Origin of the sequence: Hamadaea sp. NPDC050747 (assembly GCF_040654195.1) — a bacterium.
GTDB lineage: Bacteria > Actinomycetota > Actinomycetes > Mycobacteriales > Micromonosporaceae > Hamadaea.
The window spans coordinates 356,089-413,759 of the sequence record NZ_JBFAHM010000003.1 but is presented as its reverse complement, the minus strand read 5'-3'; the positions used below and the strand labels follow the sequence as shown (position 1 = coordinate 413,759).

Below are 57,671 nucleotides of genomic sequence, written 5' to 3'. Positions count from 1 at the left end.
CGTTGCGCTGGAGCTGTTCACTGAACAGGGCTACGACAAGACGTCCCTGCGAGAGATCGCCGAGCGGCTGGGTGTGACGAAGGCCGCACTCTACTACCACTTCAAGAGCAAGGAAGAGATCGTCGAGAGCTTCATGGGCGACCAGTCCGCCCGGATCGAGAAGCTCATCGAGTGGACCACCGAGCAGCCCCGCACACTGGAAGCGCGCAAGGAGTTCCTCCGGCGCTACGCGGACAGCATGATGGAGGTCCAGCACCACAAGATCATGCGGTTCTTCGAGCGCAACCAGGCCACGATGAAGGACCGCCGCCCGGCGAAGGACTTCCGCGGGCGGATGCAGGTCATGATCGACTTTCTCGTGGACGCCGACGCCACTCCCGGGCGCCGGCTACGCGCCTCGATGGCGCTGTTCACGCTCCACGCCTGCTGGTTCGTCCTGGACCCCGACAAGATCAGCGACGAGGAGCGGATGAAGACCGCGCTGGAGATGGCATACGAGCTGATCGAGGGCTGACGCCTCAGCCGATGACGGCGATCAGGTCGCCTTCCTGCACCACGTCGCCCTCGTTGACGGCGAGCCGGGTCAGGGTCCCGTCGGACTCCGCGATCACCGGGATCTCCATCTTCATGGACTCGAGGATGACCAGCGTGTCACCGTCGGCGACCTGGTCGCCCTCGGCCGCCACGACCTTCCAGACGTTCGCCACCATCTCCGCGCGGATCTCGTCGGCCATCGTGCCCCTCCCAGCAGCCGTCCGCCACACTGCGGACCCTGAGGGTCATCCAACCATGCCGCGAATCAGCGGGAGACTCGGTCAGGAGGTAATGCGGTCGTCCGCCACGACCAGGTCGGCGAGCTTGGCCCGCAGCCGGCGGCGGAGGTCCTCGGGCGCGTTCTCCGCCCCGCAGCAGCGGGCCACCAGCGCCTTCACCTCGGTCTCGATGCCGTACTCCCGCAGACAGGGGGAGCACTCGTCAAGATGCTGCTTGATCAGGTCACGACGCTCGTCGGAGCACTCGAGATCAAGGTAGAGGTATACCTCGTCGAGTACGTCCTTGCACTCGTCGCTCATGATGCCGTCACCTCGTCGTGATCGGCCGACGCGCCGATGATGCCGCGCTCAGCCGCGTAGCTCTCCAACATCCCGCGCAGCGCGCGGCGGCCGCGGTGCAACCGCGACATGACCGTGCCCAGCGGGGTGCCCATGATGTCGGCGATCTCCTTGTAGGAGAAGCCCTCGACGTCGGCGAGGTAGACCGCCAGGCGGAAATCCTCGGGGAGGGCCTGGAGGGCCTCCTTGACGTCGCTGTCGGGCAGCCGGTCGAGCGCCTCGGTCTCGGCCGACTTCAGCCCCGACGAGGTGTGCGACTCCGCCTCGGCCAACTGCCAGTCCGTGATCTCCTCGGTCGGAGCCTGCACGGGCTGCCGCTGCTTGCGGCGGTACGAGTTGATGAAGGTGTTCGTCAGGATGCGGTACAGCCAGGCCTTGAGGTTGGTGCCCTCTTCGAACTGGTGGAAAGCCGCGTACGCCTTGAGATACGTCTCCTGGACGAGGTCCTCCGCGTCGGCGGGGTTGCGGGTCATCCGCAGGGCGGCCGGGTACAGCTGGTCGAGGAACGGCATGGCGTCCCGCTCGAACCGTGCGCGCCGGTCTTCCGTCGACTCCGTGGTCACCCTGGCCTCGCCCTTCCGGGGCCGTGTGGTCACGGCCCGTCCCGCTGAGGATACGCGGGTGGCGGGCATGGGCGTCGCAACAACCGAAGCAGGCAGGCGGGTCATCTCGTCCGCCGCCGACTCCGTCGACCACTCGCCCGACCCGATCCGGATCTTGAGCTGGTCGTCGGGCCTCGTCTTCGTCGCTGTGCGCACTGAATCACCCCTTCGCGGAGGGATCCTGGTCAGGTCCTCCGGCCGGGACAACGCTCGGCGACCGCTGCGCATTCCATGCCGCGCCACCACCGCGGTGATGAAGCTCACGCGAGCAGCGCCTCCAGGGCAGGTGCAGGGTCAGCCAGGCGCTGGATCGGGATCAGCACCTGCGGCTCGCGAAGCTCCCGGATCTCCGGCTTGCGCTCGTGGATCTCCAGCGCCAGCTCGGTGACGACGGGTACGCCCCGGCGACGGCTCGAGGCCGACCGCTTCGTGGGGCGTACGCCCTCGCTCCGGGCCGCCTCGGCGGCGCGGGCGGCTGCCGCCGCCCACCCGGGCGCGGGAATGGTCCCCCCGACGACCGGACGGGTCGCGTCCGCCTGCTCCGCGTAGGGCTTCTCCTCGGGCTGCTCCGGCGTACGCCAGGCGACCACCATGGCCCGGCGCTCCCGGGCGGTGGTGCCACCCCAGACGCCGTGGCAGTCGCCGGCCTCCAGGGCCCAGGCCAGGCAGGCGCCCTGCACCGAACAGGTGCCGCAGAGCGCGATGGCCGCGTCGGGCGGATCGGTCGGCGCCGGGAAGAACGTCTCCGGGTCGACGGATTGACAGACTCCCCTGGTCCGCCAGGCGGTGTCAGCCTGCTGCTCAGTGGCAGCCCGCAACAGTCTCGGGTCGCGACGCGCGGCCGCGACTTCATGTGGGCGTGGAACACGCGCCCGGGTCAAATCCACCCACCTCCCCCGTGGGTCCGGTGCCTCACCGCGCTCTAAGCTGCACGGTGCAAACCATTCCGGTGCGGCTGTGAGAACCGGCACCGGCGCTGTGTTCTATCGCACAAACGCGTACGGAGACAAGGGTTCGTCTGGACATCGGCAAATTTTCTTGCCGACATTCCACCGTCAAATGGCTCTATTCAGGCGCGGTGTGTGTCCCTGCATCGATTACCGGGCGTCACCGGAGGGTGATGGGCGCCGATCAGAAAAGTAGACCGGCTTCGATCGGATCGATCAGCGCCGGCCCGTCGTTGCGGACGTCCCCCACTGCTGGCCCCACCGCTCGGATCTCGATTGTGGACAGGTAGTCGTCGCCGGCAGGGGTGAGCAGGTCGTCACTCGGCGTAGCGGAAAGCCAGTCTGACCATCGCTCCGGCGGAAGCAGCAGCGGCATGCGGTCGTGCACCTCGGCCAACGCCCCCCGCGCGGGCACCGTGATGACGCTGAAGGTCAGCAGATCCCCTTTGACGCCCCAGATCCCGCCCATCGTGAGGTCTTCCCGATTCATGTAGAACGCCTGTTTCCCGGTCGGCGACCGCGTCCACTCGTACCACCCGTCGGCGGGGACCAGGCACCGGCGACGCTCGAACGCCGAGGCGAACACCTTCGACGTGGCGACGGTCTCGGCGCGGGCGTTGATCAAGGCGCGCAGCGACTTCGCGGGCTTGCTCGGCGCGCGGGATCCGCTGCGAGGATCGGTCGCCCACGGCGGAACGAGCCCCCACCGGGCGGCCGTCAGCACCCGCGCTTCGCGGTCGGCCGAGACTCGCACGATCGGCACCTTGTCGGTCGGCGCCACGTTGTAGTCCACCGTGTCGGCGCCCTCGGTCTCGTCGAACGCCTCGAAGAGGCGGCTGAGATCGGCCGAGGAGCGCGTTGTCGCATAACGCCCGCACATGAAATTGAACCTACCCGCATGGTCCGACAGGGCCGCGAAACGGTAAGAATGAGCGGGTGACGAAGCGCGCAGTGCCCTGGACCGCACCGACCGCCATCGATCCGCTGACCGCCGTCGTCCGGTTACCGGGATCGAAGTCGATGACGGCCCGCGCGCTCGTGCTCGCCGCGATCTCCACCGGGACATCCACACTGGACAACCCGCTGCGCGCCCGCGACACCGAACTGATGGCGGCCGGGCTACGCGCGATGGGAGTCAGCATCTCGACCGTCGACGACGAGCGCTGGGTGGTCCGCCCGCGCCCACTGACCGGCTCGACCCAGGTCGACGTCGGCGCGGCCGGGTCGGTCATGCGCTTCCTGCCCCCGCTCGCCGGGCTGGCCAACGGCGCGGTCACCTTCGACGGCACCGCCCGCGCCCGGCAGCGCCCACTCAGCCCGCTCCTGACGGCGCTCCGGGAGATCGGCGTACGCCTGGATTCGAGCGCCGCGGACGGACTGCCTTTGACGGTCTACGGCCAAGGCCGCGTACGCGGCGGCGAAGTGGCCGTCGACGCCTCCCCGTCCAGCCAGCTCCTGACGGGCCTGCTGCTGGCGGCGCCCGACTTCGACCGCGGCCTGACCCTGCGGCACACCGGACCGGCCCTGCCCCGCGCCCCGCACCTGCGGCTGACGGTCCAGATGCTGCGCGCCGCCGGGGCGGCGGTCGACGACGCCACCCCGGACTCCTGGCGGGTCGAACCGGCCCGGCTCGCCGGGCGCAGCTGGCTCATCGAGCCCGACCTGGCCACGATCGCCCCGTTCCTCGCGGCCGCCCTCGTCGTCGGCGGGCGCGTCACCGTGCCCGGCTGGCCACGCAGCACGCTGCAGGCGGGGCACCGGCTGCGCGCGGTGCTGACCCGGATGGGCGGCTCGTGCCGGCTGACCGAGAAGGGCATGACCGTCCGGGGCGGGCCGCAGATCCACGGAATCGACGTCGACCTGCGGGACCAGGCCGAACTCACCCCCGTCGTCGCGGCGCTGGCCAGCCTGGCCGACTCGCCGTCCACCCTGCGCGGGCTGGCCCATCTGCGTACGCAGGAGAACGACCAGATCGCCGCCCTCGCCCGGGAGCTGGCGGCGCTCGGGGCCGGGGTCGTCGAGCACGAGGACGGGCTCGCCATCGAACCGCGTCCGCTCACCGGGACGGTCTTCGAGACCTACGACGACCACCGCATGGCGCACGCGGCCGCGCTCCTGGGCCTGCGGGTCCCGGGAGTCGTCCTGAGCGATGTGGCGTGTACAGCCAAGACGCTCCCGGATTTCCCGGCACTATGGAGTGCCATGGTGGGTGCTAGCTCTTGACGGCCAAACGGCGCGAGTACGACGAGGACGATGTCCGCATCCGGGCCACGCGGGGGTCCCGGCCCCGGACGCGTACGCGGCCCAAGCACGACGACGCGATCGAGGGCTTCGTCGTCGCGGTGGACCGGGGCCGGTACACGGTGGACGGGCCGGACGGGACGACCGTCACCGCGATGCGCGCCCGCGAGCTGGGCCGTAAATCGGTCGTCGTCGGCGACCGGGTGGCCCTCGTCGGCGATGTCAGCGGCAGCCCCGGCGCGTTGGCCCGGATCGTGCGCATCGCCGACCGCGAGAGCGTGCTGCGGCGTACGGCCGACGACGACGAGACGACGACCGAGGGCCGGATCGAACGAGTCGTCGTCGCCAACGCCGACCAGCTCGTCATCGTCAGCTCGCTGTCGGACCCGCCGCCCCGGACCGGTTTCATCGACCGGTGCCTCGTCGCGGCGTACGACGCCGACATCGAACCGATCCTGCTGCTCACCAAGTCCGACCTGGCCGCGCCGAACGAGATCCTCGACTACTACGCCGCCCTCGACCTGCCGCACCTGCTCACCGGACCGGACTCCGACCTGACCCCGGTACGCAAAGAGCTGGCCGGCCACGTGTCGGTCCTCGTCGGCCACTCCGGTGTGGGCAAGTCGACCCTGGTCAACCGGCTCATCCCGGGGACCGGACGGGCGGTCGGCGAGGTGAGCGCCATCGGCAAGGGGCGGCACACCTCGACGAGCGCGGTCGCCCTCAGGCTGCCGCCGATCGGGAAGTCCCGCAAGGACCCGGGCTGGATCATCGACACCCCCGGCGTACGCAGCTTCGGGCTGGCCCTCGTCAGCGCCGACAGCGTCCTGCACGGCTTCCCCGACCTCGTGGAGGGGACGGTCGACTGCCCGCCCAACTGCGATCACCTGCCCGGCGCGGAGTGCGCGCTCGACGCGTGGGTGGCGGCGGGGCACGCCGACGAACGGCGGCTGGCCTCGTTCCGGCGGCTGCTCGCCTCGCGTACCAGCACCGACCTCGACACCTAGCCGACGTCCCGGATAGCGGCACACGCGCGAAAACCTGCGCGACTCCGCGACCGGCCCCGGGTAGGTTCGGAAAGATGACGGAGCAGGTGGACGACGAGCGGCGGCGGGAGGCCGTGCTGCGCACGTTCTTCGGTCCGGACGGTCGCCTGGTCGGCATGCCGGCCCGGATGGGCAAACGGCGGTTCGTCCTGGAGCAGATCGCGTACGCCTTCGAACCGGGCGTGAAGTACACCGAGATCGAGGTCAACGCGATCCTGCGGGCGTTCTGGGACGACTACGTGACGGTGCGGCGGTATCTGATCGACGCCGGGCTGCTCGGCCGGGAACAGGGCTTGTACTGGCGTACCGGGGGCTACGTCGACATCTAGTCTGGCCGGACGACGCCCACTGGATCAGGGATCCGGGTCGAATCTTGCCCCAAGATTCGACCGAGAACCCTGATCCAGCCCGGATCATGCGGAGCGCGAGCGAGGGCGGCGGGACGCGAGCGAGGGCGAGGACGGGAGCGGGGCGTCAGGGCAGGAGCAGGCCCAGGCCGAGGGCGTACGGGATGAGCAGGACGCCGCCCGCCAGCACCGCACCCAACCGCACCGACGGCGCCGACCGGAATGCCAGCGCGACCAGGACGCCGCAGGTCAGCGCGACGGCGAGGCAGACCCGGGCCAGCAGCCACACCAGCGGCTGTCCGAGGAAGGCGGCGTGCACCGAGGTTCCGCCCGAGGCGACCACGAAGATGGCGTACGCCGTCCCCAGCAGCGTCGCGGCCAGCCCGGCGAGCACGAGCAGCCGAGCGGGCACCGCTCCGGCCGGCCGGCCCCGGCGACCCCGCAGCCGCCGGACGACTGCCGTCACCGGCCAGCTGAGCAGCACCAGGAGCAGCAGGGCGAACAGGCCGAAGCCGAGGACGCCGACCGGTTCGATCGCCGCCGACGTCGTCCGCTGCGTCGGCACAGCGTCGATAGTGGACGGATATCCCGCCGCGATCCACGAGGTCATCAGGCCGGCGTACCCGGGGCTCAACTCGCCCATCACGAAACCGCCCACGGTCGGCCCGCCGACCCGGTCGAACCCGTTCGTGGTCACTCGTGCCGCGTGACTGCTGCCGGGCAGGATGCGGATGCTGACGCTCGGGCTCGCGATCAGCTCCCGCCGGAAGATCGCGGCGCTCTCCGCCGGGGGCACCAGCAGGTCCCGCTCGCCCCAGATCGCCAGGACCGGCTGGTGGATCGCACGCAAAACCTCCACCGGATCGTGCTTCGCTTCCGGGAACTGGTCCAGGCCCACGGCCAGCCCCATTCCCGAGGCGACCAGCTCCGCGGCGGTGGCGTCCGCGACGCCGTTGCCGGCCAGCCGGTTGTTCAGGTTCCACGCCTGGGTACGCGCAGGGCTGAGCCCGGAGCCGCCGATGGTGATGAGGAAGGCGACGTCGCTGGAGCGCGACGCCGCCAACGGCGCCACCCACCCGCCTTCGCTGAGTCCCCAGAGGCCGACCTTGCCGGGGTCGACGTCGGGCAGCCCGCGGAGCAGCGCGACCCCGGCGAGCGCGTCGTTCGCGAGGTCGCCGTAGTCACGGTGGCTGCGGTCGTAGTCCGACCGCTTGTCGTAGATCAAGGTCACGATCCCGGCGCGGGCGAAGACCTCCGCCTCCTGGGCCAGCTGCGGCCGGACGGCGTTGCCGGAGCCGTGCACGAGCACGATCCCCGGATGCTTCACCGTCGTGCCGGCGGCGGCGGTCTGGCCGGCGGCGGTCTGGCCGGCGGCGGTCTGGCCGGCGGCGGTCTGGCCGGCGGCGGTCTGGCCGGCGGCGGTCTGGCCGGCGGCGAGGCGTACGACGGAACCGTGCAGCACGGTGTCGCCGTTGGTGAACGACACCTCGGTGGCGGTCAGGCCCGCCGGGGCGGCGTACGGCGGAATGGGACCCGACGGACCGGCGTACGCGCCGACGCCGGGCACCAGCACCGCGACCAGGGCGGCGAGGACGAGAAGAAGCTTTCGCATGGGACGTAGCCTCGCGAGAACGCCGGCCTCGGACATCGCCGACGAGAGGGAGAGCGCTACTCCCCCGCAGTGATGAGACCCGACTCGTACGCCGCGATCACCGCCTGCACCCGATCACGCAGCCCCAGCTTGCTCAGGACGTTGCTGACGTGTGTCTTCACCGTGTGCTCGCTGACGAACATGGCGGCGGCGATCTCCGCATTGGACAGTCCCCGGCCGAGGTGGACGAGTGTCTCCCGTTCCCGGTCGGTGAGACGATCCACCAGCGTGGGGACCGGCCGGGAAACCCCTCGGCGGAGCACGTCGTCGATGAGCGTACGCGTCACCGCGGGGGCCAGCAGGGATTGTCCCGCGTGCACCACCCGGACGGCGTGCACCAGGTCGTCCCGGCGTACGTCCTTGAGCAGGAACCCGCTCGCCCCCGCCCGCAACGCGTCGAAGACGTACTCGTCGGAGTTGAACGTGGTCAGCATGATCACGCGGGTCGCCGACGTGGCACAGATCCGCCGGGCCGCCTCGATGCCGTCCAGCAACGGCATGCGGATGTCGAGCAACGCCACGTCCGGGGCGTACTCGGCGACCGCCTGCACCGCGGCCGCGCCGTCGGGCGCCTCCGCCACCACTTCGATGTCCGGCTGGGCCGACAGGATCATCGCGAACCCCGCCCGCACGAGCTCCTGATCGTCGGCGATCACGACGTTGATCTTCGGTTGGCTCAGCATGAGAACACCGCCACGACTCGGAAACCTCTGCCCTGCTCGCCCGCTGCGACGACGACGTGCCCGCCGACCGCGCCGACCCGTTCCCGCAACCCGGTCAGGCCGTGCCCGGCCGCCGAATCCCCGCCGCCGCGGCCGTCGTCCTCGACGCTCACCCGCAGACCGCTCGACCAGTCCAAGGTCACCTCCGCCGAGGTCGCCTGCGCGTGCTTCACCACGTTGGTCAGCGCCTCCTGCACCAACCGGTAGACCACCACCTGCACCTCCGACGGCAGCGGGCGTGGCCGGCCCTGTTCGGTCAAGCGGACCGACAGTCCCGTGCGCTGCGTTGTGCGTACCAGCTGGTGAATGTCCGCGAGCTGCGGGGGCGGCTCGCGGAGCGCGCTCACCGCGGCCCGCAACTGGCCCATGGCCTCGCGCCCGCTCGCGGAGATCGCGTCGAACGCGGCCTCGGCGCGGCCCGCATCGGTCCGCGCGACCGCCGCGCCACCCTCCGCCTGGACGATCATCACGCTGAGCGAGTGGCCCAGGATGTCGTGGAGATCGCGGGCTATCCGGGTCCGCTCGGCCTGCGCGGCCATTTCCTTGCGGGTACGCCCAAGGGCGCCGATCGCGTAGGCGGCCGACCAGGTGGCCAGCTCGCGAACGGCGGTGTTGACCGAGCCGATGACGCTGAGCGCACCCACCACCGTCCCCACGACGCACAGGACACGCTCGATTCGCCCCGCTTGATAGGCGACCGTGTAGAAGATCACCAGCGGGCCGTACCAGATGGGCTGCGGCGGTCCGGCGTCGACGGCCGCGTAGGCGGCGATGCCGACGGCCGCGACCGCGAGACTGAGGCCGGGCTGCCAACGCCTGGTCAGAGCAGGTAACGAGGTGACCAGAACCGGCCAATAGATCCACTCCTCGCCCGGCGGCCGGCTGACGAAGACGTATGGCGCCGACTGCGCGAGCAGCACGACGAGGGTGAGCCCGACGTCGGTGAACCATCGCCGTCGCATAGGACGCGAGACTAGAGCACCGTTGGCGGCGGTGATCGGATAGGTTCTGCGCATGGCCCGGTACGCCGACGATCTCGCTCTCGCCCACGTGTTGGCCGATACGGCCGATTCGCTGGCAATGTCCCGATTCCGGGCACTCGACCTGCACGTGACGAGCAAGCCGGACCTGACTCCGGTCAGCGACGCCGACACGGCGGTCGAGAAGGCCCTGCGCGCCACCCTCGCCCGCACCCGGCCCCGGGACGGCGTCCTCGGCGAGGAGTACGGCTCGACCGGGGCGACCGGCGCCCGGCAGTGGGTCATCGACCCGATCGACGGCACCAAGAACTACATCCGGGGCGTGCCGATCTGGGCCACGCTGATCTCCCTGATGGAGGGGGACGAGCCGGTCGTCGGCCTGGTCAGCGCGCCGGCGCTCGGCCGGCGCTGGTGGGCGGCCCGGGGGCTGGGCGCGTTCGCCGGTCGCCACCAGGCGGCGGCCACCTCGATCAAGGTCTCCGGCGTCAGCCGGCTCGCCGACGCCAGCTTCTGCTACTCCTCGCTCGAGTCGTGGGAGCAGACCGGGCGGCTGGCCTCGATGCTCGACATCATGCGCAAGTGCTGGCGCTCCCGGGCATACGGCGACTTCTATGGATATATGCTCCTGGCCGAGGGCGCTCTGGACATCATGGTCGAACCTGAGCTTTCGCTGTGGGACATCGCCGCGCTGATCCCGATCGTGACCGAGGCGGGAGGGACGTTCACCGATCTCACCGGCCGTCCGGGACCGGGCGGCGGCAGCGCGATCGCGACCAACGGCAAGCTCCACACCGACGTCCTCGGCAAGCTGACGCCCGGCGGCCTGCGCGCGCTGTGATCGCGCTGTCACCCTCGTGAGCTGGGTTTCCGCGATTCGAATCATCCTGGAGGCGCAGTTGGGCGGAGTCGACCCTTAGGGGTTTACCATCGCTGGGTGATGTCCTCAGGGTGGTGGTTCCTCGCGGCGATGATCGTCGCGTACGGCGTGGCCAACCTGCTGCAATCGATCGCCGCCTCGCGGACGACCATGCATCACACGCTCGACCCCGGCCTGCTCGTCCGGCTCCTCGGGCACCGGATCTACCTCTACGGCATCGGCTGCCAAGTCCTCGGCTTCTTCCTCGCCCTGATCGCCCGACGCGACCTGCCGCTGTTCCTCGTCCAAGCCAGCGTCGCCGCCGGCCTCGGCGTGACCGCCGTCCTCGGCGTCGTCGTGCTGAAATGGCAGCTCCCCAAGAGCGAGATGCTGCTGCTGGCCGCACTCGTGCTCGGCATCGGCGGCCTGGTCATGGCGGCCGAACCGGCGCCCTCCCGGCCGCTCGGGCTGGTCGGCAAAATCAGCCTCGTCCTGGCCCTCCTGATCATCGCCGGAGCCGGTTTCTTCGCCGTACGCGTCAAGGGCGCACCCGGCAGCGTCGTGCTCGGCGCCCTCTCCGGCCTCGGCTTCGCCTGCGCCGCCGTAGCCGCCCGGCCACTCGCCTCGTCGCACTCGGTCTTCGAGTTCGTCAGCAGCCCGCTGCTCTACCTCGTGATCGCGCACTCGCTGAGCGCACAACTCCTCCTCGGCCTGGCCATGCAGCGCGGCTCCACCAACGCCGCCGTCGCCGCCATGGACGCCGCCGGGGCGGTCCCCGCCGCCGTGGTCGGCCTGCTCCTGCTCGGCGACCGCATCCGGCCCGGCCTGACCTGGCTGGCCGCCCTCGGCTTCCTCGTCACCCTCGGCTCGGTGATCGCCCTGACCCGGTACGCCGAACCCCAGGCCCGCACCTCCGAAGAGCACGACACCCCGATCGCCGAGCCGTCCGACGTCGTCTCGCACCGGCACCCCACTCCGCATACGCGGCCGGTGCGGCCCGTGGTGAACGGGCACACTCCGCTCATGGACCTGCCTACGCGGGAGTATCCCGCTTTGTCGGAATCCTCCGGCCGCTAGCACCCTCGCCGGTTGATCTTGAATGGTTTTCGTCGCTATGGCTACGTCTTCTATTCAAGATCAACCGCTGCTGTCCACAGCCCCTACCGCCACCCAAGCCGGGCGCGCACAGTGTCGCGGTGCGGATACCACGTGAGGACGACTCACCCCTGGATTGGTTGCTCTTCGAGCAGAGCGGAGTGATCTCCGCCCGGCAAGCCGAGCGTCTGCTCTCCGCCGGTCGCGTACGCCATCTGATCGCCGGCGGACGCTGGCGACGGATCTGCCGCGGCGTACTGGTGGCAGGAGACGGTCCGCTCACGCCGGAGGCGCACTGGTGGATCGCAGTCCTCGCCGCCGGCAGCGCCTCGGTGTTGGCCGGTCTGGCTGCCGCCCGGGCTGGTGGACTGGCCGGACGCTGGCCGAGGCGTGAGGTGATCGATGTCCTCCGCCCGGCCACCCGAGCCGCGCCTGCCCTCCTCCGCCGCATGCCGATCGAGATGCCGGCCGTGAAAGTTCACCGCACGACGAGGCTGCCGGTCGAAGATCGCCACATCGGCCGCCCTCATCGCACCAGCATGGCCCGGTCGCTCCTGGATGCGGCGTCCTGGTCGCTCACCGACCAGGACGCCGTCTCGATCTTGGCGGCGGGATGCCAGCAGCGGCTTGTCCTCCCCGCCGAAGTACGCGCAGCCGCCGACCGGTTTCCGCACTGCCACCGGCATGCCCTGATCGTCGCGACGCTGGACCTCGCCGAGCTGGGCGCGACGAGCCCGGCCGAAATCGGGTTCCTCGACTTGTGCCGTCGGCATCGACTGCCGGAACCGCAACTCCAGGTGAAGCGACGAGACGCGAGCGGCCGTACGCGCTACCTGGACGCGTACTTCACCGAGTTCCGGGTGCACGTGGAGATCGACGGCGCGCAGCACATGGACGCCCGAGCGTGGGCGGCCGACATGATCCGCCAGAACGATCTCTGGGTCAGCGGCGATCGGATCTTGCGCATCCCCGCATTCCTCATCCTGATAAGTCCGGAGGAGGTGGTACGCCAAGTGATCGCCGCCCTGCGGGCTGCCGGTTGGTCTTGAACAGGAAACGTCGCTATGGCAGCAGTTTCTGTTCAAGATCGATGATGTCGAGGGACGGGATGTAGGTGACGTTCGGGCGCGCCCCCGCCGCCGTAGGCGCGAGGGTGTCGAGCCAGGGCGAGAAGTCCCGCTCGACGATGGTGGCGCCGATGAGGTCGGCCAGCGAGTCGGGGGTCGTCCGAGCGTGCTCGTCCACGAGCCCGGTTCCGGCTGTGATCACGAGCCGACCGGCGTAGGACCGTAGCCACTCGTGGGCTGCGGCGGACATGAGGTACAGCGCCGGCACGACGACCATGCGGTACGCGGAAAGCGGGGCGCCGACGGGGATCACGTCCACCGGCCCGCCGGCCGAGGAGGCGAGCGAAGTGTGCCAGGACTGCACGAGCGACGTGTAGTCCACGCGAGTCGGCAGATGCGGGCTCTGCCAGGCCCACATGCTCTCCTCGTCGTAGACGACCGCCACGTCCGCGGAGACGACGGACGGAGTGCGTCCCACCAACGACGCGCCCAGGTCGACCGCTTCGGACGTCACGGCGGAGGAGAAGCCGACCAGGGCCGGGTGCCATTGCTCGGCGCCACCCCGGGAGGCGCGCCATTGGAAGTACATGATCCCGACGGCTCCCCGGTCGAGATACACCGATGCCACGGAGGACAGCGACTCGGCGGAACGCCGCAACCCGGAAGAAGAGTGCGTATAGCCGGGTGCGTGCTCCATCAAGAGCCAGCGGCCGTCGGGGTGACCGGCCGCCCGCGCCCAGCCTCGGGCCTTGTCGGCGGAGAAGGCGCGGCCGGCGAGGTCCGGCGGGTAGTCGTCGATCGCCACCAGGTCCACGAAAGAAGACCAGCGGGCATGGTCGACGGGCACCCAGTCGCCGAGGACGAAGTTCGTGGTGACCGGCACACCGCCGGACGAACCGGCGAGAACGGCCTTCTGGTCCAGGTAGTGCCGGAGGAAGGAGTCGGAGAGGAACCTGCGATAGTCGAGTTCCTGCGCCGGATTTCGCAGGTACTGGGTGGCCCGCGGTGGCTCGATCTCGTCCCAGCCGGCGTACCGCTGCGACCAGAAGTCGGTGCTCCACGCGTCGTTCAACGCATCCACAGTGGAATATCGGGAACGGAGCCAAGCCCGGAACTCCGACGCGCAGTGCGAGCAGAAGCACCAGGTGCCGTACTCGTTGTGCACGTGCCAGAGGCGAAGCGCCGGGTGCCTACCGTAGCGGGCGGCCAGCTCCGACGCGATCCGCACACTGGCCGCCCGGTACGCCGGAGCGTTGACGCAATAGGTGTCCCGCGACCCGTGCGTCAGGCGTACGCCGTCCCGCGTGACCGGCATCGAGTCCGGGTAACGGCGGGTGAACCAGGGCGGAGGTGAGGCGGTCGGGGTGGCCAGGCACACTCCGATCCCCGCCTCGTGCAGCCCGTCCAGGACCTCGTCGAGCCACGCGAAGTCGAACGTGTCCGGCGTGGGTTGCAGCCGCGACCACGAGAACACCCCGACCGTGACGAGGTTGACCGACGCCTCCCGCATCAACGAGAAATCGTCAGCCCACACCGACGCGGGCCACTGCTCCGGGTTGTAGTCACCCCCGAAACTGAGCCCGCCGGAAGAACCGCCTCCGTCAAACACGAGAAGAAAGCCAGGTAGCGTGCTCGACGGACTGGTCGTAGCTGCCGCCCTCGTGCCCGTTGAAGCGGTACACCCGGATGTCCTTGTCGGCCGAGTTCCACGCGTTGTAAGCGGCGAAGACGGTCGACGGCGGGCAGATCTGGTCCATCAACGCGGTGGAGAACAGCGCCGGAGCGGTGGCCCGCCGGGCGAGGCTCACTCCGTCGAAGTAGGACAGCGTCCGGTAGACCTGTTCCTCCTCCCGGCGGTGCACCGTGAGATAGCGCGCGATCTCGGCGTACGGGTCGGCGTCGGTGAGCCCGATCGCCCGTTCGAAGTGGCACAGGAACGGCACGTCCGGCAGCGCGCCCACCAGACCGCCGACGAGACCCGCGGCCGCGATCGTGATGCCGCCGCCCTGGCTGCCCCCGCCGACGGCAACCCGGGTGCCGTCGACACCGGGTGCCACCTGAGCGGTTTCGATCGCGCGTACGGCGTCGGTGTAGACCCGGCGGTAGTAGTACTCCGCCGGGTCTAGGATGCCGCGGGTCATGAAGCCGGCGTGCTGCGGCCCCGAGCCCACGGGGTCCGGGGTGTGCCCGATCAGCCAGCCGCTGCCCTGCCCCCGGGTGTCCATCATGAGATGGGCGTACCCGTAGTTCGGCCAGCCGATCTGCTGTTGCGGGATGCCCCGGCCACCGTTGTAGCCCTGGTACTGCACCACGATCGGGAACGGCCCGTCACCGTGGCGAGGCACGGTCAGCCACGCCTTGATCGGGTGGCCGCCCCAGCCCCGGAACGTCACGTCGTACGAGGTGACCATGGTCAGCCCGGTCTCGACCTGCTCGAACACCGGATCCAGGTCGAAGGCTCGCGCCTCCTTCAAGGTCGCCGCCCAGAACTCGTCGAAGTCGGCGGGCTCGGCGACGTCGGGACGGTAGTCCCGCAGGGATTCCAGAGACAGGTCGAAGAAGGCCACTACATGCGCTCCAGGGTGAGGTCCCGGGCGGCGGCGTACCGCGCCCGGACGGAGGGGTCGGGATCGGCTTCGTAGACGTCCACACCGGACAGCGACCACGTGGGGCGCTGCCCGGTCAGGGCCCACGCCGCCTGCCGCGCCGCACCGTCGGCCACGTATTCGCCGGCCGGGGGCACCGCGACCGGACGACCGAACACGGCCGGTGCGATTTCGCGTATCGCCTGATTGCGAGCGGCACCGCCGATGAGCAGCACGCGCCGCACGGCCAGGCCTTGCGCGACGAGCGCGTCGAGGCCGTCGGCGAGCCCGCAGAGCAGGCCCTCCACCGCGGCCCGCGCCAGATGCGCGGACGTGGACGTGCCCAGGGTGAGGCCGTGCAGCGAACCGGTCGCATCTGGGCGGTTGGGGGTTCGCTCGCCTTCGAGATAGGGCACCAGCACAAGCCCGTCAGACGACGTCGACAGCGCGAGTGAAGCCAGCTCAGCGTGGGACACTCCGAGCAGTGACGCGGTCGCGTCGAGCACTCGCGCGGCGTTGAGCGTGCAGACCAGCGGCAGGTAGTGCCCGGTCGCGTCGGCGAACCCCGCCACGATGCCCGACTCGTCGCTGGCAGCCACGGTGGACACTCCGAACACCGTGCCCGACGTGCCGATCGACACCACCACGTCGCCCGGCTGCGCGTCCAGGCCCAGCGCGGCCCCGGCGTTGTCGCCTGCGCCCGCGCCGAATCGGCCTACCCGGTCCGCGGGCCCCAGGACCCGCGGGACGATCACGCTCCGTCCGAAGCCATGTTCCAACAGCTCCATCTGGTACGCGTTGAGCCGGGGTGACCAGTACCCGGTCCCGGAGGCGTCGGACCGGTCGGTGACCAGATCCGCCAGATCCGTGGAGCCCGACTGTTTCCAGGTCAGCCAGTCGTGCGGCAGGCACACGGCGGCCACGCGGGCCGCGTTCTCCGGCTCGTGCGTGGCGAGCCATCGCAGCTTGGTGACCGTGAAGGAGGCGACCGGCACCGAGCCGGTCGCCTTCGCCCACGTCTCGGCCCCCAGCTCGGTGACCAGATCCGTCGCGGCCGCAGCCGAGCGGGTGTCGTTCCAGAGCAGCGCCGGGCGGACCACCTCGCCGGAGTCGTCGAGGCAGACCATGCCGTGCTGTTGCCCGGCGATGCTGACCGCGTCGACGTCGTCGAGGCCGCCGGCCTGGCCGATCGCGCTGGTGAGCGCGTCGAACCAGGCCGACGGGTGGACCTCCGTGCCGTCCGGGTGAGCCGCGCGGCCCTCCCGGACGAGCACACCGGTGTCGGCGTCGCGAACGACCACCTTGACCGACTGCGTCGACGAGTCGACGCCGGCGACCAGGGTCATTGCCGGGGAACGCTTGCGTGAGCCGCCGGGAGTGCAGTCCGTGCCCCCAGAACGTGTTCGACCATGAGCTGGGTCAGCTGCACGAAGTTGGCACCCCGGGCGCCGGCCGCGTCCGGGTCGAAGTCGGCGTCGCTGGCCATGAGGTCGGCGACCGTCTCCCCCGCGCCGAGGGTCGGCGTGTTCAGCTCGTTGACGCGGGCGTTGGCCAGCGCCTCCTGAACCTCGGGGTCGGCACGGAACGCGGCCGCCCGATCCCGCAGCAGGGTGTAGGTCTTCATGTTGGCCGCCGCGCTCGCCCACACGCCCTCGACGTCCTCCGTACGCGCGGGCTTGTAGTCGAAGTGCCGCGGTCCGTCCCAGGCCGGCGAGCCGTCGGGGCCACCGAACTCGAGCAGGTCCACCAACGAGAACGCGTTGAGCAGGTCTCCGTGGCCGAAGATCAGGTCCTGGTCGTACTTGATCCCGCGCTGGCCGTTGAGGTCGATGTGGAACAGCTTGCCGTGCCACAGCGCCTGGGCGATGCCGTGCGTGAAGTTGAGCCCGGCCATCTGCTCGTGCCCGGTCTCGGGATTGAGCCCGACCCGGTCCGGGTGCTCCAGCTCGTTGATGAAGGCGAGCGCGTGCCCGAGCGTCGGCAGCAGGATGTCACCACGCGGCTCGTTCGGCTTCGGCTCGATGGCGAACCGGATGTCGTAGCCCTGCTCGATCACGTACGAGGTGAGCAGGTCCATGCCCTCCTTGTAGCGGTCGAGCGCGGCCCGGATGTCCTTGGCCGCATCCGACTCCGCACCCTCGCGCCCGCCCCACAGGACATAGGTACGCGCACCCAGCGACGCGGCGAGGTCGACGTTGCGGATCACCTTGCGCAGGGCGAAACGGCGTACCGACCGGTCGTTGGCGGTCAGGCCGCCCTCCTTGAACACCGGGTGCTTGAAGAGGTTGGTGGTCGCGTGCGAGACGAACATCCCGGTCTCCGCGAGCCCCTTCCGCAGCCGCTCGATGTGCCGCTCACGCTCGGCGTCGGAGCTGCCGAACGGGATCACGTCGTCGTCGTGGAAGCTGACTCCGGCCGCGCCGAGCTCAGCGAGCTTGTAGATGCTCTCGACCGGGTCGAGCGCCGGACGCGTGGCGTCGCCGAACGGATCGTTGGCCGGCCAGCCGACGGTCCAAAGGCCGAAGGTGAACTGGATCTGGGACATGCGTCTACTCCTGCACTGTGCCGTTGAGGACGACTACGCCAGGCACGGCGTAGCCGGCCACCTGAACGAACTCCACCCGGTCGATCCGGGCAGGGCCGCTCGTGGTGACCGTGAACGTGGCGTCCTCACGTACCGCGGTGACCGAAGTGACCCCGTCATCGTCGCGGATCTCGGTGGTTCCGCTCAACCCTCCCACGCTCACAATCGTGATCGACTTCCACGGCCCGTCGGGGATCGACTCCGCCGTCGCGGTCGTCGGAAGGAGCGCGCCGACCCGGGCGTACAGCGGAATCTGGTCGGGGGCCGGGCTCACGTGGATCGAGGTCGGTCCGGTCACCAGCTCGCCGTTCCACCAACCGGCCCACTCGCCGGCCGGAAGGTAGACGTGCCGCTCCTGCTCCTCGCTGATGACCGGGGCGACCAGGAGATCCGGGCCGAGCCGGTACTCGTGCTCGGCCCGCCAGGCCAACGGGTCCTCCGGGGAGTCCACCATCAAAGCGCGCATGATCGGCTCGCCGGTCTCCCCGGCGAGCAGCGCCTGCGAATAGAGGTACGGCAACAGCCGGTAGCGCAGCTTCAGCGCGTCGATGACCTGTGCCTCGACCGCCGGGAACCGCCACGGCTCCCGGGTCGTCGTGCCGTGGAAGCGCAGCAGCGGCGAGAGCGCCCCGAACTGCGCCCAACGCAGGAACAGATCGTCGGTGGGCGTACCGGAGAAACCGCCCGTGTCGTGCGACCAGAACGGCACGCCGGACAAGCCGTGGGCCAGGCCGCCGTTCATCGAGCTGGCCAGCGCCGGGTAGGAGCACATCGTGTCGCCGCCCCATTGGGCCGCGTGCCGCTGCCCGCCCAGGTATGACGAACGGCCCCAGATCATCGAATGCCCGTGCACCTCACGCGTCACCGCGCTCACGGCGTCGTTGAAGAGCAGCGCGTACACGTTGTGCAGCTCGGCGCCGCTCATGCCGTTGTACGCCACCGCGTCGGCCGGTACGCCCTCGGCGAAGTCCGTCTTGAAGACCTGTACGCCCTGCCGGGCCAGCGGTCGCAGCAGATCCTGGAACCAGCTGGTGGCGTCGGGGTTGGTGAAGTCGACGATGCCGCACTCCGGGAACGACCCGTGCCACGAGTCCGCCACGTACGCCGACCCGTCCTGCCGCTTGAGCAGGTAGCCCTTCTCCGCCGCCTCGGTGAACCGGTCGGAGTTGACGCTGAGGTAGGAGTTCATCCAGAGGCAGACCTTGAAGCCCTGCTCGGTCAGCTCGGCGAGCATCGCGTCCGGGTCGGGGAAGGTCACCGGGTCCCAGCGCAGCTCCGACCACTTCCCGTCGGGCTGCCAATAGGTGTCCAGGTGCAGGACGTCGCAGGGGATGCCGTGCTCCCGGATCGTCCGGGCGCGCCGCAGCACGTGCTCCTGCGTGTCGACGAAGAAGCCCGAGGAGATCCACGAACCGAAGGCCCACTTCGGCGGCGTCACCGGGCGGCAGGTCAGCCGGTCGTACCGGGTCAGCACCTCACCCGGCGTCGGACCGGCGAGCACGTAGTAGTCGATGAGGTCGTCGGGGACGACGATCTGCACGACGCTCTGCGTACTGGCGCCGAAGTCGAACTCGATCGGCATACCGGAGTCGACCACCACGCCGTAACCGCGGCTGGACTGGTAGAACGGCACATTCTTGTACGCGCGGTCGCCCTCGCTGCCGAACGCGTCGAAGTTCCAGATCACCGGCCGCTGGCCGCGCAGGTTCAGCGGCAGGAAGCGTTCGCCGGTGCCGGCGAGCACCTCGTCGGCCGGCAGGACGAAGGTCTCGTGGTACGCCACCACGCTGCCGTCCACAGTCGACAAGCCGAACGGCGCCGTACGCATCCGCCCGGAGATGTCGACGACGCCGGGCGCGGTCCGGGTCAGCAACCGCCCGGTGCCCGTCTCGAGGAAGCGGATACCCCACGGCTCCAGCCTCACCTCGGCGGTGATCGAGCCGGCGACGATCCGGATGACCCCGTCGGCGACCTGGACGTCGGCGGAATACCCGAGATCCGGATGGGTCAGCGGCAACACCCGTGCGCTGCGCGTACGCGCTGCCGGGTCGGTCGCGAGGCGTACGCGGATGATGCCCTCGCCGGCCGCGGTGACCTGCGCGGTGAGCAGATCGCCCGAGGTCGCGTGGGCTTTGACGCTGACGCCGTTGGGGTCGGTCGCCATCAGCTCGGCGTGGGTGATCTCCTGCGGGCCGCCCTCCCCGTGCCGTCGGCGGGGCAGCTCCGGCGGGTCGGCGCTGAAGTATTCGTGTGCCACCAAGGGCGGACGGAAAGGCATGGAATTAGTTTCTCTTCCGACTAAACAAAATGTCAACGGTGCCGGGGAGCGCTTGCGCGAGCCGCCAGAAGTGCAGCCGGGTGCCGTCATGGCACCGCGGCTGTCAGCCCTTGACGGCGCCGACCATGACGCCCTTGGTGAAGTGCTTCTGGACGAACGGATAGACGACCAGGATCGGCAGCAGCGTCAGCGTCACCACCGCCATCTGGATCGTGAGCGGGGCGACCTGCTGGTGTCCGAAGTACTGGCCGGTGTTGGTGATCCCGGAGCCCGGCATCGAGTTGCCCTGCAGCACGTAGGTGTTCACCACCTGCGGCAGCGGCCACATGCCGTTGTCCGGCAGGTAGAGCTGGGCGGCGAAGAAGTTGTTCCAGTAGCCGACCGCGTAGAACAGGGTGATCACCGCGAGCACGGCCTTGGAGGTCGGCAGCACGATGGACCAGAGGATGCGCCAGTCCCCCGCGCCGTCGATCTTCGCCGCGTCGATCAGCTCCGGCGAGGTGCTGCTGAAGAACGAGCGCAGCACGAGGATGTTGAAGACCGCGACCGCACCGGGCAGGATCTGCGACCAGTACGCGTCGTAGCCGCCGAGCGCCGAGACGACGAGGAAGGTCGGAATCAGGCCGCCGCCGAAGAACATCGTGACGATCATGAACATCAGGATCGGCCGGTGCCCGAACGAGCGCGCCCGCGACAACCCGTACGCCGCCAGCACGCTGACCACCATGGAGATGGCGGTGCCGAGCGCGGTGATCGCGAGGCTGACGAACAGGGAGTGCACGATCAGCTGGTTGCTGAAGATCTGCTTGTACGCCTCCAGCGTCAGCTCGCCCGGCACCATCACGAGACCGCCGGCCTTGTTGATGGACGCCTGGGTGGAGAAGCTGGTCAGCACGACCGAGTAGATCGGCACCGCGATCACGGCGAGCACGATCAGGACGACCAGCGACTTCGCGCCCTGGCCGAGGGCGGACGGCTTCTCCTCCCAGGACGGCCGGTTGGAGGTACGCCGGTTGCGGGGCAGTGTCGAGGTAGTCATCGCCGGTAGAACCCATCCTCGCCGAACATGTGCGCGACCTTGTTGGCCGCGAGGAGGAGGACGACCGAGATGATGCCCTTGAAGAGCCCGGCCGCCGTGCCGTAGCTGAAGTTGTTGCCAACCACGCCGTAGTAGTACGAGAAGGTGTCGAGCACTTCCGCCGCGTCGCGGCCGACCGCCTGGCGCTGCAGGATGAACTGCTCGAAGCCGATCGACAACGCGTTGCCGAGCCGGAGCACCAGCAGCAGGATGATGACGCCGCGCATGCCGGGCAGGGTGATGTGCCACAGCCGCCGCCACCGGTTCGCGCCGTCGGCCGCCGCCGCCTCGTAGAGGCTCGTGTCGATGGCGGCGAGCGCAGCGAGGAAGATGACGATGCCCCAGCCCGCCTCCTTCCAGACGGCCTGCGCGGTGACCAGGTATTTGAAGGTGTCCGGGTTGGTCATGATGTCCCAGGTCGCCATGTCGTGCTGGCGTAGGAACGTGTTCAGCACACCGGCCCCGCCCAGCATCTCCTGGAAGACCGTGACGACCAGCACCCAGCCGAAGAAGTGCGGCAGATAGACGATCGCCTGCACGAACGACCGGACCTTGGTGCTCATGATGGAGTTGAGCAGTAACGCCAGCAGGATTGGGATGGGGAAGTAGAGCACCAGCTGGACCGCGCTCAGCACCAGGGTGTTCTCCATGGAGTGCCAGAAGAGCGGGTCGCTGAACAGGCGCTGGAACTGGTCCAACCCGACGAACGGGCTACCCGTGAATCCATTGTAGATGTCGTAGGCCTGGAACGCCGTGAACAGGCCGAACATCGGGCCGTAGCTGAAGACGGCGAGCAGGATGACGGCGGGCAACGTCATGATGACCAAGGTGCGGTCGCGTTTGAGCCTCCCCCACCAGGTCAGTCCCCGGCTGCCGGACGCCGCCTTGGCGCTCGGCTGCGAGGGCAGTGCGGGCGGCGCCGCCACACCGTCGTCGATCGCTGCCACCGTCGTACTCCTTCGATCCTGGGTTGTTCATCCGGAGACCCGGGTCCCGCCACGGACGGCGGGACCCGGGCGGCAGATCACTGACCGGTGCCGTACTTGTTCCGGATGTCCTCGTAGAACGCCCGCAGCGCGTCGCCGCCCTGCGACTTCCACGACTTGACGGCCTCCTGGTAGTCGGCGACCGACTTCCGGCCGAACTTGACGTCCTGGATCATGTCGGTGACGGCCTTGCCGATCGACGAGTACTGCGACGGCTCGGTGATGTTCATGGCGTAGAAGGCCGGCTTGACGGCGTACTTGACCATGTCGGCCTGCCACGCGCCGTAGTCCTTGGCGACGTCGGGGAAGCCCTGCTGCACGGTCGTCTGGTTCGACGGGGTCACCAGGAACTGGAACGTCGTGGCCACCTCCTTGGCGCCCTTCTCCGTCAGAGCCGGGTTGCCGTCCTTCATCGTGTACGTGTCGCCTTCGGTGCCGAAGTTCACGACGAGCCACTCGGCCGAGCCGTACGGCGCGGCAAGGTAGTCGGCGACCTTCAGCAGCTCCTTGACCTGGTCGTCCTTGAGTTTGGCGTTGAGGTAGCCGAACATGCCCGCGCCCGGCCCGATCTCGACGGTCGGCGTGCCCTTGGAGGACATGAGCTTGAAGGCGGCCCGGCGGTAGCTCGGGTTCGCGGCGGTACCGGACTTGGCGTCGTCACCGTTCCACGCGCCGGTGCCGTCGGCGGTGATGCAGACCTTGCCACTCCAGAAGCGCTGCTTGCCGTTCTGGTTGTTGCCCGCGATCGCGTCCGGGTGGACGTGGCCGGCCTTGACGATCTTCTGGAACCAGTTGAGCGCCTCGAGGATCTCCTGGCTCTCGTACTTGTGGAAGATCTTGCCGGCGGAGTCGATGCCCCACTTCTGCGGGAAGTGGAACAGCTGCGACACGTAGTTCGCGTCGTCGCCGAACAGGTCGTCGAACGCCCACTGGCCGGCCGACGCGCTGGTCAGCTGCGCGCCGAGGGCGGCGAGGTCGTCCGGAGTCTTGATGCTGTCGGGGCTGATGTTCAGCTTCTCGAAGATGTCCCGGCGGTAGAAGTAGGTGCCGGCGATGATCACGCCGCCCGGGTAGACCGGCAGACCGTAGAGCTTGCCGTTCCACACGCCCGCTTGCCACGCACCGGTGGGGATGTTGGCCAGGTTCGGGTAGTCCTTGATCTTGTCACCCGACAGGTACGGCGTCAGGTCGGTGAACTTGCTGACCCCCTGGCCGAAGTTGAGCGTCGAGGTGTTCCAGCCTGGGATCTGGATCCAGTCGGGCAGCTTGTCCGCGGCGAACAGCGCGGGCAGTGCGTTGCCGTAGTTGGTGCCGTCCGACGGCTGGATCTTGAGCGTGACGCCCAGCGCCTTGTTGACCGCGTCGTAGTACGAGTTGCCGGTCGACGGCGGAATCGCGCCCCACAGCGGAGTCATCGTGGTGTAGCTGCCGCCCTTGCCCGGAATGGCCGCGACGGTCTTCACCGGGGAGTCCGGGTACCGCAGGAAGACCGGGTCGGAGACCGCGCCGTTGGCTCCGACGACGGCCGGCATGTCCGGCTTGACGGCGTTGTTCGGGATGTAGTTCGGCACGATCTTGCTGAGGTCGCTCTGGCTCGTGGTGCCAGGTCCGTTGGCCTTGTTGTCGCTGCATCCGGCGAGCCCGCCGACGCCGGCGGCGGACAGCGCGCCGAGACCCGCGAGCGACAGGAACTGACGGCGGTTCGTGGCCGCGCCCTTGAGGGGGTCTTGCACGGCACACTCCCTTCGTGTGGAGGGGGTAGAGGGTATGGGAGGCGGGGGTTGTGCGGTACAGTTAGTTGGTCTACCGACTAAACAAATTAGCCGACGGGCGACCACTGCCACAAGCGCCGTTTCCAGGCTGTTACTTCAAGCCACCCGGGCGGTTCACGGCGACGGGGTCGTCCGAGCGGCGGGGGAACCCTAGCGCAAGGAGCTGGATGATGACTCGACGTGCCGCGATACGGCATGATGGGGCACGCTGTGCGTTCAGTCCGAGTGCAGTCGCCGGGGAGCCTCTCGGGCGAGCCGCCAGAAGTGCAGTCGCCGGGGAGCCTCTCGGGCGAGCCGCCAGAAGTGCAGTCGCCGGGGAGCCTCTCGGGCGAGCCGCCAGAAGTGCAGTCAGGAGCGACGAAGTCACGTTGTGGAGCCGACGGTGATCACCATGCAGACCGGGCCGCAGCCGGCCGACTTCGCCGACGTGCGGGCCACGAACCTCGCCGTCGTCCTGCGCCACCTGCGGATGAACGCGCCCTGCTCGCGGGCCGACATCGCGGCGGCGACCGGGCTCAACAAGGCCACCGTCTCCAGTCTCGTCGCCGACCTGATCGACCGTCGGCTCGTCCGCGAGACGGGGATGACCGAGCGGCGGATCGGCCGCCCGGCCACCATGCTCGTGCTCGACGGCTCCCCGTACGCCGCGATCGGCATGGAGGTGAACGCCGACTACATGACGGTCGTCGCCGTCGACCTCGCCGGTCGCAAGCTGCTGTCTTGGCGTCGGGCGTTCGCCGGGTCGTCGGCCAACCCGGGTCAGGCCGCCGCCTCGATCGCCGCGTTGGCCAAACGGGCCGTCGGCAAGGTCGAGAAGGAAGGCCGCCGCACGCTCGGGCTGACGGTGGGCGTACCGGGGTTGGTGGGTGGCGACGGCATCGTCCGGCTCGCCCCGAACCTGCGCTGGCACGACGTCGACCTGCGCTCGGCGTTGCGTAAGGCGCTCGGTGAGCCGCCCTATCCGATCGAGGTCGAGAACGACGCCAACCTGGCCGTCCTGGCCGAGCAGCGCTACGGCGGCTTCGCCGAGACGGCCAACCTGATCTACCTCACCGGCGAGATCGGCATCGGCGCGGGCATCATCAGCGAGGGCCGCCTCATGCGGGGCGAACGCGGATTCGCCGGCGAGTTCGGCCACCTCCTCGTCGACCCGAGCGGTCCGGTCTGCGGCTGCGGCCGCCGCGGCTGTCTCGAGGCGCTCGCCGGAGTCGGGGCGCTCGTCGCGCGTACGCTGCCGGACGCGGCCACCTCCTCCCCCACCGAACTCGAACCCGAGGTCGAAGAAGTCGTCCGGCGGGCCAAGGCCGGTGACCCCAAGGTTCTGGACGCCCTGGCCGAGACCGGCAAGCACCTTGGGCACGGCGTCGCCACGGTGGCCAATCTGCTCAACCCCGAGGTCGTCGTGCTGGGCGGCTATTTCATCCAGCTCGCGCCCTGGCTGATCCCCGCCGCCGAGGCCGAACTGCGCGCCCGGTCGATCGCACCCGAAGCCGGCGGTACGCGTCTCGTCGCGTCGACGCTCGAACTCGGCGCGGCGGCGACCGGCGGTGCGGCGCGAGTGCTCGACACGATCGACTCAGGTCGCCTCCCCACCCCCTGAACCACTCGTTTCCAGCGCTGGATCAGGGTTCTCGGTCGAATCATGAGTGAAGATTCGACCGAGAACCCTGATCCAGCGCACTGAGAACGCCCGCAAACGCCCGCCTCTTGACGGCGTGGGAGCGGTTCCGGTAGACCTTCTGGACAAGTCCCCGAAACACATTTGACATCAACCCCTCGGCGTAGTCGTCGAAGCGCTTCGACCGTTAACAACGCATACTGTTGAAGCGCTTCGACAACCCGCCCTCAGGACGGAGGGTGACCCCCGATGACCGACTTCCGCGACCCCACGGTCCCGCTGCGTCGCCGCGTCGAAAGCCTCCTCGGGCAGCTCACGCTCGAGGAGAAGCTCGCGTTGCTCCACCAGCACCAGCCCGCGATCGAGCGACTGGGCGTCGGGCGGTTCACCACCGGCACCGAGGCGCTGCACGGCCTGGCCTGGCTCGGTGAGGCGACGGTCTTCCCCCAGGCGGTCGGCCTCGGCGCGACCTGGGACCCCGAGCTGGTCACGAAGGTCGGCGACGCGACCGGGGACGAGGTACGCGGACTGCACCACAAGGACCCGACCCGCTGCGGCCTCAACGTGTGGGCGCCGGTCGTCAACCCGCTGCGCGACCCACGTTGGGGTCGTAACGAGGAGGGCTACAGCGAGGACGCCTTCCTGACGGCCGTCCTGGGTGAGGCGTACGCCCAGGGGCTGCGCGGCGACCATCCCCGGTTCCTGAAGACGGCGCCGACGTTGAAGCACTTCCTCGGCTACAACAACGAGACCGACCGCTGCCTCAGTTCCAGCAACCTGACCCCGCGCGTCCTGCGGGAGTACGAACTGCCGGCGTACCGGCGGGCGATCGCGTCGGGGGCGGCCGTCGCGGTGATGGCCTCCTACAACCTCGTGAATGGCATCCCGGCGCACGTCACCCCGCACCTCAACGACGACCTGCGGACGTGGACCACCGACGAGGTCTTCGTCGTGTCGGACGCGTTCGCGCCGAACAATCTCGCCGATCCGGCGCAGCAGGCGTACTTCCCCGACCACGCGGCGAGTCACGGGGCGGCGGTCCGGGCCGGCATCGACAGCTTCACCGACCAGAACACCGACTCGCACATCACCATCGATCGGCTACGCGAGGCCATGCAGCGCGGACTGCTCGACGAGGCCGACGTCGACCAGGCGGTCCGGCGAGCGTTGACGGTGCGGTTCCGTCTGGGCGAGTTCGACCCGGCCGAGGACAACCCGTACGCCCAGATCACCGCCGACGTCATCAACTCCGCCGAGCACCAGGAGCTGGCGCTGGAGACCGCCCGGCAGTCGATCGTGCTGCTGAAGTCCGAGTGCAAGCTGCTGCCGCTCGACCCGGCCCGGCACAAGACGGTGGCCGTCATCGGGCCGCTGGCCGACCGCAACCACACCGACTGGTACAGCGGCACCCTCCCCTACGCCGTCACCGTGAAGAACGGCATCGAAACCACCTTCGACAAGGCCGTCCACGTCGAGGGCGTCGACCGCGTGGCACTGAAGCGGGACGGCCGTTACCTGGTGGTCGACGAGACCGGGGCGCGGCTCGACGACGTGCCTTGTGCGTACGACATCTTCGACTGGGGCCAGGGTGTGGTGACCTTGCGCTCGACCGCGACCGGGCGGTTCCTGCGCGTCAACACCAGCGCGGATCAAGACGGCCCGGTCGGCGGGCCGGCCGCGGACGTCCACATCACCGGGGCCAAGGGCACGCTCGACGCGACCTCGGACGGGCCGTCCGAGTGGACGGTGCGCGAGATGTTCCGCCTGGATGAGCAGGTCGACGGCACGGTCCTGATCCGCCACCACGCGTCGCCGGGCAACGAGGAGCTGGGCGGCCTGCAGGCCGACCTGACCCTGGGCGCGCATCCGGTGCCGTTCGAGGTCGAGCTGCTGGTCGACGGCGCGGCCCAGGCCGCCGCGGCGGCCGCTCGCGCCGATGCAGCGGTCGTCGTGCTGGGCAACCACCCGCTGATCAACGGCCGGGAGACCGAGGACCGCGCGGACCTGGCGCTGCCCCCCGCGCAGGAGAACCTGCTGCGTGAGGTGTACGCGGCCAACGCCTCGACGGCGCTGCTGCTCGTCAGCAGCTACCCATACGCGGTCGGCTGGGCCGAGGTGCACCTCCCGGCGGTGCTGTGGAGTTCGCACGGCGGGCAGGAACTCGGCCGGGCCGTCGCCGACGTGCTGACCGGCACGGTCGACCCGGGCGGCCGCCTGCCGCAGACCTGGTACCGCAGCGCCTGCGAGCTGCCGGACATCTTCGACTACGACATCATCGCCAACGACGCGACGTACCTCTACTACCGTGGCACCCCGCTGTACCCGTTCGGCCACGGCCTGTCGTACACCACCTTCGACTACGCGGGCCTGCGGCTGTCTGCCGACGGCGCGGCGGCCGGCGAGACGGTGACCGTCACCTTCACCGTCACGAACACCGGGTCACGGCCGGGCACCGAGGTCGTGCAGCTCTACTCGCACCAGCAGCGTTCCCGGGTCAAGCAGCCGCTGCGGCAGCTGCGGTCCTTCACCAAGTTCACCCTCCAGCCTGGAGAGTCACGCGAGGTCAGCCTGCCGGTGGACGTCGACGACCTGGCCTTCTGGGACGTCACCACCGGCCGCCTCGTGGTCGAGGCCGCCCGCCACAAGATCATGGTGGGCCGCTCCAGCTCCGACATCCGCCTCACCGCCACCCTCGCCGTCCGGGGCACCGTCATCGGCACCCGCCGGGCGGTGGACCAGCCGGTGCGGGCCGTGGACAACGACGAGTACAGCGGCATCGCGCTCGCGGCGGACGGGGTCAAGGCCGTGGAGGAGGGCGCCTGGCTGTGCTTCCAAGGCGTCGATCTCTCAGGGGTACGCACAACGCAGCTCCGCGGTCACGGCGGTAGCGTGTCGATCCGCGTCGACGATCCGTTCTCCGGGCCGGAGCTGGCGAAGGTGGTTCCCGGTCAGCGCGTGCCGAGCGCTAGCGTGGACGGCGTGCACGACCTCTATCTCGTCTACGGCTCGGTCGGCACGACCGTCGAGGAACTGGTGTTCGCCCGATGACCACGACTTCGTCCGGCCCCTCCGGGCGTACCCGGGGCAACGTCGTGACCATCACCGACGTCGCCAAGCACGCCGGCGTCGCGGCCAGCACGGTGTCCTATGTGCTCAGCGGAAAGCGGACTATCTCGGCCACCACCCGGGCCCGGGTCATGGCCAGCATCCGTACGCTCGGGTTCCATCCGCACGCCGGAGCCCGGTCGCTCGCCAGCAACAAGGCCAACGTCATCGCCCTTGCCCTGCCGCTGCGCCCCGGCATGCACCTGCCCATCCTCATGCAGTTCGCGATGTCGGTGCTGACCGGCGCCCGCTCCGTCGAGCACGACGTGCTGCTGTTGACCGCGGACGAAGGGGCGGCAGGCGTACGCCGCATCGCGGGCAGCGCGCTCGTCGACGGGCTGATCCTGATGGACGTCGAGACGCACGACCCCCGGGTGCCGACCCTGCTCGAGTTGGACCGCCCCAGCGTGCTCATTGGATTGCCGGCCTCCGCCGACGGGCTGACCTGTGTCGACCTCGACTTCGCCGCGGCCGGGGCGGCGTGCGTGCAGCACCTGGCCGACCTCGGTCATCGGGAGATCGCCCTGCTGGGCGCGCCGCAGGTGGTCTACGACCGGGACACCGGCTTCGCCCGGCGTACGCGGGACGGGGTGATGGAGGCCGCCAAGACGGCGGGTGTCACCGCGATCGCCCGTCCCTGCGAGCCGACGTACGCCGCCGCCCTCGAAGCGCTGCGGTCGGTGCCCCACGCGACCGGTCTGATCGTGCACAACGAGGCGGCCGTCGACCACGTCCTGACTGCGCTACGGGAGTTGGACCGGCGCGTCCCCGAGGACGTCTCCGTCGTCGCCATCTGCCCCGACGACATCGCCGAGCGGGCCACCCCGGCATTGACGTCGGTCCCCATCCCCGCCTCCGAGGTCGGCCGCCGCGCGGTCGAGCTTCTGATGGCCAAGTTGGACGGTGCCACCGTTCCCAACGTGACTTTGCTGGCGCCGAACCTGACCGTACGCTCCTCCACCGGCGCAATTACTCACTGAGCTACTTCATCATCTTCGTTGGCGGAGTGTGCCAACTTTTCTGTCCATTGTGGACCTGCGGAAACAGGGTCTTCACAACTGGCCAACCAGAGGGTTAAATCTCTAACACAACGGAGTTCCCTATACGAATATGGGAGCGCTCCCAGAAGTGAATACACCGTGCCTGCCTGCAGACATGCGGCGGGGCGGATGCGCCCACATCCGCCCCGGTGTCCCCCGCACGACGCATGCCGCACGGCTCCACGGACAGGAGACATCGTAATGCCCGAGCACCACATTCTGCGAAGCCCTGACCGGGCATCTCACATCGCGGCTGATTTTTGCCTGTCCGGCCACCACGGATCCGCCCGTTTCACCGAACCCGGCTCCACCCGCTCCACCGGATAAGACGCATTCCGCCCAGGGGTCGGCGCCGCCCAGCGCCGACCCCGCGCTTTCCCCGGCGGTCTGCCAGACCATCCCCCGCGAGGAGTACGCATGAAGCTCACCCCCCGCCGCACCCGGCTCAGGCGCATCCTGGCGCTCGCCGTGTCGGCCGTCCTGGCCGCCGCCGGCATCGTCGCCGGCGCGGCACCCGCCCACGCTGCCGTCTCCTGTCAGGTCGACTACGCGACCAGTGACTGGAACGGCGGCAACAACCAGGGCGGGTTCACCGCCAGCGTGACCCTGCGCAACCTCGGCGACGCCTGGAGCTCCTGGTCGTTGCAGTTCACCTTCCCGAACGGGCAGAACAACATCCAGGGCTGGTCGGCCAACTGGTCGCAGTCGGGCGCGGTGGTCACCGCGACCAACATGCCCTGGAACGGCGCCATCGCCACCAACGGCACCACCTCGATCGGGTTCAACGCCAACTGGTACGGCACGAACGGCAAGCCGACCGACTTCAAGATCAACGGTGTGGCCTGCACCGGGGCGAACACCCCGCCGACGGTGAGCATCACCAGCCCGGCCACCAACACGCACTTCACCGCCCCGGCAGCGTTCACGATCGCGGCCACGGCGAGCGACACCGCGCCCGGCACCGTCGCCAACGTCGAGTTCTACCGGGACGGCAGCCTGCTCGGCTCGGACGCCACCTCGCCGTACTCGTGGTCGGTGACGGCGCTCCCCGCGGGCACCTACACCTTCCAGGCGAAGGCGTACGACAACCAGGGCGGCACGGCCACGTCCCAGATCACGGTGATCGTGGACGCGGTGACCGGGCCGTCGATCGTCGCGAGCGCGGCTTCGGCGTCCGTCCCCGAGGGCTCCTCGACGACGGTCGGCCTGAAGCTGTCGGCCGCCCCGACCGCCAGCGTCACCGTCGCCGTCGCGCGCAGCGCCGGTGACACCGACATCACGGTCACCCCGGCGACCCTGACGTTCACCACGTCGAACTGGTCGACGAACCAGAACGTCACGATCGCGGCCGCCGAGGACGCGGACAACGCCAACGGCACCGCGACGGTCTCCGCCACCGCCACCGGCTACACCGCGGCGACGGTCGCCGTGACCGAGTCGGACAACGACCAGCCGGTCTACGTCCAGCGGTTCCTGGAGCAGTACAACAAGATCAAGAACCCGGCGAACGGCTACTTCTCCCCCGAGGGTGTGCCCTACCACTCGATCGAGACGCTGATCGTCGAGGCGCCGGACTACGGCCACGAGACCACGTCCGAGGCGTTCAGCTTCTGGCTCTGGCTCGAGGCGCAGTACGGCCGCGTGTCGCAGAACTGGACCCCGTTCAACCAGGCCTGGGCGACGATGGAGAAGTACATCATCCCGTCCCACGCCGACCAGCCCACCTCCGGCGCTTCCGGCACCCCGCAGTACGCCGCGGAGCACGACTACCCGGACCAGTACCCGTCGACGCTGGAGCCCAGCGTCCCGGTCGGCACCGACCCGCTGAAGTCCGAGCTGACCAGCACCTACGGCACCTCCGACATCTACGGCATGCACTGGCTGATGGACGTCGACAACAAGTACGGCTACGGGCACTGCGGTGACAAGACCACCCGGGTGGCGTACATCAACACGTTCCAGCGCGGCCCGCAGGAGTCGGTCTGGGAGACGGTTCCGCAGCCCAGCTGCGAGACCTTCACCGCCGGTGGCACCTACGGCTACCTCGACCTGTTCATCAAGGAGAACGGCGGCACCCCCGCCAAGCAGTGGAAGTACACCAACGCGCCGGACGCGGACGCCCGCGCCGTCGAGGCGGCGTACTGGGCGCTGCAGTGGTCGACCGCTCAGGGCAAGCAGGCCGACGTCGCGACCACCGTGGCCAAGGCCGCCAAGATGGGCGACTACCTCCGGTACGCGATGTTCGACAAGTACTTCAAGAAGATCGGGAACTGCATCGGCGCCTCGACCTGTGCCGCCGGCACCGGCCGTGACTCCGCGCACTACCTGCTCTCCTGGTACTACGCCTGGGGCGGCGGCATGAGCGACCAGTGGTCGTGGCGCATCGGCTCCAGCTTCAACCACTTCGGCTACCAGAACCCCCTGGCCGCGTACGCCTTGGCGAACGTCACGGGCCTCAAGCCCACCTCGCCGACCGCGAACGCGGACTGGACCACCAGCCTCACCCGGCAGCTGGAGTTCTACCAGTGGCTGCAGTCGTCGGAGGGCGCGATCGCCGGTGGCGCCACGAACAGCTGGGGCGGCAACTACGGCACCCCGCCGAGCGGCACCCCGACGTTCTACGGCATGTTCTACGACCAGCAGCCCGTCTACCACGACCCGCCGTCGAACCAGTGGTTCGGCATGCAGGCCTGGTCGCTCGAGCGGCTGGCGGAGTACTACTACGTGACCAACAACGCCACCGCGAAGTCCATCCTGGACAAGTGGACGACGTGGGCGATCGCGAACACGACGGTCAGCGGATCGAGCTTCCTGATCCCGTCCGACATGTCGTGGTCGGGCGCGCCGAACACGTGGAACCCGACGTCGCCGGCGGCGAACACCAACCTCCACGTCACGATCACCTCGCGTGGATCGGACGCGGGCGTTGCCGCCGCCTACGCTCGTCTGCTGATGTACTACGCCGCCAAGTCGGGCAGCACCACGGCGAAGAACACCGCCAAGGCGCTGATCGACGCGTTGTACGCCAACAGCGACAGCAAGGGCGTGGGCGTGCCGGAGACCCGGTCGGACTACAACCGGTTCGACGACGTCTACAACGCCTCGACCCACCAGGGCCTCTACATCCCGTCCGGCTGGACCGGGACGATGGCCAACGGTGACCCGATCGCATCCGGCAAGTCGTTCCTGGACATCCGCTCCTGGTACAAGAACGACCCGAACTGGCCGGCGGTCCAGTCCTACCTGAACGGCGGCGCGGTGCCGACGTTCACCTACCACCGATTCTGGGCGCAGAGCGACATCGCCATGGCGTACGCCGACTACGCCGCGCTGTTCCCGAACGGCTGACCTCACCCCTCGGCCCCGTGTCGCCGCGCTCGAAGCGACACGGGGCCACCCTTATTTGCGTGATCATTGCGCCAGCCATGCTGCTTCACGCGTCGAAATGTCCGCCGAAACGACATGGCTGGCGCAATGATCACGCGGCGAAGTCGTCCAGCTGCTTGGCGCGCTGCTCCAGCGCCGCAGTCAGGTGCGCGTGGGCATCAGGACCGACTGGTACGCGCAACGGCGGATTCGGGTCGCGGACGACGCGTACCACCGTGTCGGCGAACAGGGCCGGATCGTTTAGGCCCGGCAGCTGCTCGAAGTGTTCGAAGGCGGTACGCATCTCGCCGTAGACGGGGACGTAGGCGTCGACCGGTTGGGCCGGCTGTAGCAGCGCCCGGCCGTATCCGGTGGCGAATCCGCCGAGCTGCAGGATCGTCACGCGTACGCCGAGGTGCGTGGCCTCCTGGGCGAGCGATTCGGCCAGGCCTTCCAACGCGAACTTGCTCGCCGTGTACGCCGAAAGCCCGGGATAGGGCGTGAACCCGGCCGTCGACGAGACGAAGAGGGCGTGCCCGCCGCCTTGCGCTCGCCATTGGGGCAGGGCCAGGCGGAGCAGCCGCCACGGCCCGAACAGGTTGGTCTCGAACTGGGCCAGCAGTTGGTCGGCCGAGATTTCCTCGACCGCGCCGAACTGCCCGTATCCGGCGTTGTTGACGAGGACGTCCAGCCCGCCGAACCGGTCCACCGCCAGGTCGATCGCGGCCTGACATTGGGCCTCGTCGCGGACGTCCAAGGGCGCGACGACGGCGTTGGGCCGGCCCTCGAACTCCGCGACCGTCTCCGGTCGCCGGGCCGTGACCAGGACTTGTTCGCCCTCGTCGACGAGCCGCTGGGCCAGCGCGCGGCCCACCCCACTCGAACATCCCGTGACCAGCCAACGGTGCGGCATGGCCACCTCCTCTCCCTCTGTGACCAGCCCAGAGAGCATCACGGATGAATTCGATTCATCGCAATGTAAGAATCTCGACTGGTTCCCGGTAGGGTGAAAGACGTGATCATGCCAAAAGTCGTGGCTACGGATCTGGATGGAACCCTGCTGCACAGCGACGTCACGCTCTCCGCGCGTACCAAAGCGGCGTTGAGAACGGTCAAGGCGGCCGGAACGCGCGTGGTGGCCGCAACCGCCCGGCCGGCTCGCGTCATCGACGAGCTGTTCGGCGGCGAGGCGCTGATCGACCTCGCGATCTGCGGCAACGGTTCGAACCTCTACCGGCTCGGCGAGGAGCCGGAGATCCTGCACCCGCTGCCGCTGGACGTCGCGCGCAAGGTGATCGAGGAGATCACGACGATCGTGCCGGGTTCCGGCTTCGCCGTGGAGACCGGGCAGCGCGTGCTGTTCGAGCCCGGCTACCGGTACCGGCCCGCGCTGGACTATCGGCGCGAGTTCGTCGAGACCGTGGCCGACCTGCTGACCGAGCCGTTCGTGAAACTCATGGTGTGGCTGCCCGACTCGGACCCGGACCGCGCGTGGGAACGGCTCCGCCCGGCGATCGGCGAGCTGATCGAGTGCACCTGGTCGGCCGAGCGTGCGCCGCTGGAGATCGGGGCGGCCGGGGTGTCGAAGGCGGCCACTCTGGCGGCCCTGTGCGAGGGCTGGGGAGTCACCGCCGACGAGGTCGTCGCGTTCGGCGACGCGCCGAACGACCTGCCGATGCTGGCCTGGGCCGGGACGGCGTACGCGGTCGCCAACGCGCATCCGGCGGTGCTGGCCGCCACCTCGCTGCGAGCCCCGGCCAACGACGCGGACGGCGTCGCGGTCGTCCTGGAAGAGCTGTTCAGTGGAGGCCGCGCTCGATGAGGTGCGTCGGCAGCACCTCCGTCCGCGGCCACGTCTTGTCCCCGGCGATCCGGGAGAACAGGAGTTCCGCCGCGCGCCGGGCCAGTTCCCGGGTGTCGTACGCGATCACGGTGAACCGGCGCGGCATCAGGTAGGACAGCTCGAAGTCGTCGAAGCCGAGCAGTTCGGCGTCGCTGCCGCGGCGGACGAGTTCTTGCAGTGCGCCAACGGTGATGCGGTTGTTCAGGCACACGTATGCATCCACATCGGACAGCTCCGCGACGACCGTCGCGGCGCTCGCGGGATCCTTGACTCCCTCGCGGACGAGCGCCGGATCGTACGCGATCCCGGCGGCGGCCAGCGCCTCCTGCGCCCCGGCCAGGCGTTCCCGCATCGTGTAGACGCCGACCGAGTCGAGCAGGACGGCGATCCGCCGGTGACCACCGGCGAGGAGCCGCTCCACCCCCGCCCGGGTGCCGCCCCGGTTGTCCAGCAGGACGGTGTCGGCCACCAGCCCGCCGCCCGGCCGGTCGAGGAACACCACCGGGAGACCCCGCTCGACCTCCGACCGCAGGAAACCGTGGTCGTATCCGGCTGGGACGACGATCAGCCCGTCCACCCGGCGCGCGCAGAGATCCCGGAGCAACAGCTCCTCGCGTACGGGGTCTTCTTCGGAGCTGGCTGTGAACAGGAGGGTGTCGTGGTCCCGGGCGGTCTCGGCCACGACTCCGGCGATGGTCGCGTAGAACGGGTTGGCGATCTCCTCGATCAGCAGGCCGACGGTCGCGGTCTGCTGGCCGGACCGCAGCGCGCTCGCCAGATGATTACGCCGGAAGCCCAGCTCGGCGATCGCCGCCTGGACGCGCTCGGTCAGCTCCGGCTGGACCTGCGGCGAGCCGTTGACCACCCGGGAGACGGTCTTCAGGCTGACCCCGGCGCGTTTGGCCACGTCCACCATCGTGGGCCGCCCGTCCCGCTGCTTGTCCCGCTGACTCCCCACCACGCTCAGGAGGTTACGTCACGGCAACGGTACGCGGGCCTGACAACGTTGTCATAGGCGGTTCGGGCTATCCTGCCCGCCATGGATCGTGGTGCTCTCGCCCTGGCCGTCGACATCGGCGGCACCAAGATGGCGGCCTCACTCGTGAGCGCGGACGGGACAGTGCTCGGCGCGCGGAGCGTACCGACGTCGCCGGGCAACGCCGAGACGGTGTTCGCCCCGCTCGCCGGGCTCATCCGCGAGACGCTGGCCGAAGCGTCGGGGCGGCCGATCGTCGGCATCGGCATCGGCACCGCCGGCCCGCTCGACCTCGTCGAAGCCACCGTGAGCCCGGTCAACATCCTCGGCTGGCGGGACTTCCCCCTCGCCCCGCGCGTCGCCGAGCTGGCTCCCGGCATCCCCGTACGCATGGCCGGCGACGGGATGTGCGCCGCCGTCGGCGAACACTGGAAAGGCGCCGCCCGCTCGGTGGACGACGTGATCGTCCTGGTCGTGTCGACCGGCGTCGGCGGTGGCCTGATTCAGCACGGCCGGCTGATCAGCGGGCGTACGGGCAACGCCGGGCACATCGGCCACACCGTCGTGGACCTCGACGGCGATCCGTGTCCATGTGGCGGCCGGGGCTGTGTGGAGGCCATCGCCAGCGGGCCGAGCATGGTGGCCTGGGCTCGCCGTCAGGGCTGGCTCGGAGAGTCCGCTGTGGACCTGGCCGCCGCCGCCCGGGAGGGCGACAAGGTCGCGATCCAGGCGTTCGAGCGCGCCGGGCGGGCCGTCGCGGCCGGAATCGTCTCGGCCGCCGCGATCGCCGATCTGTCGCTGGCCGTCGTCGGCGGTGGCGTCTCCCGCGCCGCCGACGTGCTGCTTCCCCCGCTGCGCCAGGCCATCGGCGAGCACGCCAAGCTCGGCTTCCTGCGAGACCTCGCGGTCGCCTCGGCGGAGTTGGGGAACGCGGCCGGCCTCGTGGGCGCGGCCGCGCTCGCCTTCGAGCCGGAGCGGTATCCGTCGACGCTCCGCCTCGCTTCCTAGCTGTCGCTCCTCATCCCGCTGGATCAGGGTTCCGCGTCGAATCTTGGGGCAAGATTCGACCGAGAACCCTGATCCAGCGCCTAAGCGGTGGGGGTTAGTAGACCTCGACCTCGTAGATGCGGGCGGCGGTGTTGGTGTCTTGGGCCGGGGTCTGGACGGTGATCCGGACGTACCGCGCCGACACCGGGGTGATCGGGTGGGTGCTGACGTTGGCGGTGTTACCGGTGACGGTCACCCGGGTGGTCCAGGTGGTTCCGTCGGTGGACGTCAGGATCGTGAAGTCCCGGGTGTTCCACGTCGCCGACTCCCCGCCCGCGCCCGCGTGCCGCAGCGTGAACGACGAGACGGTCTGGGCCGAGCCCAGATCCACCTGCCACCATTTGCTGCTGCCCAGCGAACACCACTTGTCGCTGTTCCCGCCGGTCCACGAGCCGTTGACGGCCTTCTCCGGCCCCTCACTCGTGGCGCACGACGAGTCGGCGGTCGCCGCCTTGCCGAGGGCCAGGTTGACCGGTCCGCCACTGCCGGCGTACACCTCGAATTCGGCGATGCGTGCCGCGGCATTGCCGTTGTTCGTGGGTGTGGTGATGTCGAGCCGCACGTAGCGCGCGGACACGGTGCCGATGGGGTGATAGGTGCGGCTGGAGCGGTTGCCGGAGACCGACACCCGCTGGCTCCACGTGCTGTTGTCGGTGCTGGTCGAGATGGTGAACGCGCCGGTGTTCCAGCCGGTGTTCTCGCCGCCGAGACCGGCGTGCTTGACCACGAACGCGCCGACGTTCTGGATCGAGCCGAGGTCGACCTGCAGGGTCTTGGTGCCGCTCACGCTGGAGCACCACTTGCTCGCCGCCGAGAGCTGCCCGTCGAACGCCTTGTCCGGGGTCTCCGAGGAGTTGCAGCTGGTCGAGCCGCTCGCGGTCTTGCCCTGGGCCAGGTTCGCGCCCAGGTTCGGCGCCGCGGCGGGCGGGGTCCAGCCGTCGTTGAAGCTCGGCGGCACGTCACCCGCACCGGTGCCCCAGCTGCTCGCCGAGCTTCCCATCGTGTACGCGAGAGTGGCGCCGCTCGCGAGGTCCGGGTAGCGCAGGTAGTTCCGGGTCTGGCCGGTGCCGTTGCGACTGAAGCTCTGCACGTACGGCGAGCCCTGACCCGCTCCCGTGGCGTTGATCTGGATATCGCCGGTCGGCCGATCGATGAGGATCGAGGGAAACAGCGGTCCGTGCAACGCCAGCGTGTCCGCACCCGGCGTCGCGGGGTACATGCCGAGCGCGCCCCACACGTACCAGGCCGAGGTCGCGCCGAGGTCCTCGTTGCCGGGCAGGCCGCCGGCTCCGGTGGTGTAGGACTCGTTCATCACCCGCCGGACGACCGACGAGGTCCCCGCCGGCCATTGCGCCCAGTTGTACGCCCACGGCACCCCGTGCTCGGGTTCGTTGCCGATGTAGAAGTACGGCTGGGTCAGGCCGCCGTTGAGCTGGGTGAAGTGATGGTCGAGCCGCTGCCGCGCGGTCTGCGGCCCACCCATGAGGTTGATCAGGCTGCCGAAGTTGTAGGTGACCATCCAGGTGTACTGCGAGGCGTTGCCCTCGGTGTAGTTGCTGCTGCTGGCCGGATCGAGCGGCCAGACCCAGGTGTTGTCGGGGTTACGCCGCTGGATGTAGCTCGACTCGGTGGAGAACACGTTGGCCCACCACTGGGCCCGCGTCATGTACGTGTTGTACAGGCTGGTGTTGCCCTGTCGCTGGGCGAACTGCGCCACCGCGAAGTCCGACGCGGAGTACTCCAAGGAGTCGGACGAGTCCTCGTCGATGAAGTGCTGGCTGACGTACTCCGACTGACGGCCGCGAATGGCGCCGCCCTGGATCGTGCCGCCGTTGGAGCTGCTGTTCATCAGAGTGAGCGCGGCGGCGGTGTCGAAGTTCGTCACGCCGAAGGCGTTCAGGCTGGAGACGATGATCGGCCCGGGGTCGCCGGTCATGACGAAGTGCTCGTTGCTGTTGTGCGACCACTTCGGAATGAGCCCGCCCTGCTGGCCGTCGAGCACCATCGAGTTGGCGATGTCGGCCGCCTCGTCCGGCGCGATCAGCGCCACCAGTGCCGCCCACGAACGGTAGATGTCCCAGCCGGAGTAGTTCTGGTAGATCGTCCGGCTGGAGGTGTGGACCGCCTGGTCGAAGCCCCGGTACTGGCCGTTGACGTCGCTGGCGATGTTCGGGTTGATCAGCACGTGGTAGAGCGCGGTGTAGAACTTCTGCAGATCGGTGGCGCTGCCGCCGGTCGCCTGCACCCGGTTGAGGATCGTGTTCCACTCGGTGTCGGCGCTGGCGCGTACGGTGTCGAAGGCGAAGCCGCTCTGCTCCGCGGTCAGGTTCGCCTGCGCGTTCGCGACGCTCACGAACGAGATGGCGATCTTGAAGTTCACCGTGGCGTTGCCGCTCGTGTCGAAGGTGACGTAGCCGCCGGAGTTGGTGCCGCTCGTGCTCGTCGAGCCCGCGCTCACCGTTCCGCCCAGCCACGTGCCGACCGAGGTGGGCGTACGGTCGAACTGGCCGTAGTAGTAGATCTGATAGGTCTTCGACGAGCCGCAGAAGCCGCCGCCGGCGACCGAGCCGCTGACGGTCGCGCCGCTGATCGAGATCGACCCGCTGCGGCTGCCGGTCGCGCTCTTGCTCGTGTTCAGCAGTACGCGCGCCGACGTCGTGGCCGGATACGCGAGCCGCATGATCGCCGTACGCTTCGTCGCGGACAGCTCGACCTGCGTGTTTCCGTAGGTGGACAGCACCGACTTGTAGTAACCGGCCTGGGCGACTTCATTGCCCTTGACCTGCGTCGCCTGGTACGCCGTCCAGTTGGTGCCCGGCGACGAGCCGATCGCGCCGGTGATCGGCAGGATCCCGATGTCCTCGTTGTTCGCACAGCCTGCCCCGTTGAAGTGGGTCAGGGCGTACTCCTGGATCTGGGTGTCGGAGAACCGGTAGCCCGACGGGGACGCGGTCGGCGTGTCCGGGCTGAACTGCACCATCCCGAAGGGGGCGACCGGACCGGGCACGGTGCTGCCACCGGCGCCGCCGGGGACGGGGTTGGGCGAGTTGCTGTCGTCGGTCCCGATGAACGGGTTGACGTACTGCGTGAGGTTGAGGGCGGCGGCGTGCGCCGGCGTCGGCGCGTACGCGACACCGGCCGCGACGGTTCCGGTCACGATGGCGAGAAAAGCTGTGAACGCACGCCCGAACCGTGGGAGAGGTCCGCGGGACATGATCCACTCCTTTCAGACAACGTTGTCATGGAATGGAGATAGAAAAGTCCCTACGAAGAAATATGTCAATAGCCCGTACAGTACCGAGCGGGCCCGGCTGGTCCGGCGGTCGGCGGAGTCGGCGAGGTGAGGTCGGCTCGGCTACCGGGGGCGGCGAGGAAGCTTGTCCAGGACCGGGACGACGTACCAGAGTCCGATGTAGAGGACGGCGAGGAAGGCGGCGGCCACTCCGGCCCAGGCCGCCCCGACGACCAGATCCAGCACGAGGTAGACCGCACCGGCGACGGCCAGCAGAAGCAGCACCAGTCCGGCCTTCGTCATCGCCGCCGCCACGCGTACCACTTGGGGCTTGTAGCCCTCACCCATGAGCCGGTGGAGGCTGACCGGGGCGATGAGGAACGCGGTCGCCGCCGCCGAGGCGATCAGCGTGCCCACGTAGAACCCGCGCTGGAGCTGATCGATGTGCTCGAACCGGTTGGTGAACGGCAGCGTCAGCATCGACGCGAAGAGGATCTGGATACCGGTCTGCATGACCCGGAGTTCCTGCAGCACCTCCGAGAAGCGCCGATCCCAGTCCTGTTCGCCCATCGAGGGCGAATACCCAGGTCACCCAGTACGCAAACGAGCCGCCGCACCGAAGAGGACCACCCGCGCCTCGGTCAGCGACCGCGGTTCGAAGGCCTCGATGGCCGCGGTCGCCCGATCGAGGGCGTCCTCCAGCGGCCAGCCGTAGATGCCCGAAGAGATCAGGGGAAACGCGATGCTCCGGGCGTCGAGGCCGTCGGCCACCGTCAGGGAGTTCGCGTAGCACGCGGTCAACATCGCGGATCGGTCCTCGGTGGAGCTGTAGACCGGCCCGACCGTATGCACGACCCACCGAGCGGGCAGCTTCCCAGCGGTGGTGGCGACCGCCTGCCCGGTCGGCAGCCCCCGCCCGTACTTCGAGGCGCGCAGCGCCCGGCACTCGGCCAGGATCTCGGGACCGCCCTTGCGATGGATCGCGCCGTCCACTCCTCCCCCGCCGAGGAGCGAGGAGTTCGCCGCGTTCACGATCACGTCGACGTGCTGCTCGGTGATGTCGCCTTCGACCAGGTCGTACCGCATAAGCCCACTGTCCCACGGGCCGCCGACGCCGGCCTTCCGACGTGGCACGGTGATGCGGCGCGTTGATCATGCCGTCGGGGAGTTAATCAGGGCGTCGCGGACACGACACACCGGTGGATCACGACCGTAAGTTCATGATCGCGCGGGAAACCAACGGGGGTCAGGGGGTGGTGGAGAGGGCGCGGAGTTCGACGACCAGGGACTCGGCCGGGTTCAGCCGGGGCGCCCGCAGACCCACCGTCGAGAGCACTGCTCCGGACGCGGTGAGCCCGTCTCGCCAGGCCGGATTCCGAGCAGGTCCGCCCAACGCGCCGCTGACTTCGGGCAGGACGCGTACCTCGTAGGACCGGGCGGGATCGAGGCCGGGCAGGCGCAGCGCGGGCGGTGCAGTGTCCAACGGCGAGGTCAGCTGCGCGTAGCAGTAGACGGCGTGCTCCCGGTCGGCCGCGACGACGCCGTGCAGCCAGGCGGCCGGATCCGGATGGTCGGCCCGGACGACGTCCCCGGTGTGCAGCAGCGGTCGCAGTCGCTTGTAGAGCGTGATCCACGCGGTGAGCTGGTCGAGTTCGGCCTCGCCGAGGGACGTCAGGTCCCACTCCAGGCCGGCGTGGCCGAAAAGGGCAGTGGCCGCGCGGAACGGGAGGTCGGCGTACCGGCCGGTGGTGTGCGCGTGCGGCGGCCCGACGTGCGCCCCCATCAGCTCCGGCGGGAGCAGCAGACCGGTCCAGCGCTGGATCGCCTGGCGCTCCAGGGCGTCGTTGGTGTCCGAGGTCCAGACCCGGTCGGTGTGCTCGAGGATGCCGTAGTCGATGCGGGCGCCGCCGCCCGAACACGACTCGATCTCCAGCTTCGGATGGCGACGGCGCACCTCGGCGAGCAGGCGATAGACGGCCAGCGTCTGGGCGCGTACGCCCGCCGTCCCGGCGTGCACGGCTTCGACGAGGTCCCGGTTGTGATCCCACTTGATGTAGTCGATGCCGTACTCGGTCACCAGCGACGAGATCCGGTCGAGCAGATACGCGTACGCGTCGGGGTGGGCGACGTCGAGGACGACCTGGTTCCGGGCGAGCACCGGCCACCGGCCCGGCGTGGCGAGCACCCAGTCCGGATGCTCCTCGGCCAGCCGGGAACGGGGATTCACCATCTCCGGCTCGAACCACAGCCCGACTTGGAGGCCCAGCCCGCGTACGTGGTCGACGAGGGGATGCAGCCCGTCCGGCCACACCTCTGGGTCGACATACCAGTCGCCGAGGCCGGCCCGGTCGTCGCGGCGGCCGAGGAACCAGCCGTCGTCCAGGACGAACCGCTCGACTCCGATCCGGGCGGCGACGTCGGCCAGCGCCTTCAGCCGGTCGAGCCGGTGATCGAAGTAGACCGCCTCCCAGGTGTTCAGCACCACCGGGCGGGGACTGCGCGGATGGTTCGGCCGGGCGCGAAGTTCGCGATGGAGAGCACTGCTCAACCCGTCCAGCCCCACCGGCGAATACGCGAAGTACGCCCAGGGACTCGCGTACGCCTCACCCGGCGCGAGGCGTACCTCGCCGGGGAGGAGCAGCTCACCGCCGCCGAGCAGGCTCACGCCCTCCGAGAAACGTTCCGCCGCATGGACGTGGTCGCCGCTCCATCCGATGTGGACTGCCCAAACTTCGCCGGTACGGAAGCCGAACCCCGGCGTACCGGCGACGAGCAGGCCGGTCGCGTCGTGCCCCGTATGCCCCCGGCGGTTCTCCCGCACGTGCGAGCCGTGCTGGAACTCCGCCCGCTGCGGCTGCTTCTCCCGGGGCCAGCGACCGGTGAAATCCAGCAGTTCCCGAGCCTGCCCCGGCAGCGGGAGCAGTGCTTCCAGGCGATCCAGCGTCCAGACCCCGTCGCCGGTGTTCGTCACCGTGTGCCGGATCCGCAGCACGCCTTGCGGGCTCAGGACCAGCTCGCTGACGGTCGCGATGCCCGCCGGGCCGTCAGCCGCCTCGACGACCACCCGGCCGCCACCGGCGGGGTCGATCTCGACGAGAGGTTCACCGCTGACGGTCAGCCGCTGGAAGGGCCACGTGCCGTCGCGATGCCCGGCGAGCCCGGGGCGACCGTGCCAGCCGTCCGCCTGCGCCGGCAGGAGCGTGATCGGCATCGGCTCGTCGACCTGCAAGGCGAACGGCTGCGTGGCGGCCGCGAAACCCTCCAGCGATCCCAGGTCAGCCCCCCAATGCAGCACCCGAGGCAGCTTCGGGCCGGACAGGTCCAGCACCAGCGCCGAGTCGTTCGCCCGCAGACACACCAAGGTCATGTCGGCGAGGATATCCGCCGGGCGGCCATCGGCGTACAAGTCAGGAACAGGCCGGACGCTCCACGAGCCGTGCGCCCGCCGGCGTGAGCAGATGGCAGCGCTCACGCCCGGCGTTCTGGGTGACCACGAGCCCGACGGCCCGCAGAACGCCGACGTGCTGGCTGACCGCGGCCAGGGAGAGATCGGCGCGGCGAGCGAGTTGCGTGGTCGTCGCACCGCCCGCGAGCATCAGCAGTTTGACCAGCTTGGCCCGGGTATGCCCCATCAGCGCGCCGAGCTGCTCGTCCGCCTGATCCTCCAACTCGCAGCTCACCGGCTGGACGAGGACGGCCTGACCGCCGCGGCGCAGGAGCATCGGATGATGGCCGACGAAGACCGACGGCTGGACGAGCAACCCGCCCGCCGCGGCGACCGGCTCGTCGGGACCGGCCACCCGCAACGTCGGCGGCGCCCAGCGGACCTCCGGATGCAACGTGGAGAGCAGGCCGTCCAAGCCACCGTCGAGCAACGTCCGGCCGAGCCGCACCCGCTCGGCGGCGACGAACTTCTCGATGCGATCCCAGTACGGCTCGATCGCCGCGCGCTCGAAACCGGACCGATCGGTCACCTGCCGGTAGCGGAAACGCTGCGCCATCTCCCCGTGCCACTCGACGAAACACGGCAGCGAAGGCCGGCGCAACATCCGCAGGCTGAGCTGGAACTCCAGCTCGGGGTCGGCTCCTTGCGCGACGGTGATGCGGCCGAGATCCGCCGCGGACAGACGCAGCTCCATGCGGTGGGAACGCTGTGGGCGTCCCGATCCGTTGCCCTCCCGCGCGGCAATTGTCCGCGCAGGTCCGCCGATCATGAACTAACGGTCGTGATCGACCGGCGTGTCGTGTGCCGGCCGCCCTGATCGTTCCCCGGGCGGCCTGATCGACAAGCCGCCCGGGTGGAGCCGTCAGCGGGGCGCCACGGGCAGCCGCGTCACCCCGTGCATGAGCAGCCCCGGCCGCCACTCGAGTTCGTCGAGCGGGACCGCCACACGCAGCTCGGGATAGCGCCGGAGCAGCGCGGACACCGCGATCTGCGCCTCCAGCCGGGCGAGCGGAGCCCCAAGGCAGTAGTGGATGCCGTGGCCGAAGGCGACATGGCCGCCGGCATCGGTGCGGGTGGGGTCGAACTCGTCGGGCGCGACGAACGCGTCGCCGTCCCGGTTGGCCGACAGCAGCGAGATGATGACGATCTCGTCGGCCGGGATGGTGACGTCGCCGTACGTGACGGGCTCGGTGGTCAGGCGGAGCGTCGAGGACTTCACCGGGCTCTCGTATCGCAGGATCTCCTCGATCGCACCCGGCACCAGCGACGGGTCGGCTCGGAGTTCGTCAGCCCAGGACGGGCGCTGCAACAGCACGTAGACCGCGTTGCCGATCAGGTTCACCGTCGTCTCGTGCCCGGCCAGCAGGAGCAGGAAGACCAGCGAACTCAGTTCGTCGGCGGTCAGTCCCTCACCGGCGTCGCTGGCCTGGATCAGACTGCTGAGCAGGGCGTCGTCGGGTTCAGCGCGCTTACGTCCAATGAGGTCCGCCACGTACTCCGCAGTGGCGGCGACCGCGGCGTACATCTCCTCCGGGGGCGCGGCCGGACCGGCCACCATCGTGTTCGACCAGCTCCGGAAGGCCTCCCGATCGATCTCCGGTACGCCGATCAGCTCGCAGATGACGGTGAACGGCAACGGAAAGGCGAAGTCGTCGATGAGGTCGACCTCGTCCCGGCCCGCCAGTCCGTCGAGCAGCTCCTCGGTGAGCTGTTCGATCCGGGGGCGGAGACTTTCGACCCGGCGAGCGGTGAACGAGGCGGAGACCAGGCGGCGCAGCCGGGTGTGCTCGGGCGGGTCGAAGTTGAGCATGTGCTCGCTCATCGCCTTGCGTACCTCGACCGGGAACGGGGCGCCGCCGGTCGGCCGGAGGGACAGGGCCTGCTTGGACAGTCGCGGATCGTTCAGCGCTCGCTTCACGTCGGCGTACCGGGTGATCAGCCAGCCGACCGCGGTCGGCCCGATCGGAATCTGGTGGGCGGGGCCGGATTGTCGCAGGTGGGCGAGGGTCTCGTGAGGACTGGCGGCCGTCGATGTCATAGCCCCGAGTGTGGCACGGCGCACACTATGTGTCGGCTGTGCCCGAAGGGTGATTTACGGACACCGCCTTACGGTGGCATGCTGTCGCAGTCTCGCGGGGAGGAACGAACATGTCAGGCGTTCAGGCGCTACGTCCGGGCGATGTGGTGGAAATCGCCGGATACAAGCTGCTTGGACGCTTGGGTCAGGGCGGCATGGGCACGGTCTTCCTGGCCGAGTCGCCGGCCGGCCAGCAGGTCGCGCTCAAGGTCATCCAGGATCACCTGCTCGACCAGCCGGAGTTCCGGGCACGGTTCAGCGGCGAGGTCGAGCGGGCGAAGAACGTCCCGCCGTTCTGCACCGCCGAGGTGCTGGACGCCGATCCCGAGCACGAGCCGCCCTACCTGGTGGTGGAGTACGTCGACGGGCCGACGCTGTCGGAGATCGTCCGCGAATCCGGCCCGTTGTCGGGCGCCGCGCTGCACTCGCTGGGCATCGGCATGGCGACCGCGCTGACCGCGATCCACAACTCGGGGGTCATCCACCGCGACCTGAAGCCGGCCAACGTGCTGCTGCCTCGGGGCGGGGTCAAGGTGATCGACTTCGGCCTCGCCCGGGCCAGCGCGGACGGCACCCAGCTCACCCAGACCGATCAGGTCATGGGCACCATTCCGTACATCGCTCCCGAGCGGCTCGGGCCGGTCGACCGGCCGATCTCTCCCGCGGCCGACGTCTTCGCCTGGGGCGCGGTCATGGTCTACGCCGCCACCGGCCACACGCCGTTCGGCGGGGACACCCCGGCCGCGACCGCGGTGCGGATCATGACCGAGGAGCCGAACCTCGACGGGGTCGGCGCCGCGCTCCGCGACCTCGTCGCGCAGACGCTTCAGAAGGATCCGGCCGCCCGGCCCACCGCTCGCGAACTGCTGGACCGGCTGGTCTCGCTCGGTGCGACCTCGCACGTCTCCAAGGACGTGCTCCGCCCGGCGGCCGCCGCCCAGGCGATGGAGCCGACCTCGCTCGGGCTGCTCGACGACGGCGGCGACACCGGTCCGATGATCGTCTCGACTCGGCGCCGCCGCTCGATGGTGCTCGTCGCCGGGCTCGCCACGGTCGCGGTGCTGGCCGCGGGCGGCGTGTTCTTCTCCAGCTACCTGCTGAAGAAGACCGACGCGAACGCCAACACCCCCACCACACCGACAGCCTCTCCGTCGGCCGCGGTGACGGTGACACAATCGCCCAGCCTCGCCGTCTCCCCCAGCGCCGACCCACTTCCGCAGCTCAAGGCTCCTCTCGGCTGGTACGAGATCATTCCGCCCAGCGCGCTCACCGCCCCGCAATACTGGCAGGAAAGCGCCGCGTGCAAGTTCAGCCCCGAGGGCTACACCGCCACGACCACCACCGGCGTCGCGCAATGCCACATCGTCCCGCCCCGCAACGCCCGGGACGTCGCGGTGGGCGTCCGCCTCCAGCTGGTCACGCCGAAGACCTGCGCCGCGTTGTGGTTCCGCTTCTCCCCCAAGACCGGCGGGTACGCGATCAGGCTGTGCCCGGATTCGGTGGGACTGTACGACTACCGGCCGCCCGCCAAGCCGGGCGGGAAATGGACCTCGGTGCCGATCAACAATTGGCCGCAGCCGGCCGGGACGTCGCTGGCCCTGAACGTGCCGATCGACGTCGAGATGGTCGTCGAGGCCGATCGCGTCTCGCTGACACTCGACGGTCGGCCGCAAGGCGCCCGGCCATTGTCTCGATTGGACTCCGGTTCGGTGGCGATGGGGATTTACCAGATCGGGGCGTCCAAAGCGGCGTACTCGGTGATGTTCACCGATTTCACGTTGTGGGAGGGGCCGACGGTCTCGAGCTCGCCGTCGCAGTCGGCGAGTCCCAGCTCGTCGCCGTCGGCGAAGGTCTCGAAGAGCCCGAGCCGGAGCCCGACCGCCGGTCCCACCGTGACCCCGTGAACCGTGAAGCCCAGCGCCGGACGGCGCTGGGCTTCATCGATCACCTCCGTCAGTGCCAGATGTAGTACCGGTTCCACGGAGCCTGGTTGTCCGGGTCCTCCTCCTCGTCGTCATACCCGTAGCCGCCGCCATGCGGGCTCGGGCTGCCGATCGGGCTACGGCTCGGGCTAGGGCTGGTGGAGGCGCTCGGGCTCGTGCTCGCCGACGGGCTCGGGCTGCCGATCGGGCTACGGCTCGGGCTCGGGCTGGTGGACGCGCTAGGGCTGCTCGACGCGCTCGGGCTCGTGCTCGGGCTGACCGACGGAGACGGCGACGGCGAGGCGCTCGCCGGGCAGGTGTGCGTCAGGTTGATGAACTCGGCCGTACCCGTGATCACCGCGCTCGCGCCGAAGAGCGTCCACCCCGCGGGCGTGACGATCCACGCCTTCGAGACGTCCGGCCCGCCGTTGGCGAAGTTCCCCGGGTCGAGGGCGGCGGTCTTGGTCACGGTGCCGTTCGGGCCGAAGTCGGCCGTCAAGGAGACGAAGTCACCGCCGGTCTCATAGCCGCCGGGGATGACGAACACCCAGACGTCCTGACCGGCGAAGGGGCCTCCACCCTGGTTCGCGGCGCACTGCTGGTCCCCCGGCTTGTACGCCGCGGCGGTGGTCGGCGCCTGCCCCTCATGCAATTGCACGACGGTCTGCGCCCAGGCCCGCTGCGGTTTGTGGTTCGCGCCGGCGAGCGCGATCAGGCCGATCACGAAGATCGCTCCGGCCAGCCCGACGGCGACCAGCGCCCGGGTCGCCGTCTTGTCTATCTTGAGCACGATGCCTCCACTAGGAATTGGCTTCTCGCTCAAATAACGACAAGTCGGTCAAATCGTGTTCACCCCGAATAGCTGGTCCGGCCGCCGCCGATCAGCCGTACGCTGGAGGGATCGAACGGGGGGTGACCTGCATGAACACCATCGAAGTGAAAACCTTCGAGAAGCCCGACGAGACCCGCATGTTCCAGGGCAACGGCATGGCCGACATCGTGATGCTCGGGGACAAGCCGGTCGCGCGGGGAACGTTCGAACCCGGCTGGAAGTGGTCGCTGAACGTGAAGCCGCTTGCCGGGACGGAACTGTGCGAGGTACAGCACCTCATCTATCTGCTCCAGGGCCGGATGCGCGTCCACATGAAGGACGGCTCCGAGCAGGAGATCACCCCGGGCGAGGTGGCCTTCATCCTGCCCGGCCATGACGCCGAGGTGGTCGGCGACGAGGCTTGCATCGCGCTCGACTTCGGGGAGATCGCGACCTACGCCAAGCAGAGCTGACCGCGTGACGAGCTGAAGGCGTAGGCCTTCCGGTCTACGCCTTCTTCTTGGGTTGGGCCGCCTTCTTGGGCTGGTTCAGCCGGATCATGTTCCCGGCCGGGTCCCGGAACGCGCAGTCGCGTACGCCGTAAGCCTGGTCCGTCGGCTCCTCCAGCACCTCGGCGCCGGAGGCCCGGATGTGCTCGAAGGCGGCGTCCACGTCGTCGGTGGTGAAGACGAGCCCGCGCAGCATGCCCTTGGCGAGCAGGTCCGCCTGCTTCTCCTTGTCCTCCGGTGAGGCCTCCGGGTTCGAGTCGACCGTCTCGATCGTGATCTGCAGCTCCGGCTGGCTCGGCGGGACGACGGTGACCCAGCGCATGCCCTCGAAGGCGATGTCGTTACGGACCTCGAAGCCGAGCACGTCACGATAGAAGCCCAACGCCTTGTCGTGGTCGTCCACCAGAATGAAGCAGTGCGAAACCTTGATGTCCATGGCCGTCACGTTACGCCGAGGCGGTCGACCGAGCCGTCCGGATCGGCCGCGTACGCATCTTGGTGAAGCAGGCCGGGATGGCCGCCACCGCCTCGTGCTCCCGAGCCCGGTAAGCGCTCGGCGTCTCACCGACCAGCTCGGTGAAGCGTGAACTGAAGGAGCCGAGCGAGGTACAGCCGACCGCGAAGCAGACCTCGGTCACGCTCAGATCCCCCCGCCGCAGCAGCGCCTTGGCCCGCTCGATCCGGCGAGTCATCAGATAGCTGTACGGCGTCTCCCCGAACGCGGCCCGGAAACTGCGCGCGAAATGGCCCGGCGACATCAGCGCCTGCCGGGCCAGCGCGGGCACGTCGAGCGGTTCGGCGAAGTCGCGGTCCATGCGGTCGCGCGCCCGCCGAAGCCGGACGAGGTCCTCCCGGTTCATCCGTCCAGCATCGCACGCCGGCATCATCGAGGTCTTCGCGGCGGAAGGGCCGGCCGCGGCCGACCGCCGATCTTCGCCGCCAAGCCCGAGAGATCGGCTCTCATCAGGTACTGCGAATACATTCACTCTCCGGCATGATCGCCGCAGCGCATCCCGTCGATTCCTCGAAGGTGATCGGAGCCCGCGATGAGTGACTCGCAGCCGGACGCTGCCCGGCGACGCGTACCGAAGTTCCTCGTCAACCGCGACTTCGCGCGCCTCTGATACGGGCAGGCGATCTCCACGGTGGGCGACTTCGTCTTCGACACCACTGTCACGGTGTGGATCGCCACCCAGCTGCTTCGGGACAATCCGTGGGCACCGGCCGCCGTCAGCGGCGTCATGCTCAGCGCACTCGCGGCGATCATGATCATCGGCCCGCTCGCCGGAGTCTTCGTCGACCGCTGGTGTCGTGGCGGTCCTGGCACTGCTCAGCCTGCTTCCGCACGGCACGATCCCGATCTGGGCGTGGCTCGTGCTGCTCTACGTCTCCGTCATAGTGATCAATTCCGCGGGCCAGTTCTTCAACCCCGCTCGCTTCGCCACGATCAGCGACATCGTGACCGGTGAGGCCGACCGGACGAAGGCTTTCGGACTCGGGCAAGCGACCTCGGCGACGGCCGCGATCCTCGGGCCGCCCCTGGCAGCTCCGATTCTCCTCAGCGCCGGCGTCGGCTGGGCGCTGGCACTGAACGCGTTCTCGTATGCCGTCTCCTACTTCGCGATCTGCTCGATCACGTTCCCCGCCGCCGGGCTGGCCGCAGCGGACCGACCGGCCGAGAAGCCGGCGTGGTGGACGGACTTCGCAGCCGGGCTGAAAGTATTCGTCCGGAACCGATTCCTGGTCGCGTTGATGGTCGTCTTCGTCCTCTCGTCCCTCGGAACCGGCGCCATGACGACCCTGCTCGTCTTCTTCATCGGCGAGAACCTGCACACGGTCCCCGAGATGCTGGGCATCATGACGATGGCCTACGGCCTGGGTTCGATCATCGGCGCACTGCTGTCCGGCCGCCTCGTACGCCTGCTGACGGCACGCCGCCTGACCTGGCTGGGCCTCATCCTCGGCGGCAGCCTGTTCGCCCTCTACACCCGGCAGACGAACTTCGCCGCCGCGCTCGTATTGATGTTCGTCGTGGCAATCCCCGTGGCCGCCATGAACGCCAGCCTGAGCCCGCAGTTGATCGCGGTGACGCCTCGCGAATACCTCGGGCGCATCGTCTCGGTGGTCACACCCGTGAGCACCGCGGCCACGCTCCTTTCCGTCGTGCTGGGCGGCTGGCTGGCCAGCACGGTGCTCCTCGACTTCCACGGCGAACTGTTCGGCCTTCATCTCGGCAGGATCGACACGATCTTCACCGTCTCGTCGGCATTGGTCATCACGGCCGGCATCTATGCGTACTTCGCGCTGCCGCCGACTCCTCCGGCCGCGGCGGAACCCGAGCGCGAGGGAGCCGACCAGCCGGCCGTGGCGGCGTGAAAACGACATAACGGACAGTCGAAGGGGTGGCGGCCGGCGGCAAGCTCGGCCGCCTCGGCGAAACGAGAAACGCCCTGGTCGGAGGCTAACCTCGAACCAGGGCGCTTCTTCTACGGGTGGAGACGAGGGGACTCGAACCCCTGACCCCCACACTGCCAGTGTGGTGCGCTACCAGCTGCGCCACGTCCCCGCAGGTCGCTCGGTCGCCCGAGCACTCGCACGATATTACACGGCCGCCGACCAACGGCGAAATCGGGTATCACTAGTTCAACGACGGGTCGGACGGGTAGTGGGCGACCGCCGCGAGCAGGCCGCCTTGACGCCGCCACACCATGCCCCAGAGATCATCCGGGCGGGCGGAGAAGGCGTCGGAGGGCAACGACTGGCAGACGTGCCAGGAGCCGGTCGCGATCTCCGCCTCCAGCTGACCGGGTTCCCAGCCGGCGTACCCGGCGAAAACCCGGACGGTCTCGAGGCGCTCGCGCATGCCGGCCGGATCGCGGGAGAGGTCGACGGTGCCGATCTGCCCGACCACCCGGCTGAAGCCTAGAAACCCGGCGACTCCGGAGCGGGCGCGGGCCACGCAGATCGCCGAGTCGGGCTGGACCGGACCGCCTTCGAACAGGACCGCCGGATCGGGCGTGAGGCTCTCCCAGCCGGGCAGGACTTCACGGACGGACGTGCCGGTCGCACGGTTGAGGACGACACCGAGGGCGCCTGACTGCTCGTGGCCGAGGATCAGGACGACGCTGCGCTCGAAGTTGGGATCGCGCAGGCCGGGCGTAGCGACCAGCAGATGACCCGTCAGCTCCATGCGCTCCACGCCCGATGTCATGGCTTGCACCATATCCGTCCGCCCCGGTTGCGGATAAGGTCTGCTCCATGAGCCGGAGCGCAGACCTCGCAGTGATCGGCGGATCAGGACTATATGCACTGCTCGCCGACGCCGTCGAGCAGAAAGTCGACACTCCTTACGGCGACCCGTCCGATGTGATCACGATCGCTGACGTGGCGGGTCGGAGCGTCGCCTTCCTGCCCCGGCACGGGCGCGATCACCGGCTCCCCCCGCACCGGATCAACTACCGCGCCAACCTTTGGGCGCTGCGGTCGCTGGGCGTACGCCAGATCCTCGCGCCCTGTGCGGTCGGCGGGCTGCGGCCGGAGTTGGGGCCGGGCACGTTCGTCCTGCCGGACCAGGTGGTCGACCGCACGTCGTCGCGCGTACGCACCTTCTACGACGTCGGCGCGGTGCATGTGAACTACGCCGACCCCTACTGCCCGGCCGGCCGGTCGGCGGTGTTGCGTACGGCGGCGGAGCGGGAGCACGCGATCGTCGACGGCGGCACGATGTTCGTGATCGAAGGGCCGCGCTTCTCGACCCGGGCCGAGTCGCGGTCCTACACCGCGGCCGGTGGCAGTGTGATCAACATGACGGGCGAGCCGGAGGCGACTCTCGCCCGGGAGCTGGGGCTCTGCTACACCTCCATCGCGCTCGTCACTGATCTGGACGCGGGGGTCGAGGGCGACCACGGAGTCACGCAGGAAGAGGTCTTCCGAGTCTTCCGGGAGAACACCGAGCGGTTGCGTGACCTGCTGCTCGCCACGCTCGCGCAGCTGCCGGAGGAGCGCGCCTGCCCGTGCCCGTCCACCCTGGACGGGATCACGCTCCCCTTCGAGCTGCCCTGACCGGTCCGAGCGCCGGCGCTCTCGACAATCCGGCCGTCAGCCGGGCTCGCCGAGATCGGTGCAGTAGGCCTCGTAGAGCAGGTTCGCGCCGCGCTGCCGATGCGAGCTGACGTCTTCGACGAGGTGGCGGGCCCACGCCCGCAGCCGGTCGACGTCCATCGGCTCGGTCGGCGGCGAGGCGTCCAATGCGGCCAGGATCGCTCGATGGTCCTCGACGAGGGCTTGTACGCCCGGAGCCAGCCGAGGCGCGTCCCGCAACACTTTCGCGTACGCACCGCCGGGACCTTCGGTGTCGCGTACGTGGGCGAGTAGTTCTTCGCGGAGGGCCTGCACTCCGGCGACGACCCGATGGGTCCAGCCGTCCCCGGCGGGTGGCATCGCCACCGTTTTGGCCAGGCCTCCAACGGCGAGTGGAAGTTCATAGGACATTCCCGCACCTCCCCGGAACAGCGGGGCTGGAACTTCGATGGTCCCGCGCTCCGGCCGCGCTGTCCAGGGTGTGAACAGGCCATTAAGGCGTTGATCATGAACTTTCGGACAGCGACACACCGTCGACAACGACCATTAGTTCATGATCAACGCGAAAAAAGAGGGGGTTAGTGGGTGTAGCCGAGGGGGCCACTGACGGCGGTGGCGATCGCGGCTTCGGCGTCGGCCGACGCCCCGGCTCCGACGACGTACACCGTGTCGATCGAGCCTGCCGTGTTCACCAGCCACTCCTTGGTCTTGTCGTCCACACCGGATGGTCCGGCGAACACGGCCTGACCGTTGAACGAGTGGGCGAGCGAGACGGCGATCGCGACTTCCAGCGGGGCGGCGGGGTCGGCGACCACCGCGAGGCGCGGACTGCCCGAGAGCTGGGCGAGAGCGGACATGGCGGAGTCACCTTCGGCGTCGATCTTCGTGACCGTGGTCTTCGACGACTTGCCCGGCCAGCCGCCGGCGAGCGCCTGCTGCGCGGCACTGCCGATGACGTAGACCTCGGCACCTTCGTAGACGGCCTGGAGCGCCGCCTTGCTCGCGGCGGGCAACGTGCCGCCGTCGGTGAAGATGAGGCCGCCCGGCTGGGCCACGCCCGCGACGGCGGCCGCCAGCTTCGGGTCCTTGCCGTCCACGACCAGGACGCTGTCGATGTAGCGCACCACCTTCGCGGCGGACGCGGCGACCGCGATCGGGTCGGCGCCGGTGATCCGCTCCGGCCGGAAGCCCAGCTTCTTGAGCGCCTGCGCGGTCGGAGCCGACAGCACGTCCTCCCCGCCGACGAGGTACACCGTCGGGCCGTTGTCGCCGTAGGACTTGTCGATGGTGCCGAACAGCCGCTTCAGCTCCGCCTCGACCGGCGCGTCCAGGCTCGCCCCGGAGGTCAGCAGCAGGGGGCCGTGGGCGGCCCAGGCGAGCTGAGCGGCGACCAAGGCGTACTCCGGCTTGGCGGCGGAGGCGAGCACGACCCCGTTCGCCGGCTCGTCCGCCTCCGACGGCATGTACTGCTTCATCGTCGGATAGCGCAGCTTCGAGGCGGCGATCGCGGTCGCCACCGGGTCCGTGCCGGTCACCCGCGCTACCTTGTCGCGGGCCACGGGCAGATAGGCGGCCACGCCCGGCGTCGAGGACACCGCCTGCTTGTCGCCACCGGTCGCGGCCACACTCTCGATGCCCGTCGGCGTCGAGTACGCCACCCGCTGGCCGTCCGCCGACCACACGAGGTGGCTCGGCTGCTGCGCGCCGGTGGTGATCGTGGTTGGCTTGCCGGCCTTGTTCCGGCCGAACTCGACCTTCGCCACGGCGACCTGACCGTCCCGGGCGACGTACGCGACCTGCTTGCCGTCCGGCGACAGCGCGGGGTCCGTCCCGGCGGCGATCTTCACGCCGTACGGCTCTCGCTGGTTCACGTCGATGACCCAGACGTCAGTGCTCTTGGCGGTCTTGGCCACGTACGCCACCTCCGCCGTCTCACCGACGAGTTCGGCGCTGATGACGGCGTTGGCCTGGGAGGCGCCCGTCTCCGGCAGATCCGGTCCCAGGTAGGCGGGCGTCACGACGTCCTTCGAGTAGCTGACGGCGCTCCCGTTCGCGCCGGTCTGCAGGAGGCGGGCGACGCCCTTGCCGTCGGTCTCGGTGAACAGCACCCGGTAGCCGAACCACGTCGGCTCCGACCGGGTGAAGCCCGCCTTCGCCTTGGTCAGCACGACCCGCGCGCTGCCGTCCGGGCGGCTGGTGGAGATGTTGCCGTCGCCGTCGACGAAGGCGATCCGACTGCCGTCGGGTGACCACGCGGCGTCCTTGACCGTCGTGGGGAAGGTCACCTTCTGGTCGCCGATCCGCACAACGGCGGTGCCGTCGGAGATGAGCACGGCACCGGCGCTGATGGCTGGGCCGGCCGACGGGCTGGCGCTCGGGTCGGCCGAGTCCTTCTTCTCGCCACAGGCGGCGAGGACGGCGACGGAGGCGATCAGGACGGCCGCGGTGGCGGCACGCTGACGAGTGAGCAGAGTACGCAATGGAGTCTCCTGGCTGAGGGGCACGCGTCCGAAGGTCGCACACCGGCGGACGCCGAGCGGAACGGTATCAGCGACCGTCCAGATAGGCGGTGAAGCGGCGAGTGGCCGATTCCTCATCCGACAGGAGATACTCCGGGCACTCGAGCGTTGCCGGGTCCGGCTGCGAGATTGCCGACACCAAGCGGGGCAACTGTTCTTCCCCGCCGTCGTGCGGCAGGAACTCGACGACCTCGGCGAACCGGAACATCATCACGTCGGCGTACCGGAACTCCAGGCTCGCGAAGCCGACGACGGCTCCGCCGGCGCTCTTGCGCTCGCCGCGGGCCATCCCGGCGTGCCGGCCGTCCTGGCTGCGGCGGGCGGTCGGCTGCGCCAGGTAGGGGCACACGACGGCGGCGTACAGCATGCAGTCGCGATGCCCCGGAGCCTCCACAGTGGCCGCCTCGTTCCGGTACACCTGCCCGGCTGCGATCGCGGCCGCGATGGCCGCCGCCTCGGCCGCGCCGACCACTCGCCAGACGGGTCCGGTTGCCATCGGCGTACCGCAGATGGAGCAACGCCGTTCCACGGCGCAGATGTAGCTGCGCGCGGTGCCGGTGGCCGCGAAGCGTGGCTGCCCGTCGGCCCAGGGCGTGATGGCGAGGACGGGATAGCCGCGATCGTCGCGGGGCCGGGCCGCGACGGCGGCAGGCATGGGAACGTCGGCCGGGCGCACCAGGCAGTTCCTACCGGTCTGGGGGAGGTGGCGTCAAGACCGGGCCGGGCACACCACGAGATCGCCCGGCGCCGGCACGCGGGCCTGCGCCGAGCAGTCGAAGCGGGCCGCAAGCAACGCTCGCACCTGTGGGTCGGCGCGGGCGACGGAGAACCATCGTGGGCTGATGACCACGTACCGGGCGGACGTGTCGTCGGTCAGGCACCGGAGGTTGTCGGCGTAGCTCGGGTAGGTGCGGGCCTGGGGCACGTAGGTGCCCCGTTGCAGCCACTGTGGCGACGGATAGCGGCAGGACGTCGGGTTTCCCATCTTGTACGCGAGACTGCCGAACGCGAGGTACAGCACCGGGGTGTCCCGGCCGAGCCGGGTGCTCAAGTCCTCGTACGCCGCGTTCCGGACCCCCATGACGTTCCGCGCGTCGGCGTTGTAGCCGCTGAAGGCGTACGGGCTGCCGGGGAGGCAGGCGGCCAGCATCGCCACCGTCGCCGCCCCCGTGCCGAAGACGGTCGTCCAACGACCCGCCCGATCCGGGTCCGGGCCCGGTCGCCGCAGAGCGAGCACGGTCCACCCGGCGATCAGCACCGCCGCCGCCAAGTACGCCTTCGAGACCGAGCCCAGCTGGGCCAGTCGCCAGCCGACCGGCTGACGCACCACAACCATGCTCGCGAGCGAAGCGGCGACCAGTCCGACGCCCAACGGCAGCCGGGCTCGCCGATCCCGGCCGAAGGCGGCGCCCCAGACCCCGGCCGCGAGGACGGGCACCACCGCGAAGTGGTACATGAACCACTCGCCTTGGGCGTACGCCGACGAGACGGACAGCCCGGCGATCACCACGGCGAGGGCGTACCAGTGGAGCCGGCGGCGCGCCAGGACGATCACCGCCGCCGGGGCGAGCACGACGATCGGGCTCATGATCATGACGTCGTACGCGGCCATCCGGAACTTCCGGAAGTCGGTCAGGTTGGGCGCGTGGTGGATCGGCGAGTCGTGCACCAATGCCGCCTGGTCAGCGAACCACGTCCACTCCCAGGGCAGGAACTGTTTGGTGAGGAGGTACCAGAGGCCGGTGAAGACCGCCGCCGCGGCCGCCGTCCACAACGCCCGGCGTACGCACAACGCCGCTATCAGCAACAGGGCGATCACCGCGATCGGGGCGGTCGCGAGCTTCACCGCGACGGTCAGGAACGTGGCGAACCCGCCCAGCACCGCACCGAGCCACCAGCGGCGGGGCGCGCAGGCCGCCCCGACGGCGAGCACTCCGGCCATCGCCGCGACCCAGTCCGGTTGCAGGAAGTGCCAGGGCGGCGAGATCAACAACGCGGCCGTCGTGGCGAGGGCGCTCACCGCCGCGACCGCCGGTCGGCAGAAGCGGCGCAGTCCGAGGTGGAGCACGATTCCGACGCCGATGATGACGAGGTCGGCCGCCAGCCGGACGACGGCGTTCTTGCCCGCCCAC

49 protein-coding genes, 1 tRNA gene and 1 pseudogene (2 of these 51 only partly in view) are annotated in these 57,671 nt (G+C 69.5%); 17 read left to right on the top strand and 34 right to left on the bottom strand.

Going from position 1 to position 57,671, the window contains the following annotated elements; translation table 11 throughout:
• Positions 1-514 carry the 3' portion of a helix-turn-helix domain-containing protein gene (locus tag AB0H43_RS08285; protein ID WP_359998283.1) on the top strand. Its footprint begins 50 nt before the window's first position, so only the last 514 of its 564 coding nucleotides appear in the window; the start codon falls outside the window, past its left edge; it ends in the stop codon at positions 512-514.
• A 4-nt stretch (positions 515-518) separates the two neighbouring features.
• On the opposite strand, the gene AB0H43_RS08280 is transcribed toward AB0H43_RS08285, so the two are convergent.
• The 5 genes and pseudogenes from AB0H43_RS08280 to AB0H43_RS08260 form a co-directional block, all read right to left on the bottom strand.
• Entirely contained in the window at positions 519-734 is a 216-nt protein-coding gene (locus tag AB0H43_RS08280; RefSeq protein ID WP_359998281.1) for a biotin/lipoyl-binding carrier protein, read from the bottom strand.
• An 81-nt stretch (positions 735-815) separates the two neighbouring features.
• Positions 816-1,073 (bottom strand): mycothiol system anti-sigma-R factor, encoded by a 258-nt coding sequence (gene rsrA / locus AB0H43_RS08275; RefSeq protein ID WP_359998279.1) that lies wholly within the window; start codon positions 1,071-1,073, stop codon positions 816-818.
• Positions 1,070-1,870, bottom strand: coding sequence for a sigma-70 family RNA polymerase sigma factor (locus tag AB0H43_RS08270; RefSeq protein ID WP_359998277.1), 801 nt, complete (start codon positions 1,868-1,870; stop codon positions 1,070-1,072). The genes rsrA and AB0H43_RS08270 overlap by 4 nt, the downstream gene beginning before the upstream one ends.
• Before the next feature lie 392 nt (positions 1,871-2,262).
• Positions 2,263-2,595, bottom strand: a pseudogene (locus AB0H43_RS08265) (WhiB family transcriptional regulator); the annotation flags it as partial.
• 250 nt (positions 2,596-2,845) lie between these two features.
• Positions 2,846-3,541, bottom strand: a complete 696-nt coding sequence (locus AB0H43_RS08260) for an SOS response-associated peptidase (RefSeq protein ID WP_359998276.1) — start codon at positions 3,539-3,541, stop codon at positions 2,846-2,848.
• A 56-nt stretch (positions 3,542-3,597) separates the two neighbouring features.
• Between AB0H43_RS08260 and aroA the strand changes: the two genes are divergently transcribed.
• From aroA to AB0H43_RS08245, 3 genes are all read left to right on the top strand, one after another.
• Entirely contained in the window at positions 3,598-4,884 is a 1,287-nt protein-coding gene (aroA, locus tag AB0H43_RS08255; protein WP_359998274.1) for a 3-phosphoshikimate 1-carboxyvinyltransferase, read from the top strand.
• Between the two features lie 38 nt (positions 4,885-4,922).
• Positions 4,923-5,909 (top strand): ribosome small subunit-dependent GTPase A, encoded by a 987-nt coding sequence (rsgA, locus tag AB0H43_RS08250; RefSeq protein WP_359998626.1) that lies wholly within the window; start codon positions 4,923-4,925, stop codon positions 5,907-5,909.
• 74 nt (positions 5,910-5,983) lie between these two features.
• Complete coding sequence (locus tag AB0H43_RS08245; RefSeq protein ID WP_359998272.1) at positions 5,984-6,277, top strand: DUF2087 domain-containing protein; 294 nt, start codon at positions 5,984-5,986, stop codon at positions 6,275-6,277.
• A gap of 145 nt (positions 6,278-6,422) precedes the next feature.
• Here AB0H43_RS08245 and AB0H43_RS08240 read toward each other — a convergent pair whose 3' ends face one another.
• From AB0H43_RS08240 to AB0H43_RS08230, 3 genes are read right to left on the bottom strand one after another with little or no spacing between them, the layout of a single operon-like run.
• Positions 6,423-7,907 (bottom strand): prolyl oligopeptidase family serine peptidase, encoded by a 1,485-nt coding sequence (locus tag AB0H43_RS08240; RefSeq protein ID WP_359998270.1) that lies wholly within the window; start codon positions 7,905-7,907, stop codon positions 6,423-6,425.
• A 56-nt stretch (positions 7,908-7,963) separates the two neighbouring features.
• Positions 7,964-8,629 (bottom strand): response regulator transcription factor, encoded by a 666-nt coding sequence (locus AB0H43_RS08235; protein WP_359998268.1) that lies wholly within the window; start codon positions 8,627-8,629, stop codon positions 7,964-7,966.
• A complete protein-coding gene (locus tag AB0H43_RS08230; protein WP_359998266.1) occupies positions 8,623-9,630 on the bottom strand; it encodes a sensor histidine kinase in 1,008 nt (335 codons plus the stop codon). Before AB0H43_RS08230 ends, AB0H43_RS08235 begins: the two co-directional genes overlap by 7 nt.
• Before the next feature lie 52 nt (positions 9,631-9,682).
• On the opposite strand from AB0H43_RS08230, the gene hisN reads away from it, so the two are divergent.
• The 3 genes from hisN (at position 9,683) to AB0H43_RS08215 (ending at position 12,648) form a co-directional block, all read left to right on the top strand.
• A complete protein-coding gene (gene hisN, locus AB0H43_RS08225; protein ID WP_359998264.1) occupies positions 9,683-10,486 on the top strand; it encodes a histidinol-phosphatase in 804 nt (267 codons plus the stop codon).
• A 129-nt stretch (positions 10,487-10,615) separates the two neighbouring features.
• Positions 10,616-11,581: a hypothetical protein gene (locus tag AB0H43_RS08220; protein ID WP_359998624.1), complete on the top strand. Its 966-nt coding sequence runs from the start codon at positions 10,616-10,618 to the stop codon at positions 11,579-11,581.
• A gap of 119 nt (positions 11,582-11,700) precedes the next feature.
• The gene (locus tag AB0H43_RS08215) at positions 11,701-12,648 is read left to right on the top strand and encodes a hypothetical protein (RefSeq protein WP_359998262.1); all 948 of its coding nucleotides are present in this window, start codon (positions 11,701-11,703) and stop codon (positions 12,646-12,648) included.
• Positions 12,649-12,661: 13 nt separating this feature from the next.
• Here the strand turns inward: AB0H43_RS08215 and AB0H43_RS08210 are convergent, their stop codons facing one another.
• The 8 genes from AB0H43_RS08210 to AB0H43_RS08175 form a co-directional block, all read right to left on the bottom strand.
• Positions 12,662-14,275 (bottom strand): beta-galactosidase, encoded by a 1,614-nt coding sequence (locus AB0H43_RS08210; protein ID WP_359998260.1) that lies wholly within the window; start codon positions 14,273-14,275, stop codon positions 12,662-12,664.
• The gene (locus AB0H43_RS08205) at positions 14,268-15,233 is read right to left on the bottom strand and encodes an acetylxylan esterase (protein ID WP_359998258.1); all 966 of its coding nucleotides are present in this window, start codon (positions 15,231-15,233) and stop codon (positions 14,268-14,270) included. Before AB0H43_RS08205 ends, AB0H43_RS08210 begins: the two co-directional genes overlap by 8 nt.
• On the bottom strand, positions 15,233-16,597 hold the full coding sequence (locus AB0H43_RS08200) for an FGGY family carbohydrate kinase (RefSeq protein ID WP_359998256.1): 1,365 nt from the start codon (positions 16,595-16,597) through the stop codon (positions 15,233-15,235). Before AB0H43_RS08200 ends, AB0H43_RS08205 begins: the two co-directional genes overlap by 1 nt.
• Complete coding sequence (xylA, locus tag AB0H43_RS08195; protein WP_359998254.1) at positions 16,594-17,796, bottom strand: xylose isomerase; 1,203 nt, start codon at positions 17,794-17,796, stop codon at positions 16,594-16,596. Before xylA ends, AB0H43_RS08200 begins: the two co-directional genes overlap by 4 nt.
• Before the next feature lie 4 nt (positions 17,797-17,800).
• Positions 17,801-20,113 carry a TIM-barrel domain-containing protein gene (locus tag AB0H43_RS08190; protein WP_359998252.1) on the bottom strand — a complete coding sequence of 771 codons (2,313 nt, stop codon included), beginning with the start codon at positions 20,111-20,113 and terminating at the stop codon, positions 17,801-17,803.
• A 103-nt stretch (positions 20,114-20,216) separates the two neighbouring features.
• The gene (locus AB0H43_RS08185; RefSeq protein ID WP_359998251.1) at positions 20,217-21,152 is read right to left on the bottom strand and encodes a carbohydrate ABC transporter permease; all 936 of its coding nucleotides are present in this window, start codon (positions 21,150-21,152) and stop codon (positions 20,217-20,219) included.
• Complete coding sequence (locus AB0H43_RS08180) at positions 21,149-22,138, bottom strand: ABC transporter permease subunit (protein ID WP_359998249.1); 990 nt, start codon at positions 22,136-22,138, stop codon at positions 21,149-21,151. The genes AB0H43_RS08185 and AB0H43_RS08180 overlap by 4 nt, the downstream gene beginning before the upstream one ends.
• 77 nt (positions 22,139-22,215) lie before the next feature.
• The gene (locus AB0H43_RS08175) at positions 22,216-23,910 is read right to left on the bottom strand and encodes a hypothetical protein (RefSeq protein WP_359998247.1); all 1,695 of its coding nucleotides are present in this window, start codon (positions 23,908-23,910) and stop codon (positions 22,216-22,218) included.
• 430 nt (positions 23,911-24,340) lie between these two features.
• On the opposite strand from AB0H43_RS08175, the gene AB0H43_RS08170 reads away from it, so the two are divergent.
• The 4 genes from AB0H43_RS08170 to AB0H43_RS08155 all read left to right on the top strand — a co-directional run bounded on the left by AB0H43_RS08170 (position 24,341) and on the right by AB0H43_RS08155 (position 33,060).
• Positions 24,341-25,549 carry an ROK family transcriptional regulator gene (locus AB0H43_RS08170; RefSeq protein WP_359998622.1) on the top strand — a complete coding sequence of 403 codons (1,209 nt, stop codon included), beginning with the start codon at positions 24,341-24,343 and terminating at the stop codon, positions 25,547-25,549.
• A 267-nt stretch (positions 25,550-25,816) separates the two neighbouring features.
• On the top strand, positions 25,817-28,615 hold the full coding sequence (locus AB0H43_RS08165; RefSeq protein WP_359998246.1) for a glycoside hydrolase family 3 C-terminal domain-containing protein: 2,799 nt from the start codon (positions 25,817-25,819) through the stop codon (positions 28,613-28,615).
• Complete coding sequence (locus AB0H43_RS08160) at positions 28,612-29,652, top strand: LacI family DNA-binding transcriptional regulator (RefSeq protein WP_359998244.1); 1,041 nt, start codon at positions 28,612-28,614, stop codon at positions 29,650-29,652. Before AB0H43_RS08165 ends, AB0H43_RS08160 begins: the two co-directional genes overlap by 4 nt.
• A gap of 477 nt (positions 29,653-30,129) precedes the next feature.
• Complete coding sequence (locus tag AB0H43_RS08155) at positions 30,130-33,060, top strand: glycoside hydrolase family 48 protein (RefSeq protein WP_359998242.1); 2,931 nt, start codon at positions 30,130-30,132, stop codon at positions 33,058-33,060.
• Between the two features lie 130 nt (positions 33,061-33,190).
• On the opposite strand, the gene AB0H43_RS08150 is transcribed toward AB0H43_RS08155, so the two are convergent.
• Positions 33,191-33,991 (bottom strand): SDR family oxidoreductase, encoded by an 801-nt coding sequence (locus AB0H43_RS08150; protein ID WP_359998240.1) that lies wholly within the window; start codon positions 33,989-33,991, stop codon positions 33,191-33,193.
• A 108-nt stretch (positions 33,992-34,099) separates the two neighbouring features.
• Between AB0H43_RS08150 and AB0H43_RS08145 the strand changes: the two genes are divergently transcribed.
• Positions 34,100-34,900, top strand: coding sequence for an HAD family hydrolase (locus tag AB0H43_RS08145; RefSeq protein WP_359998620.1), 801 nt, complete (start codon positions 34,100-34,102; stop codon positions 34,898-34,900).
• On the opposite strand, the gene AB0H43_RS08140 is transcribed toward AB0H43_RS08145, so the two are convergent.
• Positions 34,878-35,837, bottom strand: a complete 960-nt coding sequence (locus tag AB0H43_RS08140) for a LacI family DNA-binding transcriptional regulator (RefSeq protein WP_359998618.1) — start codon at positions 35,835-35,837, stop codon at positions 34,878-34,880. The two genes, AB0H43_RS08145 and AB0H43_RS08140, sit on opposite strands and share 23 nt — an antisense overlap.
• Positions 35,838-35,960: 123 nt before the next feature.
• Here AB0H43_RS08140 and AB0H43_RS08135 point away from each other — a divergent pair, with 123 nt between their 5' ends.
• Positions 35,961-36,905 (top strand): ROK family protein, encoded by a 945-nt coding sequence (locus AB0H43_RS08135; protein WP_359998238.1) that lies wholly within the window; start codon positions 35,961-35,963, stop codon positions 36,903-36,905.
• A 94-nt stretch (positions 36,906-36,999) separates the two neighbouring features.
• Here AB0H43_RS08135 and AB0H43_RS08130 read toward each other — a convergent pair whose 3' ends face one another.
• From AB0H43_RS08130 to AB0H43_RS08105, 6 genes are all read right to left on the bottom strand, one after another.
• On the bottom strand, positions 37,000-40,158 hold the full coding sequence (locus tag AB0H43_RS08130) for a GH92 family glycosyl hydrolase (protein ID WP_359998237.1): 3,159 nt from the start codon (positions 40,156-40,158) through the stop codon (positions 37,000-37,002).
• A gap of 141 nt (positions 40,159-40,299) precedes the next feature.
• Positions 40,300-40,746, bottom strand: coding sequence for a DUF6328 family protein (locus AB0H43_RS08125; RefSeq protein WP_359998235.1), 447 nt, complete (start codon positions 40,744-40,746; stop codon positions 40,300-40,302).
• An 18-nt stretch (positions 40,747-40,764) separates the two neighbouring features.
• The gene (locus AB0H43_RS08120) at positions 40,765-41,262 is read right to left on the bottom strand and encodes an O-acetyl-ADP-ribose deacetylase (RefSeq protein ID WP_359998233.1); all 498 of its coding nucleotides are present in this window, start codon (positions 41,260-41,262) and stop codon (positions 40,765-40,767) included.
• Positions 41,263-41,422: 160 nt separating this feature from the next.
• Positions 41,423-43,543 carry an alpha-galactosidase gene (locus tag AB0H43_RS08115; protein WP_359998232.1) on the bottom strand — a complete coding sequence of 707 codons (2,121 nt, stop codon included), beginning with the start codon at positions 43,541-43,543 and terminating at the stop codon, positions 41,423-41,425.
• Between the two features lie 40 nt (positions 43,544-43,583).
• Complete coding sequence (locus tag AB0H43_RS08110) at positions 43,584-44,315, bottom strand: winged helix-turn-helix domain-containing protein (protein WP_359998230.1); 732 nt, start codon at positions 44,313-44,315, stop codon at positions 43,584-43,586.
• A gap of 168 nt (positions 44,316-44,483) precedes the next feature.
• Complete coding sequence (locus tag AB0H43_RS08105; protein WP_359998228.1) at positions 44,484-45,659, bottom strand: cytochrome P450; 1,176 nt, start codon at positions 45,657-45,659, stop codon at positions 44,484-44,486.
• Between the two features lie 110 nt (positions 45,660-45,769).
• Here AB0H43_RS08105 and AB0H43_RS08100 point away from each other — a divergent pair, with 110 nt between their 5' ends.
• A complete protein-coding gene (locus AB0H43_RS08100) occupies positions 45,770-47,602 on the top strand; it encodes a serine/threonine-protein kinase (RefSeq protein ID WP_359998226.1) in 1,833 nt (610 codons plus the stop codon).
• 49 nt (positions 47,603-47,651) lie between these two features.
• Here the strand turns inward: AB0H43_RS08100 and AB0H43_RS08095 are convergent, their stop codons facing one another.
• Entirely contained in the window at positions 47,652-48,410 is a 759-nt protein-coding gene (locus AB0H43_RS08095; protein ID WP_359998225.1) for a hypothetical protein, read from the bottom strand.
• A 131-nt stretch (positions 48,411-48,541) separates the two neighbouring features.
• Here AB0H43_RS08095 and AB0H43_RS08090 point away from each other — a divergent pair, with 131 nt between their 5' ends.
• Entirely contained in the window at positions 48,542-48,904 is a 363-nt protein-coding gene (locus tag AB0H43_RS08090; protein WP_359998223.1) for a cupin domain-containing protein, read from the top strand.
• A 34-nt stretch (positions 48,905-48,938) separates the two neighbouring features.
• On the opposite strand, the gene AB0H43_RS08085 is transcribed toward AB0H43_RS08090, so the two are convergent.
• The 3 genes from AB0H43_RS08085 to AB0H43_RS08075 form a co-directional block, all read right to left on the bottom strand.
• Positions 48,939-49,376 carry a VOC family protein gene (locus tag AB0H43_RS08085; protein WP_359998221.1) on the bottom strand — a complete coding sequence of 146 codons (438 nt, stop codon included), beginning with the start codon at positions 49,374-49,376 and terminating at the stop codon, positions 48,939-48,941.
• Between the two features lie 10 nt (positions 49,377-49,386).
• Entirely contained in the window at positions 49,387-49,800 is a 414-nt protein-coding gene (locus tag AB0H43_RS08080; RefSeq protein ID WP_359998220.1) for a helix-turn-helix transcriptional regulator, read from the bottom strand.
• A 122-nt stretch (positions 49,801-49,922) separates the two neighbouring features.
• Positions 49,923-50,213: a hypothetical protein gene (locus tag AB0H43_RS08075; protein ID WP_359998218.1), complete on the bottom strand. Its 291-nt coding sequence runs from the start codon at positions 50,211-50,213 to the stop codon at positions 49,923-49,925.
• Positions 50,214-50,251: 38 nt separating this feature from the next.
• Here AB0H43_RS08075 and AB0H43_RS08070 point away from each other — a divergent pair, with 38 nt between their 5' ends.
• On the top strand, positions 50,252-51,316 hold the full coding sequence (locus AB0H43_RS08070; RefSeq protein ID WP_359998216.1) for an MFS transporter: 1,065 nt from the start codon (positions 50,252-50,254) through the stop codon (positions 51,314-51,316).
• Positions 51,317-51,433: 117 nt separating this feature from the next.
• Here AB0H43_RS08070 and AB0H43_RS08065 read toward each other — a convergent pair.
• Positions 51,434-51,506, bottom strand: a tRNA-Ala gene (locus AB0H43_RS08065).
• A gap of 72 nt (positions 51,507-51,578) precedes the next feature.
• The gene (locus AB0H43_RS08060) at positions 51,579-52,151 is read right to left on the bottom strand and encodes a YqgE/AlgH family protein (protein ID WP_359998215.1); all 573 of its coding nucleotides are present in this window, start codon (positions 52,149-52,151) and stop codon (positions 51,579-51,581) included.
• A gap of 47 nt (positions 52,152-52,198) precedes the next feature.
• On the opposite strand from AB0H43_RS08060, the gene AB0H43_RS08055 reads away from it, so the two are divergent.
• Positions 52,199-53,002, top strand: a complete 804-nt coding sequence (locus tag AB0H43_RS08055; protein WP_359998213.1) for an S-methyl-5'-thioadenosine phosphorylase — start codon at positions 52,199-52,201, stop codon at positions 53,000-53,002.
• Positions 53,003-53,038: 36 nt separating this feature from the next.
• On the opposite strand, the gene AB0H43_RS08050 is transcribed toward AB0H43_RS08055, so the two are convergent.
• The 4 genes from AB0H43_RS08050 to AB0H43_RS08035 all read right to left on the bottom strand — a co-directional run.
• Positions 53,039-53,431: a hypothetical protein gene (locus tag AB0H43_RS08050; RefSeq protein WP_359998212.1), complete on the bottom strand. Its 393-nt coding sequence runs from the start codon at positions 53,429-53,431 to the stop codon at positions 53,039-53,041.
• Positions 53,432-53,598: 167 nt separating this feature from the next.
• Positions 53,599-55,524, bottom strand: a complete 1,926-nt coding sequence (locus AB0H43_RS08045) for a cell wall-binding repeat-containing protein (protein WP_359998210.1) — start codon at positions 55,522-55,524, stop codon at positions 53,599-53,601.
• Between the two features lie 43 nt (positions 55,525-55,567).
• Positions 55,568-56,215: a hypothetical protein gene (locus AB0H43_RS08040; protein ID WP_359998208.1), complete on the bottom strand. Its 648-nt coding sequence runs from the start codon at positions 56,213-56,215 to the stop codon at positions 55,568-55,570.
• A 33-nt stretch (positions 56,216-56,248) separates the two neighbouring features.
• Positions 56,249-57,671, bottom strand: the 3' portion of a protein-coding gene (locus AB0H43_RS08035) for a hypothetical protein (protein WP_359998206.1). It continues 287 nt past the right edge of the window; the window shows 1,423 of its 1,710 coding nt (coding positions 288-1,710); the start codon falls outside the window, past its right edge — the gene reads right to left on this strand; its stop codon occupies positions 56,249-56,251.

Coding starts and splice junctions, on each gene's coding strand:
- AB0H43_RS08150 (WP_359998240.1), bottom strand. CDS start 33,991: ATGCCGCACCGTTGGCTGGTCACGGGATGTTCGAGTGGGGTGGGCCGC.
- AB0H43_RS08115 (WP_359998232.1), bottom strand. CDS start 43,543: ATGACCTTGGTGTGTCTGCGGGCGAACGACTCGGCGCTGGTGCTGGAC.
- AB0H43_RS08130 (WP_359998237.1), bottom strand. CDS start 40,158: ATGTCCCGCGGACCTCTCCCACGGTTCGGGCGTGCGTTCACAGCTTTT.
- AB0H43_RS08190 (WP_359998252.1), bottom strand. CDS start 20,113: ATGCCTTTCCGTCCGCCCTTGGTGGCACACGAATACTTCAGCGCCGAC.
- AB0H43_RS08245 (WP_359998272.1), top strand. CDS start 5,984: ATGACGGAGCAGGTGGACGACGAGCGGCGGCGGGAGGCCGTGCTGCGC.
- AB0H43_RS08125 (WP_359998235.1), bottom strand. CDS start 40,746: ATGGGCGAACAGGACTGGGATCGGCGCTTCTCGGAGGTGCTGCAGGAA.
- hisN (WP_359998264.1), top strand. CDS start 9,683: ATGGCCCGGTACGCCGACGATCTCGCTCTCGCCCACGTGTTGGCCGAT.
- AB0H43_RS08110 (WP_359998230.1), bottom strand. CDS start 44,315: ATGGAGCTGCGTCTGTCCGCGGCGGATCTCGGCCGCATCACCGTCGCG.
- AB0H43_RS08140 (WP_359998618.1), bottom strand. CDS start 35,837: ATGGTGGACGTGGCCAAACGCGCCGGGGTCAGCCTGAAGACCGTCTCC.
- AB0H43_RS08185 (WP_359998251.1), bottom strand. CDS start 21,152: ATGACTACCTCGACACTGCCCCGCAACCGGCGTACCTCCAACCGGCCG.
- AB0H43_RS08075 (WP_359998218.1), bottom strand. CDS start 50,213: ATGATCATGATCGCCGCGAGTGCGCTGAGCATGACGCCGCTGACGGCG.
- AB0H43_RS08260 (WP_359998276.1), bottom strand. CDS start 3,541: ATGTGCGGGCGTTATGCGACAACGCGCTCCTCGGCCGATCTCAGCCGC.
- AB0H43_RS08235 (WP_359998268.1), bottom strand. CDS start 8,629: ATGCTGAGCCAACCGAAGATCAACGTCGTGATCGCCGACGATCAGGAG.
- AB0H43_RS08080 (WP_359998220.1), bottom strand. CDS start 49,800: ATGAACCGGGAGGACCTCGTCCGGCTTCGGCGGGCGCGCGACCGCATG.
- rsrA (WP_359998279.1), bottom strand. CDS start 1,073: ATGAGCGACGAGTGCAAGGACGTACTCGACGAGGTATACCTCTACCTT.
- AB0H43_RS08230 (WP_359998266.1), bottom strand. CDS start 9,630: ATGCGACGGCGATGGTTCACCGACGTCGGGCTCACCCTCGTCGTGCTG.
- AB0H43_RS08060 (WP_359998215.1), bottom strand. CDS start 52,151: ATGACATCGGGCGTGGAGCGCATGGAGCTGACGGGTCATCTGCTGGTC.
- AB0H43_RS08155 (WP_359998242.1), top strand. CDS start 30,130: ATGAAGCTCACCCCCCGCCGCACCCGGCTCAGGCGCATCCTGGCGCTC.
- AB0H43_RS08200 (WP_359998256.1), bottom strand. CDS start 16,597: ATGACCCTGGTCGCCGGCGTCGACTCGTCGACGCAGTCGGTCAAGGTG.
- AB0H43_RS08170 (WP_359998622.1), top strand. CDS start 24,341: ATGCAGACCGGGCCGCAGCCGGCCGACTTCGCCGACGTGCGGGCCACG.
- AB0H43_RS08135 (WP_359998238.1), top strand. CDS start 35,961: ATGGATCGTGGTGCTCTCGCCCTGGCCGTCGACATCGGCGGCACCAAG.
- AB0H43_RS08085 (WP_359998221.1), bottom strand. CDS start 49,376: ATGGACATCAAGGTTTCGCACTGCTTCATTCTGGTGGACGACCACGAC.
- AB0H43_RS08240 (WP_359998270.1), bottom strand. CDS start 7,907: ATGCGAAAGCTTCTTCTCGTCCTCGCCGCCCTGGTCGCGGTGCTGGTG.
- AB0H43_RS08120 (WP_359998233.1), bottom strand. CDS start 41,262: ATGCGGTACGACCTGGTCGAAGGCGACATCACCGAGCAGCACGTCGAC.
- AB0H43_RS08105 (WP_359998228.1), bottom strand. CDS start 45,659: ATGACATCGACGGCCGCCAGTCCTCACGAGACCCTCGCCCACCTGCGA.
- AB0H43_RS08055 (WP_359998213.1), top strand. CDS start 52,199: ATGAGCCGGAGCGCAGACCTCGCAGTGATCGGCGGATCAGGACTATAT.
- AB0H43_RS08160 (WP_359998244.1), top strand. CDS start 28,612: ATGACCACGACTTCGTCCGGCCCCTCCGGGCGTACCCGGGGCAACGTC.
- AB0H43_RS08100 (WP_359998226.1), top strand. CDS start 45,770: ATGTCAGGCGTTCAGGCGCTACGTCCGGGCGATGTGGTGGAAATCGCC.
- AB0H43_RS08280 (WP_359998281.1), bottom strand. CDS start 734: ATGGCCGACGAGATCCGCGCGGAGATGGTGGCGAACGTCTGGAAGGTC.
- AB0H43_RS08145 (WP_359998620.1), top strand. CDS start 34,100: ATGCCAAAAGTCGTGGCTACGGATCTGGATGGAACCCTGCTGCACAGC.
- AB0H43_RS08165 (WP_359998246.1), top strand. CDS start 25,817: ATGACCGACTTCCGCGACCCCACGGTCCCGCTGCGTCGCCGCGTCGAA.
- AB0H43_RS08090 (WP_359998223.1), top strand. CDS start 48,542: ATGAACACCATCGAAGTGAAAACCTTCGAGAAGCCCGACGAGACCCGC.
- AB0H43_RS08050 (WP_359998212.1), bottom strand. CDS start 53,431: ATGTCCTATGAACTTCCACTCGCCGTTGGAGGCCTGGCCAAAACGGTG.
- xylA (WP_359998254.1), bottom strand. CDS start 17,796: ATGTCCCAGATCCAGTTCACCTTCGGCCTTTGGACCGTCGGCTGGCCG.
- AB0H43_RS08220 (WP_359998624.1), top strand. CDS start 10,616: ATGATCGTCGCGTACGGCGTGGCCAACCTGCTGCAATCGATCGCCGCC.